A 54,902-nucleotide genomic window follows, 5' to 3' on the forward strand; every position below is an offset into this window, starting at 1 on the left:
GAAGGAAACGCGGGGCCCCCGCGTGTCGTCAGATCAGCCCGCGATCATGCGGCCCGACGACTTGAGGTGCTCGCACGCCTGGGCGATGCGGGCGGCCATGGCCTGCTCGGCTGCCTTGAGGTAGCTGCGCGGGTCGTAGGTCTTCTTGTTGCCGACCTCGCCGTCGATCTTCAGCACACCGTCGTAGTTCGAGAACATGTGCGCCGCGATCGGGCGGGTGAAGGCGTACTGCGTGTCCGTGTCGATGTTCATCTTGATGACGCCGTACGACACGGCCTCGTGGATCTCCTCCAGCAGCGAGCCGGAGCCGCCGTGGAAGACGAGGTCGAACGGCTTCGAGCCGGCGGGCAGGCCGAGCTTCTCCGCCGCCACGTCCTGGCCCTGCTTGAGGATCTCCGGGCGCAGCTTGACGTTGCCCGGCTTGTACACGCCGTGCACGTTGCCGAAGGTCGCGGCGAGCAGGTAGCGACCCTTTTCGCCGGCGCCGAGCGCGTCGACGGTCTTCAGGTAGTCCTCGGGCGTCGTGTAGAGCTTGTCGTTGATCTCGTTGTCGACGCCGTCCTCCTCGCCGCCCACGACACCGACCTCGATCTCGAGGACGATCTTCGCCTTGGCGGAGAGGTCGAGCAGCTCGCTCGCGATCTGGAGGTTCTCCTCCAGAGGCACGGCCGAGCCGTCCCACATGTGCGACTGGAAGAGCGGGTTGCCGCCCTTGTCCACCCGCTCCTGGCTGATCGCGATCAGCGGACGCACGTACCCGTCGAGCTTGTCCTTCGGGCAGTGGTCGGTGTGCAGCGCGATGTTCACCGGGTACTTCGCGGCAACGACGTGCGCGAACTCGGCGAGAGCGACAGCGCCGGTCACCATGTCCTTGACCTTGGTGCCCGAGGCGAACTCGGCACCACCGGTCGAGATCTGGATGATGCCGTCGCTCTCGGCCTCGGCGAATCCGCGCAGAGCCGCGTTGAGCGTCTCCGAAGACGTGACGTTGATCGCGGGGTAGGCGAACTCGTTCGCCTTGGCCCGGTCAAGCATCTCCGCATAGACCTCGGGAGTTGCGATGGGCATCGGTCGTCCTCCTCAGGTGCCCTGAACGCCGTATCAACCGCATCCTACGAGGGTGCGTCACGGGGCCAAACGCGGCGGCCGACCCAGCGGCATGAACGATCAAGTGCCAGCTGACCAGCCGGTCCGTGCTACCCGCCGGTAAGGGCATAGTGGTTGACATGGCAACCGCACAGTGGAACGGCAAGATCATCGCGTCGAGCGACGACACGGTGGTCGTCGAAGGCAACCACTACTTCCCGCTGGAGTCCGTGGACCAGGCCGTGCTGAAGGCGACCGACCACACCTCGTTCTGCCCGTGGAAGGGCACGGCGAACTACTACTCGTTGCAGGTCAACGGCTCCGAGAACGCCAACGCGGCGTGGTACTACGCCGAGCCGATGGAGGCCGCGGCGCAGATCAGGGGTCGCGTGGCGTTCTGGAAGGGCGTCGAGGTCACGCCTTGAGCCGCAGTGCCTCGGCGAGTTCGGCGTAGCGGCCGTTCAACGACTGGATCGCCACGTGGTCGGCGCCTGCGTCGACGTGCGCACGCAGCTTCGCGGCCACCTGCTCAGGGCTGCCGTGCGCCACCAGTGCGTCGATCAGCCGGTCCGAGCCGGGCGCGGCGACCTCGTCCGCGGTGAAACCCCAGCGCTGCCAGTTGTTCGTGTAGTTGGTGAGCGTGAAGTAGTACGCCAGTTGCTCGCGTGCGATCGCGCGGGCCGCCTCCGGGTCCTCCTCGACGACCACCGTGACCTCGGGCGCGAGGATCTTGTCGCCGAGCACCTCGCGTGCCTGTGCGGTGTGCTCGACCGGCACGAGGTACGGGTGCGCGCCCGCCGTCCGGTCGGCCGCGAGCTTCAGCACCTTCGGGCCGAGCGCGGCGAGCAGCAGCCGGTCGGCGGGCACGTCCAGCCGGTCCAGGTACGACACCAGCTTCGGGTACGGCTTCTCGTAGGCCTGGTCGATCTGCTTGTGGCCGACGCCGACGCCGAGCACCAGCCGGTCGCTGCCGATCCGCTGGAACGACCGGGAGACGTCCTCCGGTTCGGTCTGCCACACGTTGACGATTCCGGTCGCGATGGTCATCGACGTCGTGGCGCCCAGCAGCCGTTCCGGCAGCTCCAGGTCCGACTCCGGCGAACTGCCGAGCCAGAACGTGCCGTAGCCGAGCGACTCCAGCTCAGCGACCTCGCCGACCCGGTCCGCCCACTGGAACCGCGAACCCCAGACCCCGAACTTCCCCAACAACTCGCTCATGCTTTCCGGCAACACGGACTACTTTCGATTTATGCCGATCTTGAGCACCACCGACCTGAACGTTTCGCGTCTTTGCCTGGGCGGCAACGTCTTCGGCTGGACCGCCGACGAGACCCAGTCGTTCGCAGTGCTCGACGCCTACGTCGAAGCGGGCGGGAACTTCCTCGACACGGCCGACGTGTACTCGGCCTGGGCGGAGGGCAACTCCGGCGGTGAGTCGGAGACGATCATCGGCAAGTGGCTGGCCGGGCGCAGCGACCGCGACCAGATCGTGGTGGCGACGAAGGTCGGCATGCTCGCCGGCTTCAACAACCAGAAGCGCGACACCATCCTCACCAGCGCCGAACGTTCGCTGAAACGGCTCGGCGTCGACCACATCGACCTCTACTACAACCACCGCGACGACCCGAACACGCCGCTCGAGGAGACGCTGGCCGCCTACGACCAGCTCGTCCGCGACGGCAAGGTCCGGTACGTCGCGGCGTCCAACTTCTCCGCCGAACGGCTGGCGCGGGCGCTGGAGATCCAGGAGCGCGAGGGCTTCGCGAAGTTCGTGGCGTTGCAGCCCGAGTACAACCTCGTGAGCCGCGGCGGGTTCGAGGGCGACCTGCAGGACGTCGTCGCGAAGAACGACCTGGCGACCGTGCCGTACTACTCGCTGGCCAGGGGCTTCCTCACCGGCAAGTACCGGCCGGGCGTGCAGGTGCAGAGCCCTCGGGCGGGCGCGGCCTCGAAGCACCTCGACGAGCACGGTCTGCAGGTGCTGGAGGTGCTCGACGAACTGGCCGAGACGCACGAGACGACGGTCGCCGCCGTCGCCCTCGCCTGGCTCGCCCAGCAGCCGACGGTGGCCGCGCCGATCGCGTCCGCCCGCACGTTGGAGCAGCTCCAGGACCTCGTCCCGGTGCTCTCGCTCGACCTGTCACAGGCCGAGGTGGACCGCCTGAGCGCAATTTAACTTGCCAGTAGCTTACTCGGAGTAGGTTGCGTTACCGTGACGGCATGGACGTCACGGGCAAGGTGGTACTGATCACCGGCGCGGCCAGGGGCATCGGCGCCGAGGTGGCGAGGCAACTGGCCGCGCGCGGGGCTCGTCTCGCGCTCGTCGGGCTCGAGAAGGCCCAGCTCGAAGAGGTCGCCCGGCAGACCGGCGGCAAGGCGTGGGAAGCCGATGTCACGGACTGGGACGCCCTCGAGAAGGCGTTCCAGGAAGCCGCGGAGCACTTCGGCGGCATCGACGTCGTGGTGGCGAACGCGGGCATCGCCGCCACCGGTTTCGTGCGCTCGATGGACCCGAAGGCGTTCGAACGGGTCATCGAGGTCAACCTGCTCGGCGTGTGGCGCACGGTCCGCACGGCGCTGCCGCACCTGATCCGCAGCCGGGGTTACTGCCTGGTCGTGTCGTCGCTGGCGGCGATCGTGCACATCCCCGGCAACGCGGCCTACTCGGCGGCGAAGGCGGGCTGCGAGGCGTTCGCGGACAGCCTGCGCGCGGAGGTCAAGCACCTCGGCGTGGACGTCGGCACCGCCTACTTCTCGTGGATCTCCACGGACATGGTCAACAGCGCCGACCAGCACCCGGTCTTCGGCAAGCTGCGGCAGGGCATGCCGGGTGTCGCCGGCAAGAAGTACCCCGTCCGCAACGTCGGCAGGGCCGTGATCAGGGGCATCGAGAAACGTGCGAAGGCGGTCCACGTCCCCGGCTGGGTGGGCGCGCTGAAGTACTTCCGCGCGTTCACGCCGGTGGTCGTGGACCGCCAGGCGGTCGCCGAGGTGGCCGACGCCGATCGCCAGATGGCGGCCAGCGACACGTCAGGTCTGGTCGGGCCGGGCGGTCAAGCCGCTAGCCGCTGAGCACCTGCCGTTTTGGCGCGAAAAGCACGTTCGGGCCATCTAACGGCCCGAACGTGCTTTTCGCGCCAGAAAAGTATGTCCGGTATGTCTGGCTGGTGATATAGGCGCTAGCCGTTGAGCCAGGCGCCCAGCACGGGGGTCCACTCGCGGATCTTCCACTCGGTGACGACGTTGGCGGGCGTGTACGGGTCGGCGGCGATGAGTTCCTTCAGAGCCGCCTCGTCCGCGACCTCGTAGATGATCAACGCGCCGGTGTCGTCCGCGTACGGACCTGCGCCGAGGACCTCGCCCTTCTCCGCGAGAGAGGCGATGTGCTCGCGGTGTGCGGGGCGCACCCCGAGACGCTTCTCGGTATCGGGACCGAACACCAATTCGACTGCAAAGCGGGCCATGCGACCACCGTAGCGACGGTGACCGGTACCGTCCTACCTTGTGGTTGGCGAAGAAACCCCGCGCACCGTGCAGGACACCCTGACCAACCTGCGAATCAAGGACGGCGTCGCAGGACCTCCCACAGGGCCGCTCACGCTCGAAGACCTGTACAAGCAGCACCGCATGCGCCTCATCAGGCTCGCGCTGCTGCTCGTGGACGAGCCCGCGACCGCGGAGGACGTGGTGCAGGAGGCCTTCACCGGTCTCCACCGCAACTGGAAGGGCCTGCGAGACGCCCAGGCGGCCGTGGGCTACCTCCGCACGGCCGTGGTCAACGGCTCGCGCAGCGTGCTGCGCCGGCGCAAGACCGCCCGCGACTACACCCCGCCGCACGTGGCGAACGCGCGGTCGGCCGAGTCGCTCGCGATGCTGACCGCGGAGCACCAGGCCGTGGTCAAGGCGTTGCAGCAGCTGCCGCCGCGTCAGCGCGAGGTGCTCGTGCTGCGCTACTACGGCGACCTGTCGGAGGCCGAGATCGCCGAGGCCACCGGTATCTCGAAGGGCACCGTGAAGTCGACGGCGTCCCGGGCTCTCGACGCACTCCAGAAGATCATGGCCGGCTGAGGCGTCACGACGCTCACCACGGTGCCGCCCGCATCCTCGGAGGACGCGGGCGGCACCGTCATGCATCCACCCGACCGCGACAAGGCCTTGGCCGTTTTGCCCGGTGAGAGCGGTTTCACGTCGTGCGAACACGCCCCAATCCGGTACTTGGTATAGACCAATAGGGCTTCGATGCCGCAGGATCAGTCCTCGTGGCACGCAGACACGTGGTCGCCGTCGACATCGGTGGCACCGAAACCAAGGCGGCGCTGGTCGCCGGCAGCTCGGACGCGGTGGCGGCGGAGAAGCACGCGCGCCGGGCGACTCCCGGTGAGCTGGAACCCCTCCTCGCCGTGATCGCCGAGCTCGTCGGCGAGCTCGGGCAGGCCTGCGAGCACGAGATCGACGCCGTGGGGGTCGTGGCGCCGGGCATCGTGGACGAGGCCGCCGGCGTCGGCGTGTACACGACGAACCTGCCCTGGAGCCAGTTCCCGTTCAGCGCCGTCCTCACCGAACGGCTGGGCGTGCCGGTCGCGTTCGGTCACGACGTGCGCGCGGCCGGGCTGGCCGAGAGCCGCATGGGTGCCGCGAAGGACCTGAGCAACGCGGTGATCATGCCCATCGGCACCGGGATCGCCGGCGCGTTGCTGCTCGACGGGAAGATCTTCAGCGGCGACGGCTACGCGGGCGAGATCGGACATGTGAACGTCGGCCACGGCGTGCCCTGCGCGTGTGGCCAGATCGGCTGCGTGGAGACGGTGGCGTCCTCCGCGGCGATCGCCCGCCGGTACACCGCACGTACCGGCACCCCCGTCAACGGCGCCGCTGACGTCGCCGGTCGGGTGAAGAACGGGGAGCCCGACGCCCTCGCCGTGTGGCACGAGGCCGTGGACGCGCTCGCCAGGGGCATCCTGGTCCTGGCGACGCTGCTCGGCCCTCAAGCCGTGGTGCTCGGCGGCGGGCTCGCACTCGCAGGAGACCTGCTGGTGGACCCGTTGCGGAAAAAGCTGGACGGGCTGATCGCCTTCCAGCGCCGACCGGAGCTGCGGCTCGCGGCACTCGGCGACGAGGCGGGCTTCCTCGGCGCGGCGCTGCTGGCCATCGACATGCTGGAGGCGTCATGAGCACGTGGGGTGGACCTGTCCAGGTGACCCTGACCAACGGTCGGGTCGTCACGCCGGACGGGGTGCTCGAGAACGGGTGGGTCAGCGTCGCGGACGGCCGGATCGTCGCGGTCGGCGAGGGCCCGGCGCCCGACGGCCCGACGACCGACGCAGGCGGCGGCACGATCGTGCCGGGGTTCGTCGACATCCACTGCCACGGCGGCGGTGGTGACGCGTTCACCAGCAGCGACCCGGCCAAGGTTCGCAGGGCCGCCGCGGCCCACCGCAAGCACGGCACGACGACGCTGCTGGCGTCGCTGGTGTCACGTCCGGTGCCGGAGCTGGCCGACCAGGTGTCCGCGCTGGCCGAGCTGGTGCAGGAGGGCGTCGTCGCGGGCGTCCACCTGGAGGGCCCGTTCCTCAGCGCCGCCCGCTGCGGCGCGCACGACCCGGCGATCCTGTGCCCGCCGGAGCAGACGGCCGTGACGAAGCTGCTCGACGCGGGCAAGGGCACCGTCCGGATGATCACGATCGCCCCCGAGCTGGAGGGCGCGGTCCCTGCCGTGCGCCAGCTCGTGGACGCGGGCGTCATCGCCGCCATCGGCCACACCGACGCGACCGAGGCGCAGGTCCGCCCCGCCGTCGACGCCGGCGCGTCCGTGGCGACGCACCTGTTCAACGGCATGCGGCCGCTGCACCACCGCGAGCCCGGCCCGATCGGCGCGCTGCTGGACGACGAACGCGTGACCGTCGAGCTCATCTGCGACCTCGTGCACCTGCACCCGACCGCCGTCCGCCTGGCCGCCCGCCACGCGGGTCTGAAGCGCACGGTCCTGATCACCGACGCCATCGCGGCGGCCGGTGTCGGTGACGGCGTGTACGACGTCGGCGGGCTGGAGGTCCGGGTGGTCGACGGCGTGCCGACGCTGGCGGGCGGCGCTTCGCTCGCGGGCAGCACGCTGACGATGGACATGGCGTTCCGCAACGCCGTCAACTCCTGCGGGCTCTCGCTGGTGGAGGCGGCGTACGCGGCCTCGACCCGCGGCGCGGAGCTCCTCGGCCTCGACACCGGCAAGCTGCAGCCGGGCTGCGCGGCCGACATCGTCGTTCTCGATGCAGAATTGAAGCCGAGGGACGTGATGGTCAGGGGCGAGTGGGTCAAGGATTAGGTGGATGGCGGACGATCCGGAGCGACTGGTGACCGACGCGCTGCGAGCGCAGGCGACCAGCACGAATGCCGGATTTGCCGTACCTGTCCCAATTGCCGATGATGGCCCCGCGCACCTGCCGGTGTGGTGGGTGCTGGGCCTCGCGCTGCTGTTGGGCCTGGCAGCGGGCACGGTGGCCGCAGTGATCACGCTCAGCTGACCTGTACCGTTGTGGCCGTGACGATTGCATTGGGCCCTGACTGGCTGGATCCCGAAAAACTGCTGACGATGCTCGGCCCGTGGATGCTCGTCGGGCTGTGCTTGATCGTCTTCGCCGAGTGCGGGCTGCTCGTCGGGTTCTTCCTGCCGGGCGACTCGTTGCTGTTCACGGCGGGTCTCTTCGTCGCGGCAGGCCACATCTCGACGCCCCTCTGGGTCGTCTGCGTGTTGCTGACGGTGTGCGCGTTCATCGGCAACGTCGTCGGCTACTACATCGGCCGCAAGGCCGGTCCGGCGCTGTTCAACAAGCCGGAGTCGAAGATCTTCAAGAAGGAGTACGTCGACAAGACGCAGGAGTTCTTCGACAAGTACGGCCCGCGCGCCATCGTCCTCGCGCGGTTCGTGCCGATCGTCCGCACGTTCATCACGGCCATGGCGGGCGTCGGCAAGATGGACGCGAAGAAGTACTTCACCTACTCCGCGATCGGCGGTGTGGCGTGGGCCGCGGGTCTGACCGTGCTGGGCTACTTCCTCGGCCAGGTCGCCTTCATCAAGAACAACCTGGAGCTCACCCTCATCGGGATCGTGGCGCTCTCGTTCATCCCGATCATCATCGAGGTGATCAAGGCGCGCAAGGAGAAGAAGTCGCTGCTGCAAGAAGAGGCGGACGACATCACTCAGGTCATGCAGGCGCACGTCCAGGACGACTCGACGCAGGTCATCCCTCGCGTCGAGCGTTGAGCGACGCGAGCACGTAGCAGACCGGGTTGCTCAGCCGGATCACGCCGTCGGTGTCGCGATGGCGTTCCAGCTCCGCGCTGAGCGCCCGTTCCAACGCCTCGCGCGCGTCGGCGGGGACCATGTCCCAGAACAGCTTCAGCCCCTGCGTGCGGGTCCACCGCACGAACTCCTCGCTCGTCGCGGCCACCAGCGGGATGTCGTCCTCGACCACCAGTGGGTCGCCGAACCCGGCATCTCGCAGGTGGCCCGCCAGCGAGGTGGCCTCGTCCGCGGCGTCGAGCGCGTCGGCCGTCGACGTCGCGTCGTCCTCCACGGCCGCGAACTTCGCCATCTGCCGCTGGAAGAACGAGAGCGCGTTGTCGTCGGTCAGCTTTCCCGGCACGGCGAAGGCGACCCGGCCGTTCTCCTTCAGCAGCCGCGCGTAGTTCGCGAACGTGCCGGGGTGGTCGCCCACCAGCGCGATGCTCATGCTCGCGGTGATCACGTCGAAGCTCGCGGGCGGAAACCCCGGGTCCCTGCCGTCCATCACGACCGCCCCGGCCCCGGTGAGGCCGCGCCTGGCGATCTCGGCGCTCAGCTCGCGGATCATCCCCGGTGCGCGGTCGATGCCCACGACCTCTCCCGACGGTCCGGCCGCCTCGGCCGCGGCGAACAGCACGGCACCCCGGCCGCAGCCGACGTCCAGCACCCGCTCACCGGGCCGCACCGCGGCCTGTTCGACCAGCCGGCGGCCGAGCGGCGTGAAGAACTCCACCCCGGTGCTGTCGTACACGTCCGCGACGTCGTCGTAGACCTTCCACAGCTGGTCGTTCACGAGCTCTCCTGTCCGATCACCTGAGCCTGCTTCTTCTTGGTGCTGAGGAAGTGCAGCTGGAACGGCAGCCCGACCACGATCTGCGGCAACGCCTGCTGAGCGTGGAAGACCAACGCGAACGCGAACGCCGCGTCCTGGCCGACGCCGAGGAAACCCAGCGAGTAGAGCGCGCCGACCTCGAACGTGCCGAGGTGGCCCGGCGCGGCGGGCAGCGCGTTCGAGAAGTCGATGAAGAACACCACCAGCGCCGCGGCCAGCAACGACAACTCGATGTGCAACGCGTGCATCACCACGAACGCCGCCAACGCGTCGAGCGCCTCGCCGAGGAAGATCACGAACGTCGACAGCGAGAAGCTGCGGCGGTCCCGCAGGAAGTACATGCCGTCGACCACGCCGCGCAGGAACTTCGGCACCTTCTCCGGCTTGGCGCGGTAGGCCGCCCACACCAGCAGCACCAGCTGCACCGCCATCAGCGCGGTGATGCCCACGACGAACGCGGGCACCCAGCCGGGCAGCCCCGGCAGGAACAACGCCGACAACGCGATCACCGCGATGCACAGCGCGCCGATCGCCTTCTTCAGCACGATCAACGCCGTCGTGACCGTCGCCGGCACGTCCTCCCGCTTGAGCATCCACAACCGCAGCAGCTCACCGGCACGCGCCGGGCTGATCGACGACGCAGCCTGCGCCGCCAGCTCGTAGCGCAGCAGCGGGCCGAACCCGACCGGATGACGCGGCCCGAGCATCGCGGTCCAGCTGACCGCACGCACCAGCTGGGCGGCGAGGTTCAGCGCGACGGCCAGCGCCAGCAGCCACACGTCGGCGCGCTCGAAGGTGTCGCCCAGCTTCGCGAAGTCCAGCTCCCGCAACATCCACCACAACGCGACGACCGTGGAGACGATGCAGACCAGCCGGAACCAGAAAGCCAGGCGCCCCTTCGTGACCTCATTCATCCCAGCGGACCTCGACCGGCAACCGCTGGGACGCCTTGCTGTCCGGCCAGATCGCCCGTTCCGTCTCGTAGAACTTGATCAGGTCGGCGGTGCGGATGCCGACCTTCTCGCGGATCCTGCCGAGCGGCTCGTCGCGCAGTTCACGCCACGGCACCTCGTTGAGCGGCTTGATCCGCTGGTGCTTCGCGAACTCGACCGCCATGTCGAACAGCAACCTGTCGCCGGGCGAGAGCCGCCACGGGCCGCGGTAGAAGTTCTGCGCCGCGAACCCGAAGAGCTTCTGCTGCCAGCGCTGCAGGCGGCGAGCCGTTCCCATCGTCACGCCGAGCACGAACGCCTCGTCCTGGGACAGCGTCCCCCTGCCCAGCAGGATGTGGATGCAGTCGTGGCCGAACAGGTCGATCGCGCCGGGCAACGCCACGTGGCTCGCCGGGTTCTCCAGCAGCCGGACGTACCAGGGCACCACACCCGCGTCGTCGCCCGGCATCTTCGCGTACGCCTCGGCCAGCGTCGCGCTGTCGTCGAGACCGGGAACCCACTCCGACAACGAGATCTTGGTCGTCACGATCCGTTCCTCTCCGTCAGCACCAGTCCTCGGTTGCCGTCAACGGTCACGAGCTGACCGTCCTGAATCACCTTGGTCGCGTTGTTCGTGCCCATCACCGCTGGAATGCCGTACTCGCGGGCCACGATGGAGCCGTGCGACAGCGCACCGCCCGTGTCGGTGACGACCGCGCCCGCGATGCCGAGCAACGGTGACCACGCCGGCGTGATGTACGTGGCGATCAGCACGTCGCCGCTCTGCAGCTTGTCGAAGTCACGGGCCGATGCGATGCGCCTGGCCGGACCGGTGGCGAGGCCGGGGCTGACCGCGACGCCGCGCAGGCCCTCGACGTCCTCGCCGGAGTCGTCCCGGCCGAGGAACGCGATGGGGAGGAAGTCGATGCCGGCCACGTCGACACGCATCCCCTCCGGTACCCGTGCCGGAGGGATGAGCTGCTGTTGCCGTTCCCTGAGCTGCCTGCGGTCCTGCACCACCTCGGCGTGGGCGGTCGGCTGCTCGCCGCGTTCCAGGGCGGCGAGCGCGGCGGCGAGCTCGTCGCCGGTGAGGTAGAAGACGTCCTCGTCCACGCCGAGCGCACCGGCCACGACGAGCCGCCTGCCCAGTTCGACGTAACCACGCCGGATGAGCGGCCAGCCCAGCGTGAAGTAGTACAGCGCCTCGTCCCGGACCAGCGAGTAGCGGCGGTTCCAGTTCAGCAAGCGGCGCAACGCCGACAGTCGTGCCGGGGACGAGCTCAGGGAGGACTCGACGTCTTTCCACAGCGCGTCCCGCTTGTGCGCCAGGGACTTCAGCCGTTCACGCGGGTCCTGGCCGGAGCCGCCGCGGTAGTTCTCGAGCGTGGCGCGGAACGCCGCCGGGTCGTCAGCGGGCGTCGGTTCGACGAAGTCCAGCTGGTAGACCTGATGCCCGTGCTCGGCGAGGAAGCCGGCGAACCCCTCTTCCGGCTCGGCCGAACGGGCGAGGTCGTAGAGTGCCGCGTCGGTTTCGGCGGTCTTGGTCGGATATCCCTGCAGCAGCACCGCGAAGCCCTCGTCGCCCGCCGCCGGTCCGGCGAGCTTCGCGTACAGCTTGTGCAGCGCCCACTCGCCCCCGTTCCAGTACCAGGCGAGTCCCCCGAGCAACGCCCAGTACTTCGCGCTGAGCTCCTCGGCCTCGTCGATGACCCTGCGCAGCCCGCGAACGTCCAATCCGGACGGATCGATCTCGCGCAGCTCGCGGATCCGCCGAACGTGGCCGGGCAGGACGTCCCTGCGCCACTTCCGTTCCAGCCGGGCGAGGTGGAACCGGAAGAAGTGGAAGACCAGCTTCGCGGTCTTGACGGGGTACTTGTTCAGGGGACCGTCGAGCCGGATGTAGGCGAAGCCGTTGATCGTGCCCGCCATCGGGTCCGGCAGCACGGCGGCCGTGTCCGGGGTCGACCAGTTCTGCTTCCACCGGTCCACCAGCCGCGGGAAGAGCGTGGTGGCGAACAACGGCGACAGGGGTTCCGGCAGCCAGGAGTCGCAGATGCTGATGCGCGCCCACTCCGCGCCGTTGATCGGGCTGTCCCACTTGACCTCGGCCGGCACGGTGATGTCGCGGGTCAACGGCCGTGCCTGCAGGAACCGGATCTTGCCGTTGGTGATCGCCCACTCGACGTCCTGGCGCGCACCGAAGTGCCGCTCGATCGCGAGACCGAGCGCGGCGAGCTCCGCGGCCTGCTCCGGCGTGATCGACAACGCGGTCACCCGGTCCGGCGCGACGTCGACCGTCTCGACGCCGGCGGCGACCGGCACGATCATCTGCGCCTTGTTCCCGGGGAAGCTCTCCACCTCGTGGTCGTCGTCCCTGGACACGACGAACCGGTCGGGCGTCACCAGTCCGCTGACCACCGCCTCGCCGAGGCCCCAGCTCGACTCGATCACGACCTGGTCGGTCACGAACATGACGCCCGCCGCGTCGGCGGGCACCATCGCCTGCACGACCACCGCCATGCTCACGTCGGAATGCGGCACACCGACGCGCTCGCGGTACCGGATCGCGTGCGGCTCCCACATCGACGCCCAGCACTTCTTCAGCGCCACGATCAGTTCTTCGGCAGTGCGCACGCCGAGTTCGGTGTGGTACTGCCCGGCGAAACTGGTCTCCTCGGTGTCCTCGGACGTGCCCGACGACCGTGCCGCGACTCCGCCGCCGTCCGGGCACACCTCGTGAAAGGCCTTCTCCAGCAACGAAAACAGCGCGGCCGGCAGCTCGATCGACTCGATGGCCTCCCGCACGGCACTGCCCTCAAGGGGATCCGTGCCCGTCAACGGCGCGACCACCGGCTTGACCAGGCGGTCGTACACCGAGGTGGGCACGCAGAACCCCGCGGGCACGTCGACGCCGGCCGAGATCAGCTCACCGAGATTGGCGGCCTTGGCCCCCACTTCCGCCACGTCGCCCGCCGTGAGCTCCGGCAGCCGAACGATGTCACGCATCCTCTGTCACCTTGTCCACCCAGTGCTGGTAGTACTTGCGGAAGCCCCGCATGCCGCGGTCGCCGTCGACGTAGATGCCGTGCCGGTCGCCGGGCTCGATGGTGTTGAAGATCGGAATGTCCTGGTTGGACGTGAAGGTGACCTCGGGCCGGTGGATCAGGTACTTCCTCAGGTCGCCGAGGAACCGGCCGGTGGGCGCGATCGCCACCGCGATGTGCTGGACCGTCCTGTTCGGACCGATCGGCGTGGTCGCCAGCAGCAGCTTGTACTGCGGGACGCCGTCGGCGAGGTAGGTGATCCGCTGCCCGGACGGCCAGCCGTCCACTCGCAGCACGAACCTCTTGGCGTTCGTGCCGAGCAGCTTCGTGACCCTTCCGAGGTTGCCCGCGTACGACGGCCAGCTGAGCTCCGCGCCGAACCAGGGGTCGGTCTCGATCCGGGGACCGTTGCCCGGCAGCTCCGCCGGATCGTCCACCAGCCGCATCGTGCACGCGCCGGAGACGTCGAGCCCGTGCAGCTCCACCAGGTGGTCCGGGTCGTAGGTGTTCTCCATGATGCGCCGGGGCGTCGCACCGGTCATGTCCGCGAACCGGAAGCCGAGCGGGAAGTGGAGATCGCGTTGCAGCTCGGGGAACTCGGGCAGCCCGAACATCGGTTCGCGGCTGCCGTACCAGGCCCAGACGTAACCGAAGCGCTCAGCGGTCGGGTACGTGCGCAGCCGGGCACCGCGCGGGATGCGGTCGAGCCCCGGCACCGCGGTGCACGCGCCGTCGCCGTCGAAACGCCAGTGGTGGAACGCGCAACGCAGCTCGCCGTCGACGACCTTGCCGTCCGCCAGACTCGCACCCATGTGCGGACACGCGCGGTCGGCGATCACCGGCCTGCCCGAGCGGTTCCGCCACGCCACCAACGACCTGCCGAACAATGTGATCGCTTTGGGGCGGGACTTCAACTTCGCCGACGGAAGTGCGACGTACCAGCTCGCCGCGAGGTTGAAAGCAGTCCCTGCTCGTTCATTCACAACACTGGATCGAGAGTTCATCCCCAGCTCCCCCATATCGGTGACGATACCACCGTCCGCAGTCGTTCGGGTGCGTTCCGCATTCGTCCCGGCGATTTCTGCTAGGCTGCGTGCGGGCGGCGAAGCGCATCTTCCGCACCGCCATCCGCGAAAGCCGCCCGCTCGGCGTCAATCCCTCAGATCGGTGACAAGGCGAGAGCACCGACTGTTTCCACAATGGACTCCAATCGAAAGGACCTGCTCGAATGACGAACGAGACGTGGAGCGCCGACACGCCGGGGGTCCTGCGTCTGCCCTCGGGGCGGCTCATCCGCGGCCGTGGCCTGCGAAACCCTCTTCCCGCAGGTCAGAAGCCCGAGTTCGGGGTATACCTGCAGGGCAAGGAACCCGCTCCGGTGGAGTGGGAGAGCAAGTGGGTCAAGTGGACGGACTTCTGGCTGCCCGCCGACCGCGTGGCATTCGTCGAGACGCTGCGCGAATTGCTCAAGCGCGCCGAGACCGAACGAGTCGAGATCGCCTGCAGCGGTGGTTACGGCCGGACCGGAACTGCAATGTCGTGCCTCGTCACGCTGGACGGCATTCCGAATACCGAAGCCGTCGCGTACGTGCGCGAGAACTACAACAAGCGCGCCGTCGAGACGCCGTGGCAGAAACGATTTGTCCGCCGTTTCTCCAGCTGAGCCGGTCCTGGGTGCCGGGAATTTCCCGTCCGATGTCCACAAGGGACGATCGGACGGGAAAGCACCTATCGTGCACCTGCCTTGTCCGCGGTGAGCACCACGAAGCCCGCTCCCGGCAGGTCGGCGAACTTCTCCATCCCGTCGACGAGCCCGGCGACCTCGGTGCCGTAGTCGCCCAGCTCGGCGAGCCGTTCGGTGTTCGCCCCGATCCACGAGGTCATCAGCTTCAACGTCGGCGGCATGACCTCGCGGTAGACGTCCTCCAGCCGGTTCAGCTGAAGGCCGGCGTCGGCGAACATCCTCGGGTACTCGTCCACGAACGGCTGCTCGGGCAGGTTGTACATCTCGTAGAGCTCGCGCAGGAACGCGAGGTGTTCCTCGTCGTTCACCCTGTGCAGCATCGGCTGGGCGCAGACGAACCGCCCTCCTGGACGCAGAATCCCCGTGATCGACCGGAGCACGTGTCGCTGGTCTGGCATGTGCTCCAGCGACTCGATGGCGAGCACCGCGTCGAAGGACTCGGCGTCGAACTCCATCTTCATCGCGTCGACCAGCTCGAACCGCACCCGGTCCGCGAGACCGGCGGCCTCCGCACGCGCCTGCGCGATCTCCAGCTGCTCGTTGCTGATGGTGATGCCGACGACCTCGACGTGCGCGGACTCGGCCAGCCGGACCGCCGGCGCTCCGGTGCCGCACCCGAGGTCGAGCACGCGCTGCCCCGGCGTGACGGCCAGCCGTTCGATCACCAGGTCGGTCATCGCGTCGGCCGCGTCCCGCATCGTGACGCCGTCGTGCGCACCACCGCGGAAGTAGCCGAAGTGGTGGCTGTCGCCGAGCATGTCCTTGGACAACGCGGCGATCTTGTCGTACATCTCGCCGATGCCTTCCGGCTTCGGCTCGAAGGTCTCGCTCATGCTCGTTTCCCCGATCGGACCGCGGCCCGGTCGACCCAGGTCGCGTACTGCTTGCGGAACCGCAGCACGGCCTGGTCGTACCGAACCGGAACAGAAGTGCTGGTGTCACTGGCGTTGCGGTAGATCACGAGGTCTTCTCTGGTGCCCCACCAGTGATGTGCTCGATAGGCCGCGAGGGTCAGCGCGTCTCGGGCCGGGTTGCCGGTGCGGCGCACCAGCGACCAGCCCTGCATGATCGTCCTGCCCTCGGCGATCGGTGTGATGCCGAGCAGTTCCTTGACGACCACCTCGCCGTTGAGCAGGAACGTCAGTCGTTGCCCCGCAGGCCATCCGTCGACCAGCAGGTCGAAGCGCTCGGTGCGGATGCCCATCGCCTTGATCGCGGGCGGCAGCTCCAGTCCCCGGAACTCCAGGCGGGCACCGATCCACGCGTCCGCCCTGATCGGCGGCCCGTTCTCCGCCGCGTCCTCCTGGTCGGACAGCACGATCGTCTGCAACGGCTCGCTCGACTGCACGCCGTGCAACGCCATGAAGTGGTAGTGGTCCAACGCGTTCTCGAGAATCCGGCGCGGTGACGCCGAGGTGGTGTGCGTGAACCGGTAGCCCAGGTACCGGTGCCGGTCGGCGTCCAACGCCGGCACCTCCGGCAACGGGTACGCGGGTTCGCCGTCGCCGTACCAGATCCAGACGTAGCCGTACCGTTCCTCGATCGGGTAGGCCCTCGGCTTCATGCCGCGGGGCAGTCCTTCGACACCCGGCACGTCGACGCACCTGCCGGAGGCGTCGAACTTCCAGTGGTGGAACGCGCAGCGCAGCCGGCCGTCGACCACCTTGCCGATCGCGAGGCTCGCCCCGAGGTGCGGGCAGTGCCTCGGCATGATCGACGCGCGGCCGGCGCCGTCGCGCCACGCGACCAGCTGACGGCCGAAGAGGTCGAGTTCCTGGGGCTTGCGGCCGATCTTCGACGACGGCAGCGCGATGTACCAGCCCTCCGCGAGATGCGATTTCACGCGCGGCCCCGGACCTGCTCGGGGACCTGCTGGTGCACCACGTCGACCCACTGCTGGTAGTACTTGCGAAAGCGCAGCACCCCGTTGTCGAGCGGCGTGCGCAACGTGCCCTCGTCCGCCTCGGTGGTGTCGTAGATCGGGATGTCCTGCGCCGTACCCGCACGGCTCTGGCCGTAGAGCATGATCAGGTTGAACAACGTGCGCAGGCCCGCGCCGGTGCGCCGGGCTCCAGCCCAGCCGACCTGGGTCGTGACGCGGTCGGCGGTGGGCACGATCGCCAGCAGCACCTTGAAGAACTCCTTGCCGTCCACGTAGCCCGTGAAGCGCTGCCCGCCGGGCCAGCCGTCGACCAGCAGCTGGAAGTTGCTGCCCGCGGCGAACGTCGCGGCCTTCGCCATCAGCCAGCGGCCGGGGTCCTTCACCGGATGACCTGGTGTGGCCACGCCCTCGAACCAGGCGCCGAGCCAGGCGGCGGTGTCGATCGGCGATCCGTTGTCACTCGCCTCCGACTGGTCCTTGAGCACCCGGAAGTCGGTGCGGTCGAGCGAAAGCCCGTGCAGCGTCTGGAAGTGGTAGAAGTCGAACGCGTTCTCCAGCAGCTGCCTGGAGGTGCCGGTGGTGTGGTCGGTGTACCGGAAACCGACGTACTGGTCCCGGTGTTCGTCCAACGCCGGGAAGTCGGGCAGGTCGAACAGCGGTTCCGGTGAGCCGTACCAGACCCAGACGTAGCCGTACCGCTCCATCGTCGGGTACGTCGAGACCCTTGCGGTGGCGGGAATCCGCGTGGAGCCGGGGATCTGCACGCAGGCACCGGAGCCGTCGAACAGCCAGCCGTGGAACGGGCAGCGCAGTTCTCCGTTCGTCACCTTGCCGAGCGCGAGGCTCGCGCCCTGGTGCGGGCAGTACCGCGGGGCGAGAACAGGCCTGCCCCGCGCGTCCCGCCACGCCACCAGGTCCCGGCCGAAGAGCTGCACCGCGACCGGACGGCGGCCGAGCTGCGCCGACGAGAGGCCGACGTACCAGCTCGCGGCCAGGTCGAGCGGAACGGGATCGACGGTCCGCACGGGCTCGGACAGCCGTCGTCGAGCTTGATCAGTCATCAGTCGGCTACCTGGTCACTTCGAACGGGAGCCGACGTAGTCGGCGATGGCGAACAGGGGAACAGCACCCTCACCGAGCGATCGCACCTCGCGTTTGGCCGACTCGATGAGGTCGGCGGCACGCTCACGAGCCTGGTCGAGACCGAGCAACCGCGCGAAGGTGGACTTGCGCATCTTCTCGTCCTTGTGCGGCGTCTTGCCCAGTTCGTCCAAAGTGGACGTCACGTCGAGCACGTCGTCGATGATCTGGAACGCCAGCCCGATCTTCTCGCCGTACAGCGAGACCCTCGCGATGGTGCCCTCGTCGGCACCAGCCAGCACGGCGCCGCTGACCACGGAGGCCACCAGCAACGCGCCGGTCTTGCGCGCACACATCGACTCGAGCTCCGCCAGTTCGGCGTCGGGCCGGTTCTCCAGTCCGACGTCGGCCACCTGCCCGCCGATCGCGCCGTTCACCCCGATGGCGTGCAGCAGGGTCTGGATCACCCGCAGCAACCGGTCAGGAGGCGCATCGGTGTTGTGCAGGACGTGCTCCAGCGAGTACGCCAGCAACGCGTCACCCGCGAGCAGCGCGATCCCTTCGCCGAAGACCTTGTGGTTCGTCGGACGGCCGCGACGGAAGTCGTCGTTGTCCATCGAGGGGAGGTCGTCGTGGATCAGCGTCGCGGTGTGCAGCATCTCCAGCGCGACCGCGGTCGGCATCGCGACCTCGGCACTGCCGCCGATCGCCGCGCACACGGTCAGGCACAGGATCGGACGCAACCGCTTGCCACCCGCCAGCAACGAGTAGCGCATCGAGCTGTAGAGCGGACCCGGATCCGGATCCGCGAGAACCGCGCGCTCGAGTTCCCGGTCGACAATCTCCTGATATACGCGCAGATACGACGCTAATTCGAATTCCTTCAACAACAGACATACCCCCCAGAGGTAGATCTGAACAGACTTCGAACGTATCGAGAGATGAACTGAGTGTCAACAAGGGGCGACCCCAGGGTGACCAAAGCCTGGACGGCACACGTCGAGTCGTCGTATGGTGCAGTGGCGATCAGGATGGGGCTTGACCGTTTTGGGGGACGTCGAATGCAACCTTTCAGTGCCGATGCCGTCGAGCAACGCTGTCGTCGAACAGCACTCTGACCAGGGCAAACACTGAGATCTAGCAGGCCCGGAAGGTAGTCGGCCGCGCCTGCAGCGCGCATACCAGATCCGCTGCAACGACGCAGCTCTTTTACGCGTGGGCTGGAATGGCACCGGCCGAATCGCGTCTTCAGCGCGCCCGAAAACGTCTGGCACCGAGGGGTCTAATCGTGATAGCCGAAGCACCCAAGAGGATTCCTCTGATCGGGCACGCGCTTCCACTGCTGGCTGATCCGCTGCAATTCCTGACGGCTCTGCCCGAAACCGGTGACCTGGTTCGCGTGCGAGTGGGGCCGGTTCAGGTCGTCGTCGTTTGCGACCCCGAACTGACCAGGCAGGTGCTGGTCGACGACCGCACGTTCGACAAGGGCGGACCGTCGTTCGACTCCGGCCTCGACGACTTCGGCGACGGCCTCGCATCGGTTCCGCACAGCAGGCACCGCCGCCGTCGCAGGCTGGCTCAGCCGTCGTTCCACCGCTCCCGCTACGAGAACTACGCACGGATGATGAGCGGACACATCGACACCGCCACCAAGGGGTGGCGTGCCGGTGACGTGCTGGACGTCCGGACCGAGATGACGTCGCTGTCGATGGCCATCGCGGTCGACACGATGTTCTCCTCGGCACTGCCCGCGGCCCGGTTGCGGCAGGCCGTCGACGACCTGCAGACGTTCGTCAGCGGAATCCACCGCACGATGGTGCTGCCGGGACCCGTCGCCAGGCTCCCGCTGCCCGCGAACGTCCGCTACCGCGCAGCCGTGGACCGGTTGCGGCGCACCGTCCGCGAGATCGTCGCCGAACGCAGGGCGACCGGTGGCGACCACAACGACCTGCTGTCATCTCTGCTGCTGGCCCGTGACGGCGACGACGCCGCGGACCAGGGCCTCACCGACTCCGAGGTCGTCGACGAGGTGCTCACCTTCTTCGCCGCGGGCTCCGAGACGATCGCGGGCACCATCTCCTGGGCCCTGTACCTGCTGGCGAGCAATCCCGAGGAGTACCAACGACTTCGCGAAGAGGTCGACAGGGTCGTGGCCGATGACGCGGCCACCTTCGAGGACGTGCCGAAGCTCGAGTTCACCAACCGGGTCGTCACCGAGGCGCTGCGCCTCTACCCGCCGGCGTGGATCGTCACCCGCAGCGTCACCGCGGACACCCAGCTGGGCGCGCACACGTTGCCGGCGGGGACGTTCGTCGCGTGGAGCCCGTACATCCTGCACCGGCAGGATTCGCTGTTCGAGAACGCCGCCCGGTTCGTGCCGGACCGGTGGGACGACGCGCTCCACGAGCAACCTCACCGCACGTCGTTCATCACGTTCGGCGGTGGCGCCCGCAAGTGCATCGGCGACCACTTCAGCTACGTGGAGGCCACGCTGGCGTTGGCGACGATCACCAAGCGCTGGACGCTCGAGCTCGTCGACGGCGAACGCGTCAAGCCCGCGCCCTCGACCACCCTCTACCCGAAGAACCTCAGGATGCGCGTCGTCAGCGGAGGTCCGGCATGAGCAGGGCCTCGTTCGAGGCGCTGCGCAAGGCCAGGGGAATCTTCCGGGACTACGTGCTGGACCTGTACTTCCCCGCGCACCGGCTGACGAGGTGGCAACGGCTGCGCTGCATCCCGTTCCTGTTCTTCATCGAGTACCTGGTCTACCGGGTCGACGCGGTCGCGGAGAACACCAAGCGCACGGATCTCGACGTCGACGGCAACGCCGACTACGACAAGCTCGTCCGGTACAAGAAGAAGTTCGCCGCGCTGCTGCACCGGATGGGCGCCTACAACGAGGCCGTGGCGTTCGAACTGGACATGGGCGAGAAGTACGTGCGCCTGGAGAACAAGGCGACGACACGGGGTTCCGCCGACCACGACGAAGTGCTCCGTCTCGCCGAACTGCGGCCCTCGGACGTGCGCCTGCTGCACGGCATGACGTTCGCCCTGCTCGGCAGGCCGGTCGACGACAAGATGCTGAAGCTCATGTGGCCCGTCGAAGTGCTCGCCGACATCGGGAACGACCTGCTGCACTACGAGGACGACGTCGCCGCCGGGCAGTTCAACACCTACGACGCCTTCGTCCGGCTGTACGGACGAGCCGCGCCCCAACGGTTGCGTGCCGAGATCGCCCGGTACGAGCAGCTGATGCACGCGGAACTGGAGAAGTTCCCCCCGGACGAGCGCACCGCACTCACCGCGGTCTGCGCACAGCGGTACCGCTCCAGCACCGAGCGGATTCCCGCGCCCCAACTCCCCGGCGCCGCCGGGAGGGCTGAACACGAGAGGGCTCCATGACCTCGTCCATCGTCGTCGTCACCGGCGTCGCCTGCGCGATCTTCTGGCTGATCGCGTACGTCGGGATCATCTACCGCGGCTTCAAGGACAAGACCTACGGCATGCCGATCGCGGCGCTCGCCGCGAACCTCTCGTGGGAAGCCGCGTACGGGTTCTTCATCAACCCGTTCGGCGACCACATCCACACCCTCAGCATCGCCTGGTTCGCCTTGGACGTGATCATCTTCTACCAGGTGTACAAGTACGCGCCGAGTGAGTTCGAGGAGCCGGTTCGCAAGTACATCAGGCCGATCCTCTTCGCCGCGGTCGCCGTCGCCTATCCCGCCGTGCACCTCGGTTTCTTCGAGTTCAACGACCCTGACGGCGAGTACACCGGGTTCGGCGTCAACTTCATGATGTCGATCCTGTTCGTCACCATGCTGATCAGCAGGGGGAGCTCGCGCGGTCAGTCCCTCTACATCGCGTTCGCCAAGTTCATGGGCACGTTCCTCGCCTGGCTGGCGACTGCGCTGACCGTGACCACCAGCACGACCAAGGCACTTCCCGACAGCTTCTGGTCGTTCTGGGCCGACAGCCTCAGCCACGACAAGTACCCGCTCACGCCGTTGATCAACTACCTGTACCTGGTCGTGTTCGTCTTCGACATCCTCTACATGGTCATGCTGTACAAGCGGCTCAAGGCGGACGGGATCAAGCCGCTGCGGCACTTCTGACCATCCCCGCGCAGGAACACCGAGGCCCGTCTCACGGCGGGCCTTCTTGCTGGCGTGATTTGAATACAGAGCTGTACTGTATTTGTATGGTCATCATTGCGGGGGCGGGTCCGACCGGCTTGGCGCTGGCGTGCGGGCTCAGGCAGTTCGGGGTGGACGTGCGGGTCGTGGACCAGGCGGACGGACCGGCCACGACGTCACGGGCGTTGGGGTTGCAGCCTCGCGGGGTCGAGGTGCTGGCGAGGCTGGGCGCGCTGGGCGACCTGCCGGAGAAGGCGGTGCGGCTGCGGGCGTTGCGGATCAACGGCGCGGTCGCGCTGGACATGGGTTTCCTGCGCGACGCGGGTCAGCTGATCGTGTCGCAGGCGTGGGTCGAGGAACGGCTGCGCGACCGGCTGTCCGCGCTGGGCGTGGAGATCGAGTGGAACACACCGGTCTCCGGGGTCTCCGGCTGGGACTGGCTGGTCGGCTGCGACGGCGCCCACTCGGCCGTGCGGAAGGCGGCGGGGATCGCGTTCGAGGGCGAGTCCGTGATGGAGAACTTCCTCCTGCGCGACCTGCACGCGGAGTGGGACCTCGACCGCGAGTCGATCCACCTGTTCGTCGACGGGGCGTCGATCACGAGCGTCTTCCCGTTGCCCGGCGGCATCTGGCGGGTGATGTCGCCGGGCGGCGAGCGGTGGACGCCGGGGCCGATCGACTCGGTGGAGTGGGAGTCGACGTTCCGCATCCACCGGCGGCAAGCAGCGACCTACCGGCGCGGGAACGTCCTGCTCGCCGGGGACGCCGCGCACATCCACAGCCCGCTGGGCGGACAGGGCATGAACACGGGGCTCGGCGACGCGGACAACCTGGCGTGGAAGCTCGCGCTCGTGGTGCAGGGCAGGGCCTCCGAGCAGCTGCTCGACACCTACGAGGCCGAACGCAGGCCGATCGGCGCTCGAGTGCTCGCCTCGACGACACCGGCGACGCGGCTGGCGATGGGTCCGGGTGTCGTCACGCGGACGATCAGGGACCGGGCGTTGTGGCCGTTGCTGGGGCTGCCGTTCGTGCAGCGACGGCTCGTGCGGTTCACCTCGCAGCTCGACGTGAAGTACTCCGGCCCGCTGGCGTCCGGGCGGCGCGGCGGCGAACGGGTTCCCGCGTTCGTGCGGACCGGGAGGTGGGTGCTGGCGGGACCGGCGACGTGCCTGGAGGTGGCGGGGGAACGGCTGGGGGACGTCGTGCACCATGAACGCGCCGGCGAAACGCTGCTGGTGCGACCGGACGGGCACCTGGCGTGGCGCGGCCCGTCCTCACCGGAAAGGCTTGCCGAGTGGCTGAACGAAGTGCTGGGCGTCCCCGCGACCCCGAGGCGGACAACGCGATCCTGACAGCCGCTTTCGAGCTGTTCCTGGAACGCGGCCTCGACGGCACGTCGATCGAGCAGGTGGCCCGTCGCGCGGGAGTGACCCGTGCGACGGTCTACCGCCGTTTCGCCACCAAGGAAGACCTGTTGTTCAGCGTGATCGAGCTGCCGCGGACCGTCGCGGCGCTCGATCCCGAACGCATGGCCGTCGCACCGCCGGAGGAGACGCTGAAGGGGTGGGCGGCGCTGATGTCGGCCCCGCAGTCGGTGCAGCTGCTGCGCCGGATCGTGGGCGCCTCCGCGGACAACTTCGAGCTGATGCGGCGGTACTGGGAGCTGTTCATCGCGCCGCGCCGGGCCGTGCTCTACGACGTCATCCGTCCCGGTTTTCCTGCCGGTACCAACCTCTCGCTCGTCGTGGACCTGGTCGGAGGTGCGCTCTTCTACCGCGCGCTCAGTCGTCCGGAGCACAACACGGCCGAAGAACTGGAAACTTACTTGTACGAAGTGTTGCACCAGGTCGGCTACCGCCCATAGGTTGCTTTGGTCTAAACCACTAGCGGTGGAGGCCAGGATGTCGTTGCTCCGCAAAGGATTGGCGGCCGCACTGGCCGCAATCTCCGTCTCAGTTGGCGTCGGCGTGGCCGAGGCGGCGCCACCCAAGAAGATCGTCGGCGCCTACTACGGCAACTGGTACAGCGACTCGAAGCCGATCTCGGCGATCCCCTCGAACACCCCGATCACGCACCTGTTCTACGCGTTCGCGCTCATCGAGAACGGCAAGTGCGTCATGCCGGCGACGACCGCGGCCAAGGACTTCGCGGACATCCGCGACCTGAAGAAGCGCAAGCCGTCCCTGAAGGCGTTGATCTCGCTGGGAGGCTGGGGCGCGGGCGGTTTCTCCGACGCCGCGCTGACCGCGCAGTCGCGCAAGACGCTCGTCCAGTCCTGTGTGGACCTCTTCTTCGCGGACAGGACGTTCGACGGCATCGACCTCGACTGGGAGTTCCCCGTCTACGGCGGACCTGCCGAGATCAAGGACCGGCCGGAGGACAGGCGCAACATGACCCTGCTGACCCGCGACTTCAAGCGGGCGTTGGGCAAGCGGCTGGTCACCGGCGCGCTGCCCACCGGCCGCCTGCAGACCGACGGTTCCTACGACCCGGCGAAGTCGTTCGAACTCTGCGAGCTGTCGCGGATCATGGACTTCATCAACGTCATGACCTACGACATGGGCACCGGGTTCTCGCCCGTGGCCACGTTCAACGCACCGTTCCGCGAGGTCGCCGACGATCCGATGCCGCCCGCGGACCGTCGCTGGAACAACGTCGTCGGTGCCATCGACTACTACGAACGCCACGGCGTCTCGCCGCGCAAGATGGTGCTGGGAACGCCGTTCTACGGCCGAGGCTTCAACGTCAGGACCGAGGGCCCGCAGCACGGCCTCTACCAGCCCTACGACAGCGCGTTCTGGGTCGACGGCTACGAGGAAGCGTTGCGGCTCAAGGCAACTCCGGGCTGGAAGGAGTACTGGCACCCGGTCGCGCAGTCGCCGTGGCTCTACAACGCGGCGGAGAAGAAGTTCGTCTCGTACGAGAACCCGCGGTCGATCGGGATTCGCGCGGACTTCGCCCACTCCCGCGGACTGCTCGGCACGTTCATGTGGGAACTGGGGCACGACGACGCCCAGTACTCGCTGCTGACGGCGATGTCGCGCTGAGGGTTTGAGTCTCACGCAACGTCAGGGTGTTGGTTGAACGACATGACTGACACCACCCGACGGGAAGTGCTGGGTTGGCTCGCCGGACTCGGTGCGGCAGCAGGGATGGGCCTGCTCGCACCGGGCCGGGCCGCGGCCTCCGTCAGCGTCACCGCGCTGCGCGGCGTCACGCTCGTCGACGCCGCGCACACCCGCTCCAACGCCACGATCGTGCTGGCGGACAACAGGATTCTCGCGGTCGGGGCGTGCGACCTGCCGTTGCCGCGCGGGGCGGCGGTGCTGGACCTGGCCGGGAAGTTCGTCATCCCCGGTTTGTGGGACATGCACGTGCACGGCGCGTTCCTGGACCGGATCACGCTGCCGTTGTGCCTGGTCAACGGCGTGACCGGCATCCGGGAGATGTGGGGTTTCCCGCCGATCTGCGCGTTGCGCGACCGGATCGAGCGCGGTGAGGTGTTCGGGCCGCGGCTGGTCGTCGGCAGCTCGATCATCGACGGGCCGCACTCCACGCTGCCCGGCGCGTTGATCGTCAGCACGCCGGACGAGGGCAGGCAGGCCGTGCGGGACGCGAAGACGCAGGGCGCGGACTTCGTGAAGGTGTACTCGTACCTGGACCGGCCGACGCTCGCGGCGATCGCGGACGAGTGTTCGCGGCAGGACATCACGTTCGCCGGCCACTGCTCCGACCACGTGGCGCTGGGCGACGCGAGCGACCTGGGGCAGCGCACGTTCGAGCACATGTACGGCTTGCCGCTCGCCACCAGCGCGGCGGAAACCGAGCTGCGCCAGGCGATCGCGACGCTGCCGCTCGACCCCGCCGACCCGTTCGCGTGGTTCAAGCAGGTGCTGGAGTTCGAACGCCAGGCCACCCTCACCCACCGCCGCGGCAAGGCCGTTCAGCTCGCGAAACGGTTGCGCCGCAACGGCTCCGCGCTGTGCCCGACCATGGTCGCGATGCGGGTGTACTCGAGTCCGGCCGAACGGTTCGAGAACGACCCGCGGATGAAGTACATGCCCGCGTTCTACCGCGACCTCTGGCGTGACGGCCTGAAACGGTGGGTTCCGGTGACGCCGCAGGAGATCCAGGAACAGGCCGAGTTCTTCCGCCGTCGCGCGGAACAGGTCGCCGAGATGCACGAGCTCGGTGTCGAGGTGCTGGTCGGCACGGACGCGGGCAACCCGTACTCGTTCTCGGGATTCTCGGTGCACGACGAGCTGGAACTGCTGGTCGAGGCGGGTCTGCCGCCGGCGGCGGCGCTGCGGGCCGGCACCCGCGACACCCGGCTGGTGCCGGGCGCGGAGGCGAACCTCGTGGTGTTGGACGGCAACCCGCTCGCGGACATCCGCAACACGCAGCGGATCCACACCGTGCTGACGCGTGGCCGCGTGCTCGGGCCCGCCGAACGGCAGCGGATGCTCGCGGACGTGGAGAGCGCGGCCAAGGAGCCTTTTCCCGCTGTTCAGGTGGGGTGCTGCTGACGTATGGTCTGCCCCGATCCGGCCTGGGGCCGGCTTTTCTCTGGGGGAAAGACATGAGACGTGCGTTGAGCACGCTGCTGATCGCCGCCGGTGTCACGGTGTTCGCCGTGACACCGGCTTCCGCCGCCGCCGCGGTGCCGCGAACTCTGCCGATCACCGGCCAGGGCCACACCGACCTGCGCGAACCCGCCCGGACGTTGACGGGCCAGGACTCGCCGGTCGGCGCCTGGCGGGACGCGGAGAACCGGTTCCACTCGTCGAAGGCGTACGTCACCGTCGACCTGAAGCAGTTGCGCGGCAACAGGATCATCAGCGCCGCCGTGTACTCGCGCGAGACCGCGGTGACCGACTGCGCCAAGCCCAGGTCGGTCGAGCTGTGGCAGACGAAGTTGGCCGAGCAGCCCACGTGGTTCAGCGCGCCCAGGGAACTCACCCGGTTCGACATCAGGGTGACCGGCGAGTGCCACGCGCTCGTGAGCTGGGACGTCACCGACGCCGTCACCAAGGCCGTCGCCGCGGGCCAGGAGAAGGCCACGTTCGCGCTGCGCATGGCGGGCGGCAGGCAGTACGACACCGGGTACGGCCGCCGGTACGCACCGATGTCCGTGCAGGTCACCTACAACACACCGCCGAGCCCGGCGACCGACCCGGTGACCGGCGGCAAGCCGTGCACCGCGACGCCGCTGCCCGTCGGCGCGCCGCCGAGCCTGTTCGCGAAGGTCACCGACGCGGATCCCGTTCCCGGTTTCGGGGTCCGGTACGTGGTGACCGACGTGGCCGACCCGGCCAAGCGCCACGAGGCGGTCGACGAGACCACCGACAATCCGTACACCTACCTGCCCGCGAGCTTCCTGGAGCACGGCCACACCTACGAGTGGACCGCGAGGGGCGAGGACGGCTGGGACAGCGGCCCGTCCAGCACGCCGTGCCGCTTCACCGCGGACCTGGTCGCCCCGAGCACGCCGGCGATCTCCTCGACGGACTTCACGCCGAGCGGCCCGACCACCGGTGCCGGGCTTCCCGGCGAGTTCACCTTCGACGCCCAGGGCGACGAGGACGTCGTCGAGTTCCAGTACCGGCTCCGCGACGGCGCGTTGCAGCAGGCTTCGGCCGACCGTCCCGGCGGCAAGGCGACGGTCACCGTGCGCGTGCCGTTCTGGGGTGACAACTCGATCGAGGTGTTCGCGGTCGACCGGGTCGGCCACTACTCGAACTCCGCGATCTACCAGTTCAAGGTGCGCTACAGCGGCCCGTCCGTGCGGTCCTTCGAGGAAGCGCAGCTCGGGTCGGAGGTCGAGGTCTCGATGAGCTCGGTCGAGGCGAACGTGACCTCGTTCGTCTACCAGGTCGGCAACGGCCCGGAGCTCACCGTGCCCGCGGTGGCCGGCGCGGCGAAGGTGACCGTGCGCGTCACCAGCCCGTACTCGACCAGCGTCAGCGCGCGGGCCAAGACGGCCGACGGCGATCTCACGCAGTCGAGCAGCGCCTTCATCCGCACCAAGGACTCCACCCCGACCATCACGCGCAACGGCGACCTGTACACGTTCGCGCCGGGCATGCCGGGTGTCGTGGAGTACGTCTACAGCGTCAACTCCGGTCCGGAGCAGGTCGTGGCGGCCGGACCGGACGGCACGGTGACACTGCCGCTCGACCTCGGGGAGCAGGAGTTCCCGCCCCCGAGCGTCGACGTGCGGTCCCGGACCGCGGACGGCCTCCAGTCGCTCACGGCGACGTACTACCGCGAGTGACTAGAGACTGAACATCGAGCCCGGGTTGAACAGGTTCTCCGGGTCCAGTGCGCGTTTGATCTCGCGGTGGACCCGGAGACCGATCGGCCCGATCTCCTTCTCCAGCCACTCCCGCTTGATCTTGCCGATCCCGTGCTCGCCGGTGACCGTGCCGCCCAGCGCGAGCCCGACGGCCAGGATGTCGTCGAACGCCTTCTGGGCGCGCGCGAACTGGTCGGCGTCGGTGGGGTCGTAGACGATCGTCGGGTGCATGTTGCCGTCGCCGGCGTGACCGACCACGGCGATCTTCAGGCCGACCTCCGCCGAGATGTCCTCGCAGCCCTGGATGAGCTCGGCGATGCGGGTGCGCGGCACGCAGACGTCGTCGGTCAGCCACGACCCGTAGACCTCCAGCGCGGTCAGCACGGCGCGGCGGGCGGTCAGCAGGTCGCGGCCCTCGTTGATGTCGTGGGTCGCGTAGACGAGATCGGCCTCCGAGCAGATCTCCTCGATCTTCTGCAGCTCGTGCGTGGCCTGCTCACCGCCCGCGTCGGACTGGCAGATCAGCAACGCCGCGCAGCCGGGTCCCGCGCCGAGCTCGGTCTTCAGGTACTGCTCGACGGCCTCGATCGACGTGCGGTCCATGATCTCCATCAACGACGGCACCAGGCCCTCGCGGACGATCCTGCTGACCGCGGCGCCCGCGCTGGCGGTGCTGCCGAACGCGGCGACCAGCGTGGCGGGGGCCTGCGGGAGAGGCCGCAGTGCCAGGGTGGCCTTCGTGATCACGCCGAGCGTGCCCTCTGAGCCGATGAAGAGCTTGGTGAGGTCGTAGCCCGCGACGCCCTTGACCGTGCGGCGACCGGTCCGCAGCACCTCGCCGTCGGCCAGCACGACCTCCAGGCCCAGCACGGAGTCGGTGGTCACGCCGTACTTCACGCAGCACAGACCGCCCGCGTTGGTGGAGAGGTTGCCGCCGATCGTGCACCAGTCGTAGCTGCTCGGGTCCGGCGGGTAGAACAGGCCGTTCTTCTCGACGGCGCCGCGCAGGTCGAGGTTGACCACGCCGGGTTCGACCACGGCGAGGCGGTTGTCGGCGTCGATCTCGACGATGGCGTCCATCTTGGTCGTGACCAGGACGACGCAGCCTTCGATGGCGTTCGCGGCGCCGGACAGGCCGCTGCCGGCACCGCGAGGAACGATCGGGACCTGGTGGCGCGCGCACGCTCGCACCACGGCCTGGACCTGCTCGGTGTTCAGCGGGAACACCACGGCCAGCGGGCTGCCGTGCGGCGCCAACGGCATCATGTCGCGCTGGTAGCTCGCGGTGACGTCGGCGTCGGTGAGGACACCGGAGTCACCCAGAGCGGCGCGGAGTTCGGCGAGCAGGGTCTCCATGCTGACCACGCTAGTGGTGTGACGCGGCACGTTGCCGAGGGAATTCACGGGTCGGAAGGTTCCTCACGAAGGCGATCTCGACCGAGGGGAGTTCACGTGGTGACTCAGCGTGCTCAACCCAGATTTCGTTGTCCCTTTGGCCCGATGTCGCCGCGCCCTTCGCACGGCACGACGTAGGCTGGTTCACCGTGGCGCATGCTTTCGCCTCGCTGGAGACCGCGGGTCCGGTGGCCGTGTGGGTCATCGTGCTGAGCTTCATCTTCGTCGAGTGCGCATTCATCTTCGGGCTGTTCCTGCCCGGTGACTCGCTGCTGTTCGCCGCCGGGGTCGTGCTGGCGTCGCACAACAGCGAGCTGTCGGCGTGGGCGCTGTCCCTCGCGGCGCTGGTCGTGGCCGTCGTCGGCAACCAGGTCGGGTACTTCATCGGCCGCGGGACCGGCACGCGCGTGCTCGCGCGCAAGGGCGGCAAGGTGCTGAACCGGCAGAACCTCAAGCGGGCAGGGGACTTCCTCGACCGGCGCGGGTTCTGGGCCGTCGTGCTCGCCCGCTGGCTGCCGTGGATCCGCACGCTGGCGCCGATGATCGCCGGTGCCGCGCGGATGGACCTCCGCAAGTTCACGCTGGCCACCACGCTCGGCGCCATCGCGTGGGTGCCGACGCTGGTGCTCGCGGGCTACTACGGCGCGGGCATCCTGCAGAAGCTCCCGTGGCTCGAAACGGCGGCACTGGTCGTCAGCGTCGCGTTCTTCCTCGGCGGGACGGGCTGGGGCATCTGGCGCTACCGCCAGGAGATGCAGAAGCCGGTCGACGAGACCAGCGAGGACCTGGGGCACCTGACCGAGCACCACGCGGGCTGAAAATCTGCCACTCTGACCTTTCACGTAAAGGACGGGGAGGTCTGACGTGCGTTTTTTGAGTGCATTCGCTGTTTCAATTGCACTGTTCGGTGGAGTAACACCGGCTCATGCCGCAACGATGCCGCAATGCGGTGACACGCTGAGACAAAGCGTGAAATTGACGGCCGATCTGGAATGTTCTGGAACGCCCGGACTCATCGTCGGGGCCAACGGGGTGACGATCAACCTCAACGGGCACAAGTTGAGTGGTTCGCCCGCACTCGACATGACCGACGTGGACGGCACGACGATCCGCAACGGCACGGTGGCCGCCATCAACGTCGTCGCGGACAACGCGACCAACACCAGGTTCATCGACACGACCTTCGGCAACAGGAACGGGTCCTACTTCTGGAACGGCACGACGTCGGCGACGTTCGTGCGTAGCAAGATCAACGCGTGGCGACTCTTCTGCGGCGCCCGGTGTCACCTCCTGAACAGCAGTTTCACCATGGAACAGATCGGCGCGACCCACGTGGTCATCCAGGGTGACCAGGGCACGATCAACGGCATCAACCACATCGGCGCCACCCAGATCGACGTCGTCAACACCAAGCTGAACCTGCTGACGCTCGGCGGATCCGAGCGGGCGACCGTCCGCGACAGCGAGCTCGACGGGTTCGAGATGATCACGACCGGCCGGATCGAACTGCTGCGCAACACGTTCACCGGCGGCAACTGGGTCGGTGTCCACAAGCCGGTCCAGGGCGTCATCCGCGGCAACAGGTTCGAGAAGATGAAATCCGCCGGCCTGCTCGTCGACATGAAGGAAACGCTCCCCGGCCCGTTGCTGGTCGAGCGCAACACGTTCGCCGAAAACGTCGGGGACGGCCTGCGCATCAACGTGCCGCTTCCACTCGACATCACCGTTCGCAAGAACACGAGCGAGAACAACAGTCAATACGGAATGTGGGCGACCGCGGGCACCGTGACGGACGGCGGGAAGAACGTCTCGAACAACGACGCCCTCGGCTGCTTCACCATCGTGTGCGCTTAAAGCACCTCGGAGATCAGCAGATCCGCTGACCCCTTCGACGAGTTCACCATCAGCGCGTTGACGTGGTCCGTGCCGTGCAGCACCCGTTCCTCCGCCTCCGACAGGGTTCGCCCGTACCGCAGGTGGCGGTCGATCAGGCGCTGCACGCGCACGTCCTCGTCGATGGCGAGGAACCACGCCTCGTCCAGGATGATCCGGACGCGCTTCCACTTGTCGTAGTTGAGCAGCAGGTAGTTGCCCTCGGTGACGACCAGCGGGACGTCCGGGTGCACCGGCACCGCGCAGGCGATCGGCTCCTCGATCTCGCGGCGGAACTCCGGCGCGTAGATCATGTCCGGCCCGCACGCCTTGATCCGGCCGAGCAGGTCCACGTAGCCGGGGATGTCGAACGTGTCCGGCGCGCCCTTGCGCTCGACCAGCCGCAGCCGTTCCAGCTCGCTCTGCGCGAGGTGGAAGCCGTCCATCTCGACGAGCACCGCCTGGCCGTCGAGGGCCTCGACGAGCCGCCGCGCAAGTGTCGACTTGCCGGAACCGGGTGCTCCGCCGATGCCGAGGATCTTGCGCTCACCCTGGTCGGTGAGCACCCGAGCCCGCTCTAGCAGCTCCTCGAACCTGACCTGCTGTCCTGCCACCGTGCCAGCCTCTCAACCCAGTCCCCGACCGCACCGACGCGAACGGCGGCCGCCTCCGACGCGAAACCGATGGCCTGCACCGGATCCGCCCCTGTCGCGAGCGCGTAGGCGTACGCGCCGTGCCAGACGTCGCCGGCACCGTTCGTGTCCTTCACCTCCACCGCGGGCACGGGCACCACTCCGGTCGAACCGTCGCGAGCCGACCAGGTCACCGGCGCCGCACCCTGCGTGCGGATCACCAGCGGCACCCCGAAGGCGTGCACCCCGGCCTCGGACAGCTCGAACCCCGAAGCGCAGGCAGCCACGTCCACCAGCGGCAACAGGTGATCGAGGACAGGTTTCCAGCTCCCGGCGTCGAGCACCACAGGCAATCCCGCGGCTTTCGCCTGCTGGGCGACGGGAATCACCAGGCCGTCGTGGTGTCCGTCCAAGAGCACGACGTCCGCGGCGGCCAGCAGATCGGACAGATCGGGCGCGACGACCGGCACTGACGCGTTGCGGGAGACGACGGTGCGCTCCCCATCAGCATCTCTGACGACGACCATGCTCACCGGCGTCGTGCCCGGTACGGCGGTGACTTGGACCGGGTCCAAGGAAGCCCTGACAAATTCACCCAGTGCGTCGGCACCCAACGCGGTGAGCAGTGACGACCTCCCGCCCAGTGCCGCGACGGCACGGGCGGCGTTGGCGGCCGGACCTCCCGGCGACAGCACCGCGTCGAGCGAGCGGACCTTCTGCCCGGGTTCCGGGAAGGCGTCCACCCGTTGAGTCACGTCGAGAGTTGTGAGCCCGACACACAGCACGGCTGCCATCTGGGCTTCCTCCAAACGGGTAAGGTCCCGGCCATGGTCACCATGCGGGATGTCGCGGCTCTCGCGGGGGTCTCCATCACCACGGTGTCACACGTGATCAACGAGACCAGGCCGGTAGCCGAGGACACACGTGAGCGTGTGCAGAAGGCGATCGACGAAACCGGGTACACGGGTGACGCCATCGCGCGATCGCTGGTCATGGGCGGCACGAAGTCGCTGGGCCTCGCGGTGTCGCTGGTCTCCCACCCGTACTTCGCCGAGCTGATCGCCGCCATCGAGTCGGAAGCGACCCGGAACGGCTACTCGCTCGTGCTGATCGACACGCGGGACACCCCCGAATCCGAGCAGACCGCGGTCAGGATGCTGCGCTCGAGACGGGTGGACGGACTGCTGCTCACACCGTCGGCCGGCGGTGGAAGCCTCGTGCTGCCCGAGCTCAAGCGGCTGGGCATTCCCACCGTGCTGGTGGACCGGCTGACCGTGGCGAAGGACATCGACCAGGTCGGGCCGGAGAACGTGCAGGCCACGTCGGGTCTGGTGAAGCACCTCGCGGAACTGGGGCACCGCCGGATCGGCATCGTCTGCGGCAAGACGGGCGTCGCCACGACCGAGGAACGCATCCTCGGCTACCGGCTCGGCCTCGGCCGCGCGGGCCTGAAGTGGGACGAGGCGATGGTGTCGCAGAGCGGCTGGCTCGCGCCGCTGCTCGACCAGGACGACCCGGCGACGGCCGTCGTCGCGGCCGACCACCTCGTGACGGTCGGCATGCTGCACGAGGCACGCGCCCGCGGCCTGAAGCTCGGCACGGACCTCGCGGTCGTCGCGTACGACGAGGTCGAGTGGGCGACGTTGATCGACCCGCCGCTCACCACGCTGGCCCAGCCCGTCGAGGAGATCGGCAGGACAGCGGTGAAGCTGCTGATCTCCCGGATCGCCGATCCGGACAGGGCACCGGAGACCATCCGGCTGTCGCCCTCGCTGATGCACAGGCAGTCCTGCGGATGCTGATCCCCGGCCTCGTCTCGGTGACGTTCCGGCAGCTCTCGATCGAGCAGATCGGCGAGTTGGCGCTGGAGTGCGGGCTCGAGGCCGTCGAGTGGGGCGGTGACGTGCACGTGCCGCCCGGTGACTTCGCCGCGGCACGGCGAGCGCTCGACACCGGGTTGAAGGTGGCGGCGTACGGGTCGTACTACCGCGCGGGCGTGTCCGATCGTGCCGACCTGGCGCCGATCCTGGAGACCGCGGCAGAGCTGGACGCACCGCTCGTGCGGGTCTGGGCGGGGACCTCCGGGTCCGCCGAGTGCCCCGATCGCGGGCCGGTGGTCGAGGCGTTGCAGCACGCCGTCGAGCACGCCGGCGCGATGGGCACGCGGATCGCGTTGGAATACCACCGGAACACGCTGACCGACACGCTGGACTCGACAGTCCAGCTGCTGGACGAGGTCGACGGCGTGGTGTCGTACTGGCAGCCGCACGGAGGCCAGGACGTGTTCTCCGCAGTGCACGAGGTGCGCACGCTGGAACCGGTGACGGCGCACGTCTTCTCGTGGGGTCCGGGTGGCTACACCGAACGGCTGCCGCTCGCCGAGCGCCGCGACCTGTGGAAGCCGGTGCTGACCGAGCTGGCGCGCGACGGCGTCGACCGCAACGCCCTGCTGGAGTTCGTGATCGACGACTCGCCGGAGCAGTTCCGCGAGGACGCCAAGACGTTGCTGAGCTACATCAGGCCGTAGTCACGTCCAGGCCGTGGCGTTCGAGCAGAGCCGCAGCCTCCAGGCACATCCAGCCACCGAGCTGGACGGACAGGTCACGTCCCTCGCGCTCGTCCGCCGGAACCGTCCACTCAGGACCGAAGAGTGGACCGCTCACGGCCATCACGCGGTTGAGCCACGCCGCTTCCGCCGACTGGACCACGAGCTCCCTGGCCAGGTCCGCGGTCTCGTGCCGGTCGGGGTCGAGCTCGGGGATCTCCAACGCCGCCTGCGCGAGATAACGCGTGAGGATGCCGGCGAACAGGCCTCCGTCACCGCCGCCCTGCCCCTTGATCACACCGTTGGTCGCCAGGTCGTCGTGCACGGCGGTGATCGTGCGGGCGGCGCGGTCGAGCCACTTGTCCTGCTGGCCGTGCCGGGCGAGCTCGACGCACGCACCGATCAGAACCCCTTGGCAGTACGTGTAGATGTTCTTCTCGAACTCGCGGATCTCGCCGTTGGGGTGGACGTGCAGGCCGTCCCACGCGAGGCCGCTGCCGGGGTCGACCAGGTTGTCCTCGACCCAGTCCACGATCGACCGCGCGCGGGCGAGGTCGGTGCGGTCGTTCTGACGGGCCAGGAAGATCGCGGCGGGACCGTTGGCGGGCACGTTCTTGAAGTCGTCGTTGCGCTTCCACCAGATGCCGCCGCCGGCGTGGTCGGTCCACCCGTCCCGCAGCCGTTCGGCGATCACCTGGAGCGCCCTGGGTTTCGCGACGCCGACCTCTTTCTGGGCGCGTTGCAGGGCGAGGCCGAGCCACGCGATGTCGTCGTAGAAGTCGTTGGTCCAGCCGAGGACGTTGCGCACCCGGATGCCGCGCACGACCTTGGTGACGGCCGCCTTGCGCAGCTCGTTCGGCGAGCGCAGGTAACCGTCGATCAGGCAGTCGAGCAGGTGCGCCTGCCACCAGTAGTTGAAGCTGGTGTGCAGCTTGTCGCGGAAGAGCGGGGGCCACACCCGTGCCCCGAGCAAAGTGCCCGGCACGCCCCAGACCCGTCGCAGGTGCCTGGAGTACACCGCGCGCTCCGCGACGCCCGCGCGCGCCGCCAGCAGTTTCGCGATCACCACGAGATCATGGTGAGTGCTTGACCGGTCAAGAAGCTCGGTGAATCGCCCAGTGGTACAGCCCCATCGCCACGGAAGTGGTCAGGTTGTAGCTGCTGACCTTGTCCCGCATGGGAAGCCGGACGATCCTCGTGGCCTTCGCGCGGACCTCGTCGGACAGCCCGTGCCGCTCCGAGCCGAACGCCAGCACGGCGTCGTCCGGGATCGGCCCGGTGAGCAGGTCACCGTCGGCGTCGAACGCGATCAGCTCGCCCGCGAAGTCGAGGCTCTCGGCCCTGGCGACGGGAAGCGCGAAGTGCAGGCCGGCGGATCCCCTGAGCACGTTCGGGTGCCACGGGTCCACGTCACCGGTGGAGATCACCCCGCCCGCGTCCAGCCCGGCCGCCACCCGGATGGCGGCACCGAAGTTGCCGAGGTTGCGCGGGTTGTCGAGCAGGACGATCGGCGCGTTGCGGTCGAACGGCAGCTGCGGCCGTGCGGCGAACCCCGCGACCCCGGTCGGGTGGGTCTTGCCGACCTGCTTCACGAACTCGGCCCGGTCGACCTCGGTGGCCTGTTTGAAGGCCTCGACGAGGTCGGGTGCGTGCGACTCGGCGAGCTCGACCGCGTCACTCAGGTTCGTGGTGAGCAACGGATGCACCCGTGCGCCGAAGCGCAGCGCGTGCTTAACAGCGTGAAAGCCTTCGAGCAGCACGCCCACCAGCGTAGAACCCGATCCACGACATGATCACGATCGACCCCAGCACCAGCTGCACCAGCGTCGACGCGCTCTCCGGGTACCAGACGCCGTCGATGTAGTGGTCGATGAACCCGGTCTCCAGCAGCGGCATGCCCGCGAGGCCGCGGAAGTGGTTCTCCCACACGGTGATCGGGCAGGTGATCGGGGTCGAGAGGCTCAGGACGGCCCACACGCCCATCGCGAGGTGCGGGTAGATCACCCACCGCCATCGCCACGCCAGGAATCCACCCACCAGCAGGAAGGCCAGCACCGTGAAGTGCAGGACCATGACCGTTTCGGCAAGGAACCTGGCCATTCGCACCACCCCGTCCACCAGACTAGGACGGGGTGACTCGAAGCGCTCTCGATAAAACCTCAGGCGAGCCCGAGATCGTCGAGATCGAGCAGGTACCGGTACGGCAGCCCCTCGGCCTCGATGGCCTCCTTGGCCCCCGTGCCGCGGTCGACAACCGTGGCGACACCCACGACCTCGGCACCGTGCTCGCGCAACGCGGTGACGGCCGTGAGCACCGAACCACCGGTGGTGGAGGTGTCCTCGACGGCGAGCACGCGCTGGCCGCGCACGTCGATGCCCTCGATCTGCCGCTGCATGCCGTGGGCCTTGCTGGCCTTGCGCACGACGAACGCGTCGAGCACGTCGCCGTCGATCGCCGCGGAATGCATCATCGCGTAGGCCACGGGGTCCGCCCCGAGCGTGAGACCGCCGACAGCGACGAAGTCCCAGTCGCTGGTGAGCTGCCGCAGGAGCTTGCCGATCAACGGCGCCGCCGCGTGGTGCAGCGTCGCCCGCCGCAGATCGACGTAGTAGTCGGCTTCCTTGCCGCTGGAGAGGGTCACCTTGCCGTGCACGACGGCCAATTCGCTCACCAGACGAGCGAGTTCCGACTTCGCGTTCGCGTCCAAGACCACTTCAGTTCGCACGGGTCGCTAGCTTCGCACACCTGGGGCGCCCGTGCCTCGTACGCTGCATCACCGTGAGCACCCTCTTCGTCGAACAGCCGTGGACCTCCATGAGCCTGTTGTTCCGGCCGCACTACCGGGTGGAGGTGTTCGACGAGCACGACACGCCCGTCGCGGTGGTCAGGGAACGCAGCGGGCCGGGCTTGCAGCGGCCGCTGCGGTACACGGGGTTCTCCGGCTGGACGACGTTCGACCTCGACGTCGTGGCGCCGCACGGCCAGCCGATCATGCACATCAGCAAGCGGTTCGGTCGACGGCCCCACGTGCGCGTCAGCTCGCCGCAGGGCCAGTTGATCGGGACGATCAAGACCCACGGCGCGTGGAAGCAGTCGCTGCACGACGCGACCGGTCAGCAGCTCTGCTTCTTCGGCGACATCGGGCGCATCGAGACCGGCGGACGCTCCAAGCGCAACGGCAAGCGCGTCCGCCGGGACGTCGTGCGGATCAACCCCGGCGTGGCCGAGCCGCTGCGCTCGCTGGCGACCGCCTGCGCGGTCGCCTTCGACGTCGTTCGCGGCACCGGCACGAGCCATCTGAGCAGCGGCGGCGACTGGCCGGCCTGAGCTACCAGGCGTCCTGGCGGAAGTGGCTCGGCCCGTCGTCCTCGTCGTCGTCATCCCGGCGCGGCGGTCGCTGGGCCACCGGGTTGCCGGACGCGATGACGTCCTCGATGTCCTGCCCCTCCTGGATCGCCGTGTAGGCGCGCTGGAGGTCCGGAACTCCGGTGGCGAGGGCCTTCTGCACGCCCTCGTCCATCACGCGGCCGGCGGCGATGTCCTTCCAGCTGAACTCGCCGGTGTCGATGCGCTGCTGGAGGTCCTTGAACTCCTTGGGCGCGTTGCCGCTGCGGGCGTACCGCTCGATCGCGGCGAGGTCCTGCTCCGACACCCCGCGCGACCGCGGCTGGTACTGGGCGGCCTGCTGCGCGACCTGCACGGCCGCCGTGGTCCTGGCGTCGACGTCGTCGATCAACGCCTGCAGCCGGGCCTGGTCGTAGGGGAACGTCACTGCTGACCTCCGCCCGTGTTGCCCGTTCCGCCCGTACCGGCACCCGCACCCGCGCCACCGGCACCACTGCCGGCACCGCTGTACCGGGCCGACGCGTCGGAACCGGACTTGCCGAGCTTGTAACCGTCCCAGGCGATGCTCATCGCGCCGGACTTCACCGCCGACATGCCGTTGTCGTACTTCTGCTTGCCGTCCTGCACGCCGTCGACCACGTCGAGCGCGTCGTTGACATCGCGGACGTCCTTGAGCTTCATCAGCGCGGTGCCCATGGCCTTGATGCCGTCGACCATGCCCTTGACGCCCTCGATGATCTGCTGGATCGAGAGGATGATCTTCCGGATCCGGTCGACGATCTGGATGCAGTCGTAGACGACCCACACCGCCTTGCCCCAGCCGACGACCGGGATCGGCGCCAGGATCACGGCTTCCATCAGCTTGGTGACCAGCATGTCGAGCAACGTCAGCGCGAGGCCGCACGCCGTCCGGCAGGTGGAGGCCATCGACTGGAACTTGTTGCCGATGATCCGCGCGACCTGGGAGTCCGCCTCGATCGCGATGACCCACATGGTGTCCATGCGGCGCTCGAACCCCTGCGCGGCCGTGCCGTTCCAGTGCGGGTTCAGCTGGTTGACGCCCTCGCCGACGTTGTGGCGCACGGAGTCCAGCGCCTTGGCGACCTGGTCCCACGCGTTGGCGTTGGCGTCGATCTTCTCGAAGTCGCCGAGCAGCGGGTTGATCAGCGACTCGACCAGGTTCTCACCGGTGACCTTCTCGTAGATCCAGTTGACGCCCTGGATCTTCCAGCCGGCCTTCTCGATGAGCTCCTTGGTGCTCTGCCTGCCGGGGCGGTCCTCCGCGGCCGCGCTGAGGGCGGCCGACGGGTTCTCGACGTCCGCGTACGCCGTGGTCATCGGCCACCTCCGGCCTGCTTCAGCAGCTGCACGCCGTGCAGGTCGACCTTCTCGTACGACTCGGCCGTCTTCTTCAGCGCGTCGGAGTCCTTGAGCATCATCTTGTTGGCGAACTCCAACGTCTCCCCGTAGAGATTCGCGACGCCGGTCACGACGGGGTGCAGCAACGTCAGCAGGCCGGTGAACCCGCTGGTGTCACCGCCCTTGGAGATCGCGTGGTCCTTGATGGTCAGGAAGTGCTGGGCGTTGCGGTCCAGCAGCTCGCTGTACCCGCGCAGCTCGTCCGGTACGACATGGAACTGTTCGCTCACGCGGGCTTCGACGCGCCATTCGGCCGAACGGTTCCGATCAGGTGCGTCCGCGTCCGCCGGCGAAGCGGGAGGCCATCTTGCGGACCAGGGACCGCGGCAGCACCTTCGTGATGGTCACGATCGCCTTGTACTGGGCGCCGGGGATCGACAGGACCTTGCCGCGGCGCAGGTCGCGGAGGCCCTCGTGGACCAGGCGGTCGGCGTCGACGTAGAGCCAGTCGGGGGTCTTGGACATGTCGATGCCGGCCCGCTTGTGGAACTCGGTCTTCACGAAACCGGGGCACAGCGCCATGATCCGCACGCCGGAGTGCGCGACCGCGAGGGACATGCCCTCGGAGAACGACGTCACCCACGCCTTGTCGGCGCTGTAGCTGGTGCCGCGGCCGGGCAGGAAGCTCGCCACGCTGGACACGTTGATCACGTCGCCCTTGCCGCGGGCCATCATGCCGGGGATCGCGGCCCTCGACAGGCGCAGCACGGTCGCGACGTTGACGTCCAGCTGGGCCTGGAGCTTCTCGACGTCCGCCGCGAAGAACTCGCCGGTGTTGGCGAAGCCCGCGTTGTTGACGAGGAGGTCGACGGGCGACTCCGCCAGGCGTGCCTCGACCTCAGCGCGATCACCGTGGTCGCTGAGGTCGGCGGGCAGGACGTCCACGTGCACGCCGTGGCGGTCGTGCAGCTGCTTCGCCTGTTCCTCGAGTGCGGACGCGGTGCGCGCGACCAGCACGAGGTCGTACCCCTCCGCGGCGAGCCTGCGGGCGAAGGCGGCCCCGATCCCGACGGTCGATCCGGTCACCAGTGCGGTTGGCATGCCACCGAACGGTAGTCGGAAAAACGCCGGGACCGAAGGCCGGCGATGATCACATTTGGTCCGTGACCCGGATCACTGCTGCTTGCGCCCGAACGACGGCCGGTAGACCTCGCCGCCGTCGTCCTCCTCGTCGACCGGTTCCTCCACCTCTGAGGGGTCCGGGTCGAACGGGTCGATGACGTCCGCGAGCTCGCCGACGTCGCGCAGCAGCCGTTCCAGGCGCGCGGGCGACGAGTTCGGCGGCGCGGCGGCCAGCACCCAGTCGTTCTCCATCCAGACGACCGTGACGTCGCCCCCGATCTCCTCGGCGGCGTCGATCAGGTCCGGCGTGATGATCTTGCGGGCGGCCGGGACGTCCGTGACGAACGCGTACCGCGACCCCACCGGCCCGAGCAGGTCGGGCATCGGCATCTTGTCGTTGTCGCGCTGGAACGGCACTGTCGACAGCCACAGCTCGATGACCACGGACAACGCTCTGCGGCAGCGCACACCGACCAGCACCGAGTTGACCTTGCCGCCGGTCTCGTGGTCGAGCACGTAGACCTGGCGCCGTCCGTCCGCGGTGAAGGTCGAGCCCGCGACGACGTCACGGGCGAGCCCCGTGCCGTAGTACGCGATGGCGCCGGCCTCCCAGCGAGTCGGCAGCACGTGGTCTGTCTCCTCGAACTGCCAGCCGCGCAGAGCAGCCCAACGGCGCCGTTCACGATTACGCGCGGTTCGTTGCGCCCGGTCGGTCGCGAGCAGGGCGAACCCCGCCACGCCCGCCACCGCGGCGACGGTGAACCAGACCCACGCCGGTATGCCCACAGCTGAAGCCTAGTGGGTCGGGGGCGAGGAACGAAGATCACTTCCGCGCGTCGTGAACTGAGCGTGCCGATTCGACGTGGTTCAGGGCATGCCCGCCTCGTTCCCGTTCACCACGCCACGCGCCTCGGACAGCGAACCCGAGGCCCAGGAACTGCTCGCCGCCCACGGCCCGGTCGTGCCGGCCACGATGGGCCCGATCCCGATCTGGCTGGCCCTGTCGTACGCCGCCTGCAGACAGGTGCTCACCGACCAGCGGTTCAGCCGGGAGGAGGCCACCCGGCCCGGCGGCCCCGTGACCGTCCCGTCCGGCGCGAACCCGCTGGTCCTGTCCTCGATGGAGGGCCGCAGACACGCCCGCACCCGCAAGCTCGTGGCCTCGGCGTTCAGCCCGCGCATGGTCGCCACGCTCGAACCGCGCGTCCAGGCGATCACCGACTCGCTGCTGGAAGCGCAGCCGTCGGACCTGGTCGCGGGCCTGTGCGTCCCGCTGCCGACGATGGTGATCTGCGAGCTGCTCGGAGTGCCGTACTCCGACGCGCCGGACATCCGCCGCTGGACCGGCCGTCTGATGACCGCGCGCCTCACGCCGGAGGAACTGCGCCAGGCCGAGAACGACATGCAGGGCTACCTGGCCGACCTCGTGGAGTACAAACGCCTGCGGCCGGACGACAAACTGATCACCGCCCTGGTCTCGGCCCACGACGAGGGCGGGCACCTGACGTCGGCGGAGATGCTGGCGAACCTGCAACTGCTGTTGGCCGCCGGACACGACACGACCGTCAACCAGCTGGGCAACTCGCTGCTGACACTGCTGCGCCACCCCGGTGAACTGCGGCGGTTGATCGACTCGCCGGCCCTGATCGGCACAGCTGTCGACGAGTTGCTGCGGTTCTCGCGGCTGATGGCGGCGACCTTGCCCCGCGTGACGACCGAGGCAGTCGTGCTGGAAGGGGTCTCGCTGAAGGCCGGTGCCGCGGTGCTGCCGATCATCTCGGCGGCCAACCGGGATCCGTCGGTGTTCGGAGATCCGGACCGGCTCGACCTCTCGCGCGACGACGCTCCGCCGCTGGCGTTGGGGTACGGACCGCACTACTGCCTGGGTGCGCAGCTCGCGAAGCTGGAGTTGCGGGTCGCGCTGACTTCGGTGCTGGCGCGGTTTCCCGGGTTGCGGCTGGCGGTCGAGGAGTCGGAGCTGAGCTACCGGATGGAGACCAACGTCCGTGCGCTGGTCTCCCTACCGGTGGCGTGGTGATCCGGAATCAGGCCGTGCGGCCCACGATCAGCCCGGTCTGGTCGTCCAGCACGTCCACGCGAACCGTGTCGCCGTCCCGCACCTCACCGGCCAGCAGCTCCTTGGCGAGCTGGTCGCCGATCGCCGACTGCACCAGCCTGCGCAACGGCCGCGCCCCGTACACCGGGTCGAAGCCGTTCAGGGCGAGCCAGTCGCGGGCCGACGGCGTGACGTCCAGCGTCAGCCTGCGCGCCGCCAGGCGGTCGGCCAGGCGAGCGATCTGGATGTCCACGATGGACGTCAGCTCCTCGGTGGCGAGCGCGTGGAACACCACGACGTCGTCCAGCCGGTTCAGGAACTCCGGCTTGAAGTGCCGCTGCACCACCGACATCACCGCGTCGCGCCGCTCGATCTCGCTGAGCGACGGGTTGGCGATGGCGGTCGAACCCAGGTTCGACGTGAGCACCAGGATCGTGTTGCGGAAGTCCACGGTCCGGCCCTGGCCGTCGGTCAGGCGGCCGTCGTCGAGGACCTGCAGCAGCACGTCGAACACGTCCGGGTGCGCCTTCTCGACCTCGTCGAGCAGCACGACCGAGTACGGGCGGCGACGGACCGACTCGGTCAGCTGTCCGCCCTGGTCGTAGCCGACGTAACCGGGAGGCGCACCGACCAGGCGGGCCACCGAGTGCTTCTCGGAGTACTCGCTCATGTCGATGCGGATCATCGCCCGCTCGTCGTCGAACAGGAACGCCGCCAGCGCCTTGGCCAGCTCGGTCTTGCCGACACCGGTCGGGCCGAGGAACAGGAACGACCCCGTCGGACGGTCCGGGTCGGCGACACCGGCGCGCGTGCGGCGGACCGCGTCGGACACGACCCGCACGGCTTCCGCCTGGCCGACGACCCGGCGGCCGAGCTCGTCCTCCATGCGCAGCAGCTTCGCGGTCTCACCCTCCAGCAGGCGTCCGGCCGGGATGCCGGTCCACGCCGAGACGACGTCGGCGACGTCGTCGGGGCCGACCTCCTCCTTGAGCATCGCCGCGTCGTGAGTGGACTCGGCGGCGGTCGCGAGCTCCTTCTCCAGCGCGGGGATCCGGCCGTAGCGCAGCTCCGCGGCACGGCCGAGGTCGCCGTCGCGCTCGGCGCGTTCCGACTCGCCGCGCAGCGACTCCAGCTGCTCCTTCAGGGTCCGGACCTTGTCGATCGAGCCCTTCTCGTTCTGCCAGCGAGCCGTCAGCGCGGACAGTTCCTCGCGCTTCTCGGCCAGCTCGGCGCGCAACGCCGACAGCCGTTCGAGCGAAGCCGCGTCGGACTCCTTGGCCAGCGCCATCTCCTCGATCTCGAGGCGACGCACGGCGCGTTCGACGGTGTCGATCTCGACGGGACGGGAGTCGATCTCCATGCGCAGCCGGGACGCGGCCTCGTCGACGAGGTCGATCGCCTTGTCCGGCAGGAAGCGCGCGGTGATGTAGCGGTCCGACAACGTGGCCGCGGCGACGAGGGCGGCGTCGGTGATGCGCACGCCGTGGTGCACCTCGTACCGCTCCTTCAGGCCGCGCAGGATGCCGACCGTGTCCTCCACCGAGGGCTCGCCGACCAGCACCTGCTGGAAGCGGCGTTCCAGGGCGGCGTCCTTCTCGATGTGCTCGCGGTACTCGTCCAGGGTCGTGGCACCGACCATGCGCAGCTCACCGCGGGCCAGCATCGGCTTGATCATGTTGCCGGCGTCCATGGCCGACTCGCCGGTCGCGCCCGCGCCGACGATCGTGTGCAGCTCGTCGATGAACGTGATGACCTGGCCGGCCGAGTCGGTGATCTCCTTCAGGACGGCCTTGAGCCGCTCCTCGAACTCACCGCGGTACTTGGCACCCGCGACCATCGAGCCCAGGTCCAAGCTGACGACCCTCTTGCCGCGCAGCGACTCGGGCACGTCACCGGCCACGACGCGCTGCGCCAGGCCCTCGACGATCGCCGTCTTGCCGACGCCGGGCTCACCGATCAGCACGGGGTTGTTCTTCGTGCGCCGCGACAGCACCTGGACGACCCGGCGGATCTCGGCGTCACGGCCGATCACCGGGTCGAGCTCGCCCTTGCGGGCGCGTTCGGTCAGGTCGACGCCGTACTTCTCCAGCGCCTTGTAGGTGCCCTCGGGATCCGGCGACGTCACCCGCGCCGAACCGCGGACGCGCGTGAAGGCCTCCTTCAACGCGTCGGGCGTCGCACCGTGCCGCCGCAGCAGATCGGCGACCTGCCCGCCGTGCTGCGCCAGCCCGACGAGGAGGTGCTCGGTCGAGACGTACTCGTCGCCCATCTCGGTGGCGAGCTCCTGGGCCTTGCCGAGCACCCGCACCGCGTCGCGGGAGAGCTGCGGCGCGGAGACCGTCGAGCCGGAAGCGCTGGGCAGCGAGCGGGAGAGCTGCTCCAGCTCCTTGCGCACCAGCGTCGGGTCGGCACCGACCGCCTCCAGCAACGGCGCGGTCAACCCGTCCGTCTGCGCCAGCAGTGCACTGAGCAGGTGCACGGATCCCACGTCCGGGTTCCCGTTGAGCGTCGCGGCTTGGACCGCAGCGGAAACCGCCTGCTGCGTCTTCGTCGTCGGGTTGAAAGCGTCCATTCCTCCACCTCGTGGTCAGCCTCCAGCATGGACCATCATCCCGCACAACGTCAGAAAAGTTGAGTCTGTTCCGCTCAACTACGAGAACGTGACGGCCGTCGCGAAAATGGCAGGTCAGCTGAGCTCGGTTGGGCGAAGATCAGCGCCATGACATCAACCATCCACAACGTCACCGTCGACGCCCGCGACTCCTACGAGATCGCCTCGTGGTGGGGCCAGGTGCTCGGCCTGCCGCTGGACCCGGAAGACAACCCCGGTGACCCGGAGTGCCTGATCCAGCTGCCGAGCGGGATCCGCTACCTGTTCATCAACGTCCCGGAGGGCAAGGAGCTCAAGAACCGGCTGCACATCGACCTGCAGCCCACCGACGGCACGCGTGACGAGGAGGTCGAGCGCCTCCTGAGCATCGGCGCGAGCGTGTACGAGGATCACCGCAAGCCGGACGGCACCGGCTGGGTCACCATGCGCGACCCCGAGGGCAACGAGTTCTGTGTGGAACGCAGCGCAGCCGAACGGGCCGCGACCTCCTGACCACCGTCACTCGAAAGCACCAACAGCTTGTCCACAGCGGGGGCCGGGTTATCCACAATCCGCTGTTCAGTATCCACAGGTGAATCAAGTTCAGTGGCGACCGTCTGTGCACCAGAACCCGTTGGGGTGACATCCACGGAGTCCCGCAGCGGCTGCTCCTTGATCAGCAGGACCGCGATCACCGTGAAGACCGCGAGACCGGCGGCGATCAGGAACAACTCACCCATCGCATCGCCGTAGGAGTCCCGCACGACTGGGGAGAGGGAGCCGCGGTCGAGCGTCTTCGTGCTCACGTGGGCCGCCAGCACCGCCCCGAGCACCGAGACGCCGGCCGTCCCGCCCAGCGACCGCAGGAACGTGGCCGTGGAGCTGGCGGCACCGAGGTCCGCCATGCCCACGCCGTTCTGCACGGCCAGCACCAGGTTCTGCATGGTCAGCCCGACACCGACGCCGACCAGCGCGAGGTAGGCCCCCATCAGCACGAGGTTCGTCCGGTGGTCGATCGTGCCGAGCAGCGCCAGGCCCGCGACCAGCGAGAACGCACCCCAGACGAGGTAGCTCTTCCACTTCCCGCTCCTGGCGATCAGCTGCCCGCTGACCGTCGACGAGATGCTCAGCCCCAGCACCAGCGGCACCGTCAGCAACCCGGCCTTCGTGGGCGAGAAGCCGCGCGCGATCTGGAAGTACTGCCCCATGAACACCGACGCGCCGAACATCGCCGTGCCGACCGCGACGCCACCGAGCATCGCCAGCACCACGGTCCGGTTCCGGAACAGGTGCAGCGGGATGACCGGCGCGGACGCCCGGCGCTCGACGAAGTAGGCGCCGATGATCGCGAGCAGCGCCCCGCCGACGAACAGCGCGCTCTCCTTCGAGACCCACGCGAAGTCCTTGCCCGCGAACGACACCCACATCAGCACCAGGCTGACGCCGCCGGTGATCAGCGTGGCCCCGAGGTAGTCGATCTTCACCTGCTGCTTGCGGACCGGCAGGTGCAGCGTCTTGTGCAGCACGGCCAGCGCCACGAGCGCCAGCGGCACGCAGACGAAGAAGCACCAGCGCCAACCGGGCCAGTCGACGAGGAACCCGCCGACCAGCGGCCCGCCGACGGTGCCCGCGGAGATCACCATGCCGGTGTAGCCGCTGTACCGGCCGCGCTCCCGCGGGCTCAGCAGCGCGCCGACCACGACCTGGCCGAGCGCCTGCACACCGCCCATGCCCAGGCCCTGGACGACCCGGAACGCGATGAGCTGCTCCATGTTCTGGCTCAGGCCCGACAGGACCGAGCCGACGACGAACAGCACGATGCTGCCCTGCAGCAGCTTCTTCTTGTCGAAGAGGTCCGCGAGCTTGCCCCACAGCGGCGTGCTGGCGGTGGATGCGAGCAACATCGAGGTGATGACCCACGTGTACTGGGTCTGCGTGCCTTTGAGCTCGGCCAGGATCGTCGGGAGAGCGTTCGAGACGATCGTGGAGCTGAGGATCGCGACGAGCAGCGCCACCCAGATGCCGGACAGCGCTTCGAGGATCTCCCGATGCGACGAGGGCCGGTTCAAGCACACCTCCAGTAGTTAGTTGATGCTACGCAACTATATCTGGAGATAGTTAGCTAGGCCAACTAATTGGGCTGGCTCCCAAGTCACACCGAGAGTCCCGTCACCAGGTCAACCGGCGCTCTTGTCCGCCTTGACCCCGAAGAAGTCGCCACCCTTCCGCTTGACGTCGTCGGTGCCCCAGTCCCGCAGGCGGTCGACCGGGATCATCCGGGGGATGTGCTTGCGGCAGTGGATGTAGGCCTCCTGCACCTCCACGACCACCCATCGCTCGACCTTGCGGTCCTCGGTGTCGAACTCCTCCCGCGGCACGATCCGGGCCCTTCCGTTCACGTGCAGCCCGATCAGGTCCTCCGCGAAGTCCACCATCAGCATTCCGACGTGCGGGTTCTCCATGATGTTGCCCAGCGAGGCCATCACGCCGTTGCCGCGGTACTCGGGGTACGCGACGGTCCGGGAGTCGATGACCTGGATGAACCCCGCCGGCCCGGCCCGGAGGGTCGAGTCGCACTCCCCGTCGGCATCAGCGGTCGAGATGAAGGCCATCTCCATCCGGCCGACGAACTCGGCCATCGCGGGGTTGAGGTGGTCCAGGACCTGGTCCGAGTAGAAGCGTGTGGCGCGGTCCTGGGTCTCCAGGGCACATTGGAGGAAGTGCTCACCTCGTGAGCCGGGCAGGTCGACACGGTCAGATGAGGTGGTTTCAGTCAGCTCAGGCAGGGACACGCGTGCAACCGTGGCACGCAAGCACGCAACCCGGTACAGACGGGCCCCCACATTCACACTGTTGCGGTAACAACTAGTTGCTTACAGTAATCACGCTTCGCTCGAAGGTGGCATCAAGGAGTCAAACCCACCAATCAGGGGTTACTGTCCACCCTGTCGGGGGACGGATGCTTGACGAGGACTACCGCGCCTTGCTGGCGCCAATGAGAACGTGGAGACTGCGCGCGGACCATGACTGCGAACGCTGTGCTGAGCCCCATCCCTACCCCGCCCCACCGAGAACCTCCACCCGGCGTCACCGCGATGGTGCGGATGATCCGGGAGAGCTTCGCGGTGGTGGAGCCGCACGCCGAAGAAGTGGCGAAGTTCTTCTACGGCATGCTCTTCTCGCTCTCGCCTGCCACACGCGAGATGTTCCCCGCGAACATGGAGGTGCAACGCAGCCGCCTGCTGCGCGCCCTCGTGCACGTGGTGCAGATGGTCGACCGCCCGGACGACCTCATCCCGTTCCTCCGCCAGCTGGGCCGTGACCACCGCAAGTTCGGTGTCATCAACGTCCACTACGAAGCGGTCGGGACGGCACTGCTGTCCGCGGTGAAGAAGTTCGCCGGTGCTGCCTGGACGCCCAAGGTCGAGATGGCCTGGGCCGAGGCGTACACGTTGATGGCGCGGGCCATGCAGGAGGCCGCCGACGCCGACAACGGGCCCGCCTACTGGCACGCGACGGTGCTGGAGCACCAGCGCGTCTCGTGGGACCTGGCGGTCGTGCGGCTGCAGCCCGACCACCCGGTCAGCTACCGCGCCGGGCAGTACGTCAGCGTGGAGACGCCGCAGCGCAAGCGCTTGTGGCGGTACTACTCGCCGGCGAACGCCCCGCGTGAGGACGGCGTCATCGAGTTCCACATCCGGTCCGTGGACGGCGGCTGGGTGTCACGCTCGGTGGTCGGCCACACGCAGGCCGGTGACACCTGGCGCATCGGTCCGCCGATGGGACGTCTCTCGGTCGACCGCACGTCCGGGTCGGACATCCTGATGGTGGCCGGCGGCACCGGTGTCGCGCCGATGCACGCGATCATCGACGAGATGGCGCAGTACGGCGAGAACCCCCGCGTGCACCTGTTCTACGGCGGCCGCACCCGCGAGGACCTCTACGACCTGGACAACCTGCAACGCATCGCGACCACGAACCCGTGGCTCACGGTCGTGCCGGTGCTGGAGTCGGACCCCGGTGTCCGGGGCGTCGAGCAGGGCAGTCTGGCCGACGTGGTCACCCGCTACGGAGCGTGGGAGGACCGCGACGTCCTGGTCTGCGGCAGCCCGGCCATGATCAGGTCCACCGTGTCCCGCATGCTGGTCGCCGGAACTCCTCTCGACCGGATCAAGTACGACCCGTTCACGCTGGACTAAACTCGGCACGTCCGCGACTGGCGTGCCGAGGGTGGAAGTGACCACCGGGAAGCGACCTGCCGAGAGCACCGAACGCCTGGGTGCCCGGTGTGGAGTCGCGCTGTGCTCGCTGAGACAGATCCCGCCGTGTTCGCGCTGATCAACGCCGAGGCCGACCGCCAGGCCCGGAAGCTGCGCATGATCGCGTCCGAGAACGACGTGTCCGCCGCCGTGCTCGAAGCAACAGGCTCGGTGCTGACCAACAAGTACTCCGAGGGCTACCCCGGCAAGCGGTACTACGAGGGCCAGCAGGTCGTCGACCAGGTCGAACAGCTCGCGATCGACCGGGCGAAGGCCCTGTTCGGCGTGGACCACGCGAACGTCCAGCCGCTCTCCGGCGCCCCCGCCAACCTCGCCGTGTACCTGGCGTTCCTGTCGCCGGGCGACACCGTCATGGGCATGTCGCTCCCGATGGGCGGCCACCTCACGCACGGCTGGAGCGTGTCCGCCACCGGCAAGTGGTTCCGCGCGGTCCAGTACGACGTCCGCAAGGACACCGGCGTCGTCGACATGGACGAGGTCCGCGCCCTCGCCCTGGCCGAACGCCCGAAGGTGATCTTCTGCGGTGGCACGGCGATCCCGCGCACGATCGACTTCCCGGCCTTCGCCACGATCGCCAGGGAGATCGACGCGGTCCTGGTCGCCGACATCGCGCACATCGCCGGCCTCGTCGCAGGCGGCGCGCACCCCAGCCCGGTCGGACACGCGTCGGTGGTCACCACGACCACGCACAAGACGCTGCGCGGCCCACGCGGCGCGATGATCCTTTGCGACGCCGAGCACGCGAAGGCGATCGACCGCGCCGTGTTCCCCGGTCTGCAGGGCGGCCCGCACGACCACACGACCGCCGCGATCGCCGTGGCACTGCACGAGGCAGCCCAGCCGGAGTTCCGCGAGTACGCGCACACGATCGTCGCGAACGCCCGCGCCCTGGCCGACGCGCTGCTGGAGCGCGGCTTCGACCTGGTGTCCGGCGGCACCGACAACCACCTGATCCTGATCGACCTGACCTCGAAGCTCCTCGGCGGCAAACCCGCGGCCCGAGCCCTGGACCGAGCGGGCATCGAACTCAACTACAACGCCGTCCCGTACGACACCCGCAAGCCGTTCGACCCGTCCGGCATCCGCCTGGGCACGGCAGGCATCACGACCCGCGGCCTCAAGCCGGGCCAGATGCCGCTGATCGCCGACTGGATCGACCGCGCGATCGCCGCCCACGACAACGACCAGGCCCTGGACCGCATCGCCACCGAGGTAGAGGACCTACTCAGCACCCTCTAACGCGGCAGCCGCGGCAGCCACCTCCTCGAGCGCCGGGCGGGCGACGTCAGCGAAGTCCCCGCCGGCCTCGAGCCACCGCCCGTAGGCGATCCGCAGGGCCAAAACCCCCAGCTCAGCAGCCACAGCCGCCTCGACCTCCTGCACCCCCCGCAGCAGCAGCCCGTCCTTGATCACGCCGGAGAACCCGGCCATCTTCAACGCGTCCCGCTCCCGCAACTCGGCGTTGGCCGCAATCACCGCAAGCCGCCGAGGCCCGTTGGCCCGCCGCGAGTCGGTGAACGTGACACCGATGGCCACAAGCGCCCCCTCGACCGCCTTCAACGCCCCGGCAGACGCAGGCGTCCCCTCGATCCCAGCAGCGATCAGCGAGACCAACTCGTCCTGCCCGCCGAACAAGACCTCGCGCTTGTCCCGGAAGTGCCGGAAGAACGTGCTCTTGGTGAGCCCCGCACGCTCAGCGATCTGAGCCACGCCGGTGTTCTCGTAGCCCTGCTCACCGAACAGGTCGAGCGCGGCGACCATCAACCGCTCCCGCGCCTCAGGCTCCCATCGACCCATGGCTCACATCCTAAGTGATGCGACTAAGTCCCATCACTCTGCTACGTTGATGAGACCAAGTCCCATCACTTCTGAGGAGAACCATGAAGGTCTTCGTCACGGGCGCCAGCGGCCACGTCGGCTCAGCCCTCGTCCCAGAACTGCTTCAGGCAGGCCACCAGGTAACCGGCCTGGCCCGCTCAGACACCTCGGCCGCCAAGCTGGAAGCGCAGGGCGCCACCGTTCAGCGCGGCGATCTGGACGACCTGGAGGGGCTGCGCAAAGGCGCGGCAGAGGCAGACGCCGTGATCCACCTGGCGTTCAAGCACGAGGAGATGTTCGCGGGCGACTACGCCGGCGCGTCCGCCGCCGACCTCGCAGTGGTCCGCGCGTTCATCGACGAACTGTCCGGCACCGGCAAGGCCCTGATCGGCACCGGCGGCACACTTTCCTACTCAGGCCTGGGCCACACCGCCACCGAGGACGAGCGCGTCCCCGACGACCACAGCCGAGGCACCGCGCGGAACCTCATCATCGACGCCTCAGACCTACGGGGCGCAGTCGTAGTCCTGCCACCGACCGTCCACAGTGAACTCGACAGGGCAGGCTTCATCCCACTGCTGGTCAAAACCGCCCGCACCACCGGCGTGTCCGGCTACCCAGGCGACGGCACGAACCGCTGGTCGGCAACGCACACCCTCGACGCAGCACGGCTCTACCGCTTAGCCGTGGAGAAGGCCCCCGCAGGCTCCGTGCTGCACGCGGTAGCCGAGGAAGCCGTGACACTGCGGGAGATCGCCGAGGTCATCGGGCAAAAGCTGAACGTGCCGGTCGAAAGCGTTCCAGCAGAACACTTCGGCCCACTCGCAACCATGGTGGCACGTGACGCACCCACGTCCGGTGCGCGCACGAAGGCGTTGCTGGGCTGGGAGCCGAAGGGCCCGAGCCTCCGGGAGGACCTGGAGTCCGGCTTCTACTCCGAACAGTCCTGATCACCTCAGCCCCGCCGCCGCGCGCTCTGCCGCCCACAGCACTGTCGGCCACGGCGTCTGCAAGTACTACCAACCCAACATCAACAAGCCTGTAACTACACCCATCCTGTTCGGTGTCCGTCGAACAGGATGGGTGTAGTTACAGGCGATTTGATCATGAGTTGGTGGTACTTGCAGACGCCTCAAAGCCAACAGGGAGTGGGTCACCTGATCGGTAGAACCCAACGTGATCAGCACCCCCGGCAAGATCACTTGCGCGGCTTGGGCTTCCACACCACCAACGCGGTCTCCTGGCGGATCGGGACCAGGTCCCGCCGGTAGGACGCGTGCACGGCGGCAGCCGTGGAGTCGGCGACCGCCAACGCCTGCGCCAACTCCTGCTGAAGCTCGGCGACCCGCGACCGCAACGCCTCGACCTGGTTCTCGAGCTCGATGATCCGCTTGATCCCAGCGAGATTGACGCCCTCGTCCTGCGACAACCGTTGCACCTCACGCAGCAGCACGATGTCGCGCATCGAGTACCGCCGCCCACCACCCGAGGTGCGCCCAGGCGAGACGAGCCCCATCCGGTCGTACGAGCGCAACGTCTGCGCGTGCAGCCCGGACAGCTGCGCCGCCACCGAGATCACGAAGAACGGCGTGTCCTCGTCGGTCCCAGGAGGGAACGGAAAACTCACCGGAACTCACCGTCCTTCAAGCAGCGCGTTCAGATCACCGCGCGGGTCGTGGTCCTTCGTCACGTCCGCGTACGCCTCCAGGGCCTTGCGGGCCTCGGAGGAAAGGTTGTTCGGCACCGCGACCTCCAGGGTGATCAGCAGATCACCGGAGGTGCCGTCCCGCTTGGTGATGCCCTTGCCCCTGGCCCGCAGCACTCGCCCGGAGGCGGTGCCGGCGGGCACCTTCAAGGTCACCTTGCCGTCCAGGGTCGGGACGGTCAACGTCGTTCCCAGCGCCAGCTCCGAGAACGTCATCGGGGCCGTCAGCGTCAGGTCGTTGCCCTGCCGGCCGAACACGCTGTGCGGGTTCACGTGCACGCGCACGAACAGGTCGCCGGACGGGCCGCCGTTCCGGCCCGGTTCGCCTTGTCCTGCAAGGCGGATTCGCTGGCCGTCGTCCACGCCTGACGGGATGCGCACGGTCAGCGTGCGGGTGCGGGTGCTGACGCCGTCGCCGCCGCACTCGGGGCACGGGTCGTCGATGATCCGGCCGGTGCCGCGGCAGTCGCGGCACGGCTCGCTGAACGCGAAGGCGCCCTGCGAGCGGGTCACCAGGCCGGAGCCCGAGCACGTCGCGCAGACGTGCGGGGTGGTGCCGGGCTTGGCGCCGGAACCGTTGCACGTGGTGCAGGCGGCGGGGGAGGACAGGCGCAGCGGCACTGTCGCGCCGCGGACCGCCTCGGTGAAGTCGATGCGAACGTCGGTCTCGACGTCCTCGCCGCGGCGCGGGCGGGTCGCGGAACCGGTGCCGCCGCCGCGCCGGTTGAACAGGCCGCCGAGCAGGTCGCCCAGGCCGCCGCCACCGGTGCCCTGCGCGGCGCGGCCGAACAGGTCGTTCACGTCGAAGCCGCCGGAGCCGAAGCCACCGCCGGGGAAGCCTCCGCCGCCCGCGAACAGGCGGCGGGCCTCGTCGTACTGCTTGCGCTTGGCGGGGTCCGACAGCACGCCGTAGGCCTCGGAGACCGCCTTGAAGCGGGCCTCGGCCTTGGCGTCGCCGGGGTTCGCGTCGGGGTGCAGCTCGCGGGCGAGCTTGCGGTACGACTTCTTGATCTCGTCCGCCGACGCGTCGGAGGAGACGCTCAGCTCGCGGTAGAAGTCCTTTTCGATCCAGTCCCTAGCACTCACCGGACGTCTCCTCCTCTCGTCAGTTCTCTTCGGCCTGAGGTGCGGCGGCAGGCTCGTGGTCCGTCACCGCGACGAGCGCGGGCCGGACGAGCTTGTCGCCGAACGTGTAGCCGCGACGCAGGACCGCGGTGACGGTCGGACCGTCGACGTCCGGGGACGTGCTGTGCTGCACGGCCTCGTGCACCGACGGGTCGAACGCCTCGCCCTCGTGCGCGAACGGCTCCAGGCCGGTCTTCTGCAACGTGGACACGAGCTTGTCCGCCACCGCCTTGAACGCGCCGGTCAGGTCGCCGTGCGCGGCGGCCCTCTCGACGTCGTCCAGCACCGAGAGGAGCTCGGCGGCCACGGACGCCTTCGCGTTGTTGATCACCGCTTCCCGGTCGCGTTCCACCCGCTTGCGGTAGTTCGCGTACTCGGCGGTGAGCCGCTGGAGGTCGGCGGTGCGCTCGTCGAGCTGGGTCTTCAGCTCGGCGGCCACCTCGTCCACGACCTCGGCGACCAGGGGTTCGTCAGCCGGAGCAGCACCTTCCTCGGCAGCGTGGGCCGGCGGCCGGACCTCACCCGTCTCGGGGTCGATCCGGCGCCGGTCGTTCACGACTACCTGAGGCTGCTCCTCGTCAGGGGCGGCGTGCCTCGGTTCGGTCACTTCTTCTTTTCCTCGTCCACGATCTCGGCGTCCACGATGTCGTCGTCGGCGGCCTTGGCACCGGCACCCGCGGCACCCGGCGCGTCAGCACCAGGGGCCTCGGCACCGGCGGCACCCGGCGCGTTGGCGTAGATCGCCTG

At 68.6% G+C, this 54,902-nt stretch carries 59 protein-coding genes and 1 riboswitch (1 of these 60 running past the window's edge); of the genes, 27 read left to right on the forward strand and 32 right to left on the reverse strand.

The annotated features are described in order from the left end of the window. Positions 1-33 precede the first annotated feature (33 nt). A complete protein-coding gene (fbaA, locus tag ACFOWZ_RS13255) occupies positions 34-1,068 on the reverse strand; it encodes a class II fructose-bisphosphate aldolase (protein ID WP_382372161.1) in 1,035 nt (344 codons plus the stop codon). Positions 1,069-1,226: 158 nt separating this feature from the next. Between fbaA and ACFOWZ_RS13260 the strand changes: the two genes are divergently transcribed. Next, positions 1,227-1,511: a DUF427 domain-containing protein gene (locus tag ACFOWZ_RS13260; RefSeq protein ID WP_382372162.1), complete on the forward strand. Its 285-nt coding sequence runs from the start codon at positions 1,227-1,229 to the stop codon at positions 1,509-1,511. On the opposite strand, the gene ACFOWZ_RS13265 is transcribed toward ACFOWZ_RS13260, so the two are convergent. Beyond that, positions 1,501-2,304: an LLM class F420-dependent oxidoreductase gene (locus tag ACFOWZ_RS13265; protein ID WP_382372163.1), complete on the reverse strand. Its 804-nt coding sequence runs from the start codon at positions 2,302-2,304 to the stop codon at positions 1,501-1,503. The two genes, ACFOWZ_RS13260 and ACFOWZ_RS13265, sit on opposite strands and share 11 nt — an antisense overlap. Before the next feature lie 31 nt (positions 2,305-2,335). Between ACFOWZ_RS13265 and ACFOWZ_RS13270 the strand changes: the two genes are divergently transcribed. Both ACFOWZ_RS13270 and ACFOWZ_RS13275 read left to right on the forward strand, forming a co-directional pair. Next, positions 2,336-3,262 carry an aldo/keto reductase gene (locus tag ACFOWZ_RS13270; RefSeq protein ID WP_382372164.1) on the forward strand — a complete coding sequence of 309 codons (927 nt, stop codon included), beginning with the start codon at positions 2,336-2,338 and terminating at the stop codon, positions 3,260-3,262. 44 nt (positions 3,263-3,306) lie between these two features. After that, on the forward strand, positions 3,307-4,158 hold the full coding sequence (locus ACFOWZ_RS13275; RefSeq protein WP_382372165.1) for an SDR family oxidoreductase: 852 nt from the start codon (positions 3,307-3,309) through the stop codon (positions 4,156-4,158). A 107-nt stretch (positions 4,159-4,265) separates the two neighbouring features. On the opposite strand, the gene ACFOWZ_RS13280 is transcribed toward ACFOWZ_RS13275, so the two are convergent. Then, on the reverse strand, positions 4,266-4,550 hold the full coding sequence (locus tag ACFOWZ_RS13280; RefSeq protein ID WP_382372166.1) for a YciI family protein: 285 nt from the start codon (positions 4,548-4,550) through the stop codon (positions 4,266-4,268). Between the two features lie 40 nt (positions 4,551-4,590). Here ACFOWZ_RS13280 and ACFOWZ_RS13285 point away from each other — a divergent pair, with 40 nt between their 5' ends. The 5 genes from ACFOWZ_RS13285 (at position 4,591) to ACFOWZ_RS13305 (ending at position 8,344) form a co-directional block, all read left to right on the forward strand. Further along, positions 4,591-5,154: a SigE family RNA polymerase sigma factor gene (locus ACFOWZ_RS13285; protein ID WP_030465839.1), complete on the forward strand. Its 564-nt coding sequence runs from the start codon at positions 4,591-4,593 to the stop codon at positions 5,152-5,154. A 191-nt stretch (positions 5,155-5,345) separates the two neighbouring features. Next, positions 5,346-6,257: an ROK family protein gene (locus ACFOWZ_RS13290; protein WP_382372167.1), complete on the forward strand. Its 912-nt coding sequence runs from the start codon at positions 5,346-5,348 to the stop codon at positions 6,255-6,257. Next, on the forward strand, positions 6,254-7,405 hold the full coding sequence (nagA, locus tag ACFOWZ_RS13295; RefSeq protein WP_382372168.1) for an N-acetylglucosamine-6-phosphate deacetylase: 1,152 nt from the start codon (positions 6,254-6,256) through the stop codon (positions 7,403-7,405). Before ACFOWZ_RS13290 ends, nagA begins: the two co-directional genes overlap by 4 nt. A 4-nt stretch (positions 7,406-7,409) precedes the next feature. Beyond that, positions 7,410-7,604: a hypothetical protein gene (locus ACFOWZ_RS13300; RefSeq protein WP_382372169.1), complete on the forward strand. Its 195-nt coding sequence runs from the start codon at positions 7,410-7,412 to the stop codon at positions 7,602-7,604. 68 nt (positions 7,605-7,672) lie between these two features. Next, the gene (locus tag ACFOWZ_RS13305; protein ID WP_382372678.1) at positions 7,673-8,344 is read left to right on the forward strand and encodes a DedA family protein; all 672 of its coding nucleotides are present in this window, start codon (positions 7,673-7,675) and stop codon (positions 8,342-8,344) included. Here the strand turns inward: ACFOWZ_RS13305 and ACFOWZ_RS13310 are convergent. The 5 genes from ACFOWZ_RS13310 to ACFOWZ_RS13330 are packed head-to-tail and all read right to left on the reverse strand — an operon-like array spanning position 8,322 to position 14,156. After that, positions 8,322-9,158 (reverse strand): class I SAM-dependent methyltransferase, encoded by an 837-nt coding sequence (locus ACFOWZ_RS13310; RefSeq protein WP_382372170.1) that lies wholly within the window; start codon positions 9,156-9,158, stop codon positions 8,322-8,324. The two genes, ACFOWZ_RS13305 and ACFOWZ_RS13310, sit on opposite strands and share 23 nt — an antisense overlap. Next, positions 9,155-10,111 (reverse strand): lysylphosphatidylglycerol synthase transmembrane domain-containing protein, encoded by a 957-nt coding sequence (locus tag ACFOWZ_RS13315; protein ID WP_382372171.1) that lies wholly within the window; start codon positions 10,109-10,111, stop codon positions 9,155-9,157. The genes ACFOWZ_RS13310 and ACFOWZ_RS13315 overlap by 4 nt, the downstream gene beginning before the upstream one ends. Further along, the gene (locus ACFOWZ_RS13320; protein ID WP_382372172.1) at positions 10,104-10,676 is read right to left on the reverse strand and encodes a hypothetical protein; all 573 of its coding nucleotides are present in this window, start codon (positions 10,674-10,676) and stop codon (positions 10,104-10,106) included. The genes ACFOWZ_RS13315 and ACFOWZ_RS13320 overlap by 8 nt, the downstream gene beginning before the upstream one ends. Then, positions 10,673-13,135 (reverse strand): PEP/pyruvate-binding domain-containing protein, encoded by a 2,463-nt coding sequence (locus tag ACFOWZ_RS13325; protein WP_382372173.1) that lies wholly within the window; start codon positions 13,133-13,135, stop codon positions 10,673-10,675. Before ACFOWZ_RS13325 ends, ACFOWZ_RS13320 begins: the two co-directional genes overlap by 4 nt. Next, positions 13,128-14,156, reverse strand: a complete 1,029-nt coding sequence (locus tag ACFOWZ_RS13330; RefSeq protein ID WP_382372174.1) for a Rieske 2Fe-2S domain-containing protein — start codon at positions 14,154-14,156, stop codon at positions 13,128-13,130. The genes ACFOWZ_RS13325 and ACFOWZ_RS13330 overlap by 8 nt, the downstream gene beginning before the upstream one ends. A 245-nt stretch (positions 14,157-14,401) precedes the next feature. Here ACFOWZ_RS13330 and ACFOWZ_RS13335 point away from each other — a divergent pair, with 245 nt between their 5' ends. Continuing rightward, positions 14,402-14,836 (forward strand): protein-tyrosine phosphatase family protein, encoded by a 435-nt coding sequence (locus ACFOWZ_RS13335; RefSeq protein ID WP_382372175.1) that lies wholly within the window; start codon positions 14,402-14,404, stop codon positions 14,834-14,836. A 65-nt stretch (positions 14,837-14,901) separates the two neighbouring features. Here the strand turns inward: ACFOWZ_RS13335 and ACFOWZ_RS13340 are convergent, their stop codons facing one another. Genes ACFOWZ_RS13340 through ACFOWZ_RS13355 form a run of 4 tightly spaced genes read right to left on the reverse strand, consistent with a single transcriptional unit; the run spans position 14,902 to position 18,769 of the window. Further along, on the reverse strand, positions 14,902-15,750 hold the full coding sequence (locus ACFOWZ_RS13340; protein WP_382372176.1) for an SAM-dependent methyltransferase: 849 nt from the start codon (positions 15,748-15,750) through the stop codon (positions 14,902-14,904). Beyond that, complete coding sequence (locus tag ACFOWZ_RS13345; protein WP_382372177.1) at positions 15,747-16,760, reverse strand: Rieske 2Fe-2S domain-containing protein; 1,014 nt, start codon at positions 16,758-16,760, stop codon at positions 15,747-15,749. Before ACFOWZ_RS13345 ends, ACFOWZ_RS13340 begins: the two co-directional genes overlap by 4 nt. Further along, a complete protein-coding gene (locus ACFOWZ_RS13350; protein WP_382372178.1) occupies positions 16,757-17,860 on the reverse strand; it encodes a Rieske 2Fe-2S domain-containing protein in 1,104 nt (367 codons plus the stop codon). Before ACFOWZ_RS13350 ends, ACFOWZ_RS13345 begins: the two co-directional genes overlap by 4 nt. Before the next feature lie 15 nt (positions 17,861-17,875). Continuing rightward, a complete protein-coding gene (locus ACFOWZ_RS13355; protein WP_382372179.1) occupies positions 17,876-18,769 on the reverse strand; it encodes a polyprenyl synthetase family protein in 894 nt (297 codons plus the stop codon). A 398-nt stretch (positions 18,770-19,167) separates the two neighbouring features. On the opposite strand from ACFOWZ_RS13355, the gene ACFOWZ_RS13360 reads away from it, so the two are divergent. The 8 genes from ACFOWZ_RS13360 (at position 19,168) to ACFOWZ_RS13395 (ending at position 28,289) form a co-directional block, all read left to right on the forward strand. Next, positions 19,168-20,502 carry a cytochrome P450 gene (locus ACFOWZ_RS13360; protein ID WP_382372180.1) on the forward strand — a complete coding sequence of 445 codons (1,335 nt, stop codon included), beginning with the start codon at positions 19,168-19,170 and terminating at the stop codon, positions 20,500-20,502. Further along, complete coding sequence (locus ACFOWZ_RS13365; protein ID WP_382372181.1) at positions 20,499-21,281, forward strand: hypothetical protein; 783 nt, start codon at positions 20,499-20,501, stop codon at positions 21,279-21,281. Before ACFOWZ_RS13360 ends, ACFOWZ_RS13365 begins: the two co-directional genes overlap by 4 nt. After that, the gene (locus tag ACFOWZ_RS13370; RefSeq protein WP_382372182.1) at positions 21,278-21,994 is read left to right on the forward strand and encodes a transmembrane-type terpene cyclase; all 717 of its coding nucleotides are present in this window, start codon (positions 21,278-21,280) and stop codon (positions 21,992-21,994) included. Before ACFOWZ_RS13365 ends, ACFOWZ_RS13370 begins: the two co-directional genes overlap by 4 nt. A gap of 86 nt (positions 21,995-22,080) precedes the next feature. Next, positions 22,081-23,367 (forward strand): FAD-dependent oxidoreductase, encoded by a 1,287-nt coding sequence (locus ACFOWZ_RS13375; protein ID WP_382372183.1) that lies wholly within the window; start codon positions 22,081-22,083, stop codon positions 23,365-23,367. Continuing rightward, positions 23,310-23,879 carry a TetR/AcrR family transcriptional regulator gene (locus ACFOWZ_RS13380; protein ID WP_382372184.1) on the forward strand — a complete coding sequence of 190 codons (570 nt, stop codon included), beginning with the start codon at positions 23,310-23,312 and terminating at the stop codon, positions 23,877-23,879. The genes ACFOWZ_RS13375 and ACFOWZ_RS13380 overlap by 58 nt, the downstream gene beginning before the upstream one ends. A gap of 37 nt (positions 23,880-23,916) precedes the next feature. Continuing rightward, a complete protein-coding gene (locus ACFOWZ_RS13385) occupies positions 23,917-25,062 on the forward strand; it encodes a glycoside hydrolase family 18 protein (RefSeq protein ID WP_382372185.1) in 1,146 nt (381 codons plus the stop codon). A 42-nt stretch (positions 25,063-25,104) separates the two neighbouring features. Continuing rightward, positions 25,105-26,541, forward strand: coding sequence for an amidohydrolase family protein (locus tag ACFOWZ_RS13390; protein WP_382372186.1), 1,437 nt, complete (start codon positions 25,105-25,107; stop codon positions 26,539-26,541). A gap of 53 nt (positions 26,542-26,594) precedes the next feature. After that, on the forward strand, positions 26,595-28,289 hold the full coding sequence (locus ACFOWZ_RS13395) for a hypothetical protein (protein ID WP_382372187.1): 1,695 nt from the start codon (positions 26,595-26,597) through the stop codon (positions 28,287-28,289). On the opposite strand, the gene ACFOWZ_RS13400 is transcribed toward ACFOWZ_RS13395, so the two are convergent. Further along, on the reverse strand, positions 28,290-29,666 hold the full coding sequence (locus ACFOWZ_RS13400) for an FAD-binding oxidoreductase (protein WP_382372188.1): 1,377 nt from the start codon (positions 29,664-29,666) through the stop codon (positions 28,290-28,292). Positions 29,667-29,854: 188 nt separating this feature from the next. Here ACFOWZ_RS13400 and ACFOWZ_RS13405 point away from each other — a divergent pair, with 188 nt between their 5' ends. Both ACFOWZ_RS13405 and ACFOWZ_RS13410 read left to right on the forward strand, forming a co-directional pair. Further along, entirely contained in the window at positions 29,855-30,523 is a 669-nt protein-coding gene (locus ACFOWZ_RS13405) for a DedA family protein (protein WP_382372189.1), read from the forward strand. 151 nt (positions 30,524-30,674) lie between these two features. Continuing rightward, entirely contained in the window at positions 30,675-31,559 is an 885-nt protein-coding gene (locus tag ACFOWZ_RS13410; RefSeq protein ID WP_382372190.1) for a right-handed parallel beta-helix repeat-containing protein, read from the forward strand. On the opposite strand, the gene ACFOWZ_RS13415 is transcribed toward ACFOWZ_RS13410, so the two are convergent. Both ACFOWZ_RS13415 and ACFOWZ_RS13420 read right to left on the reverse strand, forming a co-directional pair. Beyond that, positions 31,556-32,191: a nucleoside/nucleotide kinase family protein gene (locus ACFOWZ_RS13415; protein WP_030465827.1), complete on the reverse strand. Its 636-nt coding sequence runs from the start codon at positions 32,189-32,191 to the stop codon at positions 31,556-31,558. The two genes, ACFOWZ_RS13410 and ACFOWZ_RS13415, sit on opposite strands and share 4 nt — an antisense overlap. Further along, positions 32,155-33,003 (reverse strand): PfkB family carbohydrate kinase, encoded by an 849-nt coding sequence (locus tag ACFOWZ_RS13420; RefSeq protein ID WP_382372191.1) that lies wholly within the window; start codon positions 33,001-33,003, stop codon positions 32,155-32,157. The genes ACFOWZ_RS13415 and ACFOWZ_RS13420 overlap by 37 nt, the downstream gene beginning before the upstream one ends. 33 nt (positions 33,004-33,036) lie before the next feature. Here ACFOWZ_RS13420 and ACFOWZ_RS13425 point away from each other — a divergent pair, with 33 nt between their 5' ends. Beyond that, positions 33,037-34,011 carry a LacI family DNA-binding transcriptional regulator gene (locus ACFOWZ_RS13425; protein ID WP_382372192.1) on the forward strand — a complete coding sequence of 325 codons (975 nt, stop codon included), beginning with the start codon at positions 33,037-33,039 and terminating at the stop codon, positions 34,009-34,011. After that, entirely contained in the window at positions 34,005-34,736 is a 732-nt protein-coding gene (locus tag ACFOWZ_RS13430; protein ID WP_382372193.1) for a sugar phosphate isomerase/epimerase family protein, read from the forward strand. Before ACFOWZ_RS13425 ends, ACFOWZ_RS13430 begins: the two co-directional genes overlap by 7 nt. On the opposite strand, the gene ACFOWZ_RS13435 is transcribed toward ACFOWZ_RS13430, so the two are convergent. The 4 genes from ACFOWZ_RS13435 to pyrE are packed head-to-tail and all read right to left on the reverse strand — an operon-like array spanning position 34,726 to position 37,468. Further along, positions 34,726-35,823, reverse strand: a complete 1,098-nt coding sequence (locus tag ACFOWZ_RS13435; RefSeq protein WP_382372194.1) for a glycoside hydrolase family 76 protein — start codon at positions 35,821-35,823, stop codon at positions 34,726-34,728. The genes ACFOWZ_RS13430 and ACFOWZ_RS13435 overlap by 11 nt on opposite strands. Before the next feature lie 25 nt (positions 35,824-35,848). Then, positions 35,849-36,514, reverse strand: coding sequence for a TrmH family RNA methyltransferase (locus ACFOWZ_RS13440; protein WP_382372195.1), 666 nt, complete (start codon positions 36,512-36,514; stop codon positions 35,849-35,851). After that, positions 36,486-36,854 carry a DUF2784 domain-containing protein gene (locus ACFOWZ_RS13445; protein ID WP_382372196.1) on the reverse strand — a complete coding sequence of 123 codons (369 nt, stop codon included), beginning with the start codon at positions 36,852-36,854 and terminating at the stop codon, positions 36,486-36,488. Before ACFOWZ_RS13445 ends, ACFOWZ_RS13440 begins: the two co-directional genes overlap by 29 nt. 59 nt (positions 36,855-36,913) lie before the next feature. Next, the gene (pyrE, locus tag ACFOWZ_RS13450; protein ID WP_030465820.1) at positions 36,914-37,468 is read right to left on the reverse strand and encodes an orotate phosphoribosyltransferase; all 555 of its coding nucleotides are present in this window, start codon (positions 37,466-37,468) and stop codon (positions 36,914-36,916) included. Positions 37,469-37,533: 65 nt separating this feature from the next. Between pyrE and ACFOWZ_RS13455 the strand changes: the two genes are divergently transcribed. Beyond that, positions 37,534-38,082 carry a hypothetical protein gene (locus ACFOWZ_RS13455; RefSeq protein ID WP_382372197.1) on the forward strand — a complete coding sequence of 183 codons (549 nt, stop codon included), beginning with the start codon at positions 37,534-37,536 and terminating at the stop codon, positions 38,080-38,082. 1 nt (position 38,083) lies between these two features. On the opposite strand, the gene ACFOWZ_RS13460 is transcribed toward ACFOWZ_RS13455, so the two are convergent. The 5 genes from ACFOWZ_RS13460 to ACFOWZ_RS13480 form a co-directional block, all read right to left on the reverse strand. Beyond that, positions 38,084-38,527 carry a hypothetical protein gene (locus ACFOWZ_RS13460; RefSeq protein WP_382372198.1) on the reverse strand — a complete coding sequence of 148 codons (444 nt, stop codon included), beginning with the start codon at positions 38,525-38,527 and terminating at the stop codon, positions 38,084-38,086. Next, positions 38,524-39,438, reverse strand: a complete 915-nt coding sequence (locus ACFOWZ_RS13465) for a WXG100 family type VII secretion target (protein WP_382372199.1) — start codon at positions 39,436-39,438, stop codon at positions 38,524-38,526. The genes ACFOWZ_RS13460 and ACFOWZ_RS13465 overlap by 4 nt, the downstream gene beginning before the upstream one ends. Further along, positions 39,435-39,749: a hypothetical protein gene (locus tag ACFOWZ_RS13470; protein ID WP_382372200.1), complete on the reverse strand. Its 315-nt coding sequence runs from the start codon at positions 39,747-39,749 to the stop codon at positions 39,435-39,437. The genes ACFOWZ_RS13465 and ACFOWZ_RS13470 overlap by 4 nt, the downstream gene beginning before the upstream one ends. Positions 39,750-39,786: 37 nt before the next feature. Further along, a complete protein-coding gene (locus ACFOWZ_RS13475) occupies positions 39,787-40,560 on the reverse strand; it encodes an SDR family NAD(P)-dependent oxidoreductase (RefSeq protein WP_382372201.1) in 774 nt (257 codons plus the stop codon). A 72-nt stretch (positions 40,561-40,632) separates the two neighbouring features. Further along, the gene (locus tag ACFOWZ_RS13480; RefSeq protein ID WP_030465814.1) at positions 40,633-41,367 is read right to left on the reverse strand and encodes a hypothetical protein; all 735 of its coding nucleotides are present in this window, start codon (positions 41,365-41,367) and stop codon (positions 40,633-40,635) included. 88 nt (positions 41,368-41,455) lie between these two features. On the opposite strand from ACFOWZ_RS13480, the gene ACFOWZ_RS13485 reads away from it, so the two are divergent. Then, on the forward strand, positions 41,456-42,619 hold the full coding sequence (locus tag ACFOWZ_RS13485) for a cytochrome P450 (protein WP_382372202.1): 1,164 nt from the start codon (positions 41,456-41,458) through the stop codon (positions 42,617-42,619). 7 nt (positions 42,620-42,626) lie between these two features. Here the strand turns inward: ACFOWZ_RS13485 and clpB are convergent, their stop codons facing one another. Next, on the reverse strand, positions 42,627-45,209 hold the full coding sequence (clpB, locus tag ACFOWZ_RS13490) for an ATP-dependent chaperone ClpB (protein WP_382372203.1): 2,583 nt from the start codon (positions 45,207-45,209) through the stop codon (positions 42,627-42,629). Positions 45,210-45,356: 147 nt separating this feature from the next. On the opposite strand from clpB, the gene ACFOWZ_RS13495 reads away from it, so the two are divergent. Continuing rightward, positions 45,357-45,740: a VOC family protein gene (locus tag ACFOWZ_RS13495; protein ID WP_382372204.1), complete on the forward strand. Its 384-nt coding sequence runs from the start codon at positions 45,357-45,359 to the stop codon at positions 45,738-45,740. On the opposite strand, the gene ACFOWZ_RS13500 is transcribed toward ACFOWZ_RS13495, so the two are convergent. Then, on the reverse strand, positions 45,638-47,296 hold the full coding sequence (locus ACFOWZ_RS13500) for an MDR family MFS transporter (RefSeq protein ID WP_382372205.1): 1,659 nt from the start codon (positions 47,294-47,296) through the stop codon (positions 45,638-45,640). The genes ACFOWZ_RS13495 and ACFOWZ_RS13500 overlap by 103 nt on opposite strands. Positions 47,297-47,404: 108 nt before the next feature. After that, a complete protein-coding gene (locus tag ACFOWZ_RS13505; protein ID WP_382372206.1) occupies positions 47,405-48,019 on the reverse strand; it encodes a pyridoxamine 5'-phosphate oxidase family protein in 615 nt (204 codons plus the stop codon). Between the two features lie 303 nt (positions 48,020-48,322). On the opposite strand from ACFOWZ_RS13505, the gene ACFOWZ_RS13510 reads away from it, so the two are divergent. Continuing rightward, on the forward strand, positions 48,323-49,426 hold the full coding sequence (locus tag ACFOWZ_RS13510) for an FAD-binding oxidoreductase (protein ID WP_030465809.1): 1,104 nt from the start codon (positions 48,323-48,325) through the stop codon (positions 49,424-49,426). A gap of 3 nt (positions 49,427-49,429) precedes the next feature. After that, positions 49,430-49,515: riboswitch (ZMP/ZTP riboswitch) on the forward strand. 13 nt (positions 49,516-49,528) lie between these two features. Continuing rightward, the gene (locus ACFOWZ_RS13515; protein WP_382372207.1) at positions 49,529-50,746 is read left to right on the forward strand and encodes a serine hydroxymethyltransferase; all 1,218 of its coding nucleotides are present in this window, start codon (positions 49,529-49,531) and stop codon (positions 50,744-50,746) included. On the opposite strand, the gene ACFOWZ_RS13520 is transcribed toward ACFOWZ_RS13515, so the two are convergent. Beyond that, positions 50,729-51,304 carry a TetR/AcrR family transcriptional regulator gene (locus tag ACFOWZ_RS13520; RefSeq protein WP_382372208.1) on the reverse strand — a complete coding sequence of 192 codons (576 nt, stop codon included), beginning with the start codon at positions 51,302-51,304 and terminating at the stop codon, positions 50,729-50,731. The two genes, ACFOWZ_RS13515 and ACFOWZ_RS13520, sit on opposite strands and share 18 nt — an antisense overlap. A gap of 83 nt (positions 51,305-51,387) precedes the next feature. On the opposite strand from ACFOWZ_RS13520, the gene ACFOWZ_RS13525 reads away from it, so the two are divergent. Next, positions 51,388-52,275 carry an SDR family oxidoreductase gene (locus tag ACFOWZ_RS13525; RefSeq protein WP_382372209.1) on the forward strand — a complete coding sequence of 296 codons (888 nt, stop codon included), beginning with the start codon at positions 51,388-51,390 and terminating at the stop codon, positions 52,273-52,275. A gap of 248 nt (positions 52,276-52,523) precedes the next feature. Here ACFOWZ_RS13525 and ACFOWZ_RS13530 read toward each other — a convergent pair whose 3' ends face one another. The 4 genes in view from ACFOWZ_RS13530 to dnaK are tightly spaced (at most 19 nt apart) and all read right to left on the reverse strand, a layout consistent with a single transcriptional unit that may run on beyond the window. Beyond that, on the reverse strand, positions 52,524-52,952 hold the full coding sequence (locus ACFOWZ_RS13530; protein WP_030465805.1) for a heat shock protein transcriptional repressor HspR: 429 nt from the start codon (positions 52,950-52,952) through the stop codon (positions 52,524-52,526). A 6-nt stretch (positions 52,953-52,958) separates the two neighbouring features. Then, complete coding sequence (gene dnaJ / locus ACFOWZ_RS13535) at positions 52,959-54,116, reverse strand: molecular chaperone DnaJ (RefSeq protein ID WP_382372210.1); 1,158 nt, start codon at positions 54,114-54,116, stop codon at positions 52,959-52,961. 19 nt (positions 54,117-54,135) lie between these two features. Continuing rightward, entirely contained in the window at positions 54,136-54,762 is a 627-nt protein-coding gene (gene grpE, locus ACFOWZ_RS13540; RefSeq protein WP_035909189.1) for a nucleotide exchange factor GrpE, read from the reverse strand. Continuing rightward, positions 54,759-54,902, reverse strand: the 3' portion of a protein-coding gene (gene dnaK, locus ACFOWZ_RS13545; RefSeq protein ID WP_382372211.1) for a molecular chaperone DnaK. Its footprint extends 1,722 nt past the window's final position; 144 of the gene's 1,866 nt are visible here — the last part of the coding sequence; its start codon lies off the right edge, out of view — the gene reads right to left on this strand; it ends in the stop codon at positions 54,759-54,761. The genes grpE and dnaK overlap by 4 nt, the downstream gene beginning before the upstream one ends.

It is taken from the genome of Lentzea rhizosphaerae (assembly GCF_042649515.1).
GTDB lineage: Bacteria > Actinomycetota > Actinomycetes > Mycobacteriales > Pseudonocardiaceae > Lentzea > Lentzea aerocolonigenes.

What these genes read in the sequence shown, in the direction of transcription:
- ACFOWZ_RS13465 (WP_382372199.1), bottom strand. Translation starts at nt 39,438, where the DNA reads ATGACCACGGCGTACGCGGACGTCGAGAACCCGTCGGCCGCCCTCAGC.
- ACFOWZ_RS13390 (WP_382372186.1), top strand. Translation starts at nt 25,105, where the DNA reads ATGACTGACACCACCCGACGGGAAGTGCTGGGTTGGCTCGCCGGACTC.
- ACFOWZ_RS13525 (WP_382372209.1), top strand. Translation starts at nt 51,388, where the DNA reads ATGAAGGTCTTCGTCACGGGCGCCAGCGGCCACGTCGGCTCAGCCCTC.
- ACFOWZ_RS13305 (WP_382372678.1), top strand. Translation starts at nt 7,673, where the DNA reads ATGCTCGGCCCGTGGATGCTCGTCGGGCTGTGCTTGATCGTCTTCGCC.
- ACFOWZ_RS13335 (WP_382372175.1), top strand. Translation starts at nt 14,402, where the DNA reads ATGACGAACGAGACGTGGAGCGCCGACACGCCGGGGGTCCTGCGTCTG.
- ACFOWZ_RS13315 (WP_382372171.1), bottom strand. Translation starts at nt 10,111, where the DNA reads ATGAATGAGGTCACGAAGGGGCGCCTGGCTTTCTGGTTCCGGCTGGTC.
- ACFOWZ_RS13400 (WP_382372188.1), bottom strand. Translation starts at nt 29,666, where the DNA reads ATGGAGACCCTGCTCGCCGAACTCCGCGCCGCTCTGGGTGACTCCGGT.
- ACFOWZ_RS13270 (WP_382372164.1), top strand. Translation starts at nt 2,336, where the DNA reads ATGCCGATCTTGAGCACCACCGACCTGAACGTTTCGCGTCTTTGCCTG.
- ACFOWZ_RS13300 (WP_382372169.1), top strand. Translation starts at nt 7,410, where the DNA reads ATGGCGGACGATCCGGAGCGACTGGTGACCGACGCGCTGCGAGCGCAG.
- clpB (WP_382372203.1), bottom strand. Translation starts at nt 45,209, where the DNA reads ATGGACGCTTTCAACCCGACGACGAAGACGCAGCAGGCGGTTTCCGCT.
- ACFOWZ_RS13520 (WP_382372208.1), bottom strand. Translation starts at nt 51,304, where the DNA reads ATGGGTCGATGGGAGCCTGAGGCGCGGGAGCGGTTGATGGTCGCCGCG.
- ACFOWZ_RS13510 (WP_030465809.1), top strand. Translation starts at nt 48,323, where the DNA reads ATGGTGCGGATGATCCGGGAGAGCTTCGCGGTGGTGGAGCCGCACGCC.
- ACFOWZ_RS13420 (WP_382372191.1), bottom strand. Translation starts at nt 33,003, where the DNA reads ATGGCAGCCGTGCTGTGTGTCGGGCTCACAACTCTCGACGTGACTCAA.
- ACFOWZ_RS13370 (WP_382372182.1), top strand. Translation starts at nt 21,278, where the DNA reads ATGACCTCGTCCATCGTCGTCGTCACCGGCGTCGCCTGCGCGATCTTC.
- ACFOWZ_RS13445 (WP_382372196.1), bottom strand. Translation starts at nt 36,854, where the DNA reads ATGGCCAGGTTCCTTGCCGAAACGGTCATGGTCCTGCACTTCACGGTG.
- ACFOWZ_RS13485 (WP_382372202.1), top strand. Translation starts at nt 41,456, where the DNA reads ATGCCCGCCTCGTTCCCGTTCACCACGCCACGCGCCTCGGACAGCGAA.
- ACFOWZ_RS13280 (WP_382372166.1), bottom strand. Translation starts at nt 4,550, where the DNA reads ATGGCCCGCTTTGCAGTCGAATTGGTGTTCGGTCCCGATACCGAGAAG.
- ACFOWZ_RS13475 (WP_382372201.1), bottom strand. Translation starts at nt 40,560, where the DNA reads ATGCCAACCGCACTGGTGACCGGATCGACCGTCGGGATCGGGGCCGCC.
- ACFOWZ_RS13430 (WP_382372193.1), top strand. Translation starts at nt 34,005, where the DNA reads ATGCTGATCCCCGGCCTCGTCTCGGTGACGTTCCGGCAGCTCTCGATC.
- ACFOWZ_RS13365 (WP_382372181.1), top strand. Translation starts at nt 20,499, where the DNA reads ATGAGCAGGGCCTCGTTCGAGGCGCTGCGCAAGGCCAGGGGAATCTTC.
- ACFOWZ_RS13375 (WP_382372183.1), top strand. Translation starts at nt 22,081, where the DNA reads ATGGTCATCATTGCGGGGGCGGGTCCGACCGGCTTGGCGCTGGCGTGC.
- ACFOWZ_RS13425 (WP_382372192.1), top strand. Translation starts at nt 33,037, where the DNA reads ATGGTCACCATGCGGGATGTCGCGGCTCTCGCGGGGGTCTCCATCACC.
- ACFOWZ_RS13495 (WP_382372204.1), top strand. Translation starts at nt 45,357, where the DNA reads ATGACATCAACCATCCACAACGTCACCGTCGACGCCCGCGACTCCTAC.
- ACFOWZ_RS13385 (WP_382372185.1), top strand. Translation starts at nt 23,917, where the DNA reads ATGTCGTTGCTCCGCAAAGGATTGGCGGCCGCACTGGCCGCAATCTCC.
- ACFOWZ_RS13395 (WP_382372187.1), top strand. Translation starts at nt 26,595, where the DNA reads ATGAGACGTGCGTTGAGCACGCTGCTGATCGCCGCCGGTGTCACGGTG.
- ACFOWZ_RS13275 (WP_382372165.1), top strand. Translation starts at nt 3,307, where the DNA reads ATGGACGTCACGGGCAAGGTGGTACTGATCACCGGCGCGGCCAGGGGC.
- ACFOWZ_RS13350 (WP_382372178.1), bottom strand. Translation starts at nt 17,860, where the DNA reads ATGACTGATCAAGCTCGACGACGGCTGTCCGAGCCCGTGCGGACCGTC.
- fbaA (WP_382372161.1), bottom strand. Translation starts at nt 1,068, where the DNA reads ATGCCCATCGCAACTCCCGAGGTCTATGCGGAGATGCTTGACCGGGCC.
- ACFOWZ_RS13265 (WP_382372163.1), bottom strand. Translation starts at nt 2,304, where the DNA reads ATGAGCGAGTTGTTGGGGAAGTTCGGGGTCTGGGGTTCGCGGTTCCAG.
- ACFOWZ_RS13325 (WP_382372173.1), bottom strand. Translation starts at nt 13,135, where the DNA reads ATGCGTGACATCGTTCGGCTGCCGGAGCTCACGGCGGGCGACGTGGCG.
- ACFOWZ_RS13260 (WP_382372162.1), top strand. Translation starts at nt 1,227, where the DNA reads ATGGCAACCGCACAGTGGAACGGCAAGATCATCGCGTCGAGCGACGAC.
- nagA (WP_382372168.1), top strand. Translation starts at nt 6,254, where the DNA reads ATGAGCACGTGGGGTGGACCTGTCCAGGTGACCCTGACCAACGGTCGG.
- ACFOWZ_RS13340 (WP_382372176.1), bottom strand. Translation starts at nt 15,750, where the DNA reads ATGAGCGAGACCTTCGAGCCGAAGCCGGAAGGCATCGGCGAGATGTAC.